At 70.0% G+C, this 56031-nt stretch carries 53 protein-coding genes, 4 tRNA genes, 1 other RNA gene and 1 pseudogene (1 of these 59 running past the window's edge); 30 read left to right on the forward strand and 29 right to left on the reverse strand.

The features are described from left to right. From CJ197_RS02035 to CJ197_RS02045, 3 genes are all read right to left on the reverse strand, one after another. Positions 1-1115 (reverse strand): sensor histidine kinase (locus CJ197_RS02035; protein ID WP_102235259.1); only part of this gene is annotated, 1115 nt, incomplete at its 3' end. Positions 1116-1194: 79 nt separating this feature from the next. Then, on the reverse strand, positions 1195-1941 hold the full coding sequence (locus CJ197_RS02040) for an SOS response-associated peptidase (RefSeq protein ID WP_102235103.1): 747 nt from the start codon (positions 1939-1941) through the stop codon (positions 1195-1197). A gap of 1 nt (position 1942) precedes the next feature. Then, complete coding sequence (locus CJ197_RS02045; RefSeq protein ID WP_102235104.1) at positions 1943-3145, reverse strand: YihY/virulence factor BrkB family protein; 1203 nt, start codon at positions 3143-3145, stop codon at positions 1943-1945. A gap of 215 nt (positions 3146-3360) precedes the next feature. Here CJ197_RS02045 and CJ197_RS02050 point away from each other — a divergent pair, with 215 nt between their 5' ends. The 14 genes from CJ197_RS02050 to ssrA all read left to right on the forward strand — a co-directional run bounded on the left by CJ197_RS02050 (position 3361) and on the right by ssrA (position 15198). Continuing rightward, positions 3361-4590 (forward strand): CpaF family protein, encoded by a 1230-nt coding sequence (locus CJ197_RS02050; RefSeq protein ID WP_102235105.1) that lies wholly within the window; start codon positions 3361-3363, stop codon positions 4588-4590. Next, positions 4587-5459: a type II secretion system F family protein gene (locus CJ197_RS02055; protein ID WP_102235106.1), complete on the forward strand. Its 873-nt coding sequence runs from the start codon at positions 4587-4589 to the stop codon at positions 5457-5459. The genes CJ197_RS02050 and CJ197_RS02055 overlap by 4 nt, the downstream gene beginning before the upstream one ends. Beyond that, positions 5456-6400, forward strand: coding sequence for a type II secretion system F family protein (locus CJ197_RS02060; protein WP_102235107.1), 945 nt, complete (start codon positions 5456-5458; stop codon positions 6398-6400). The genes CJ197_RS02055 and CJ197_RS02060 overlap by 4 nt, the downstream gene beginning before the upstream one ends. A gap of 123 nt (positions 6401-6523) precedes the next feature. Then, on the forward strand, positions 6524-6781 hold the full coding sequence (locus CJ197_RS02065; protein WP_102235108.1) for a hypothetical protein: 258 nt from the start codon (positions 6524-6526) through the stop codon (positions 6779-6781). Positions 6782-6790: 9 nt separating this feature from the next. Further along, positions 6791-7213, forward strand: coding sequence for a TadE/TadG family type IV pilus assembly protein (locus CJ197_RS02070; protein WP_146007685.1), 423 nt, complete (start codon positions 6791-6793; stop codon positions 7211-7213). A 50-nt stretch (positions 7214-7263) separates the two neighbouring features. Next, a complete protein-coding gene (locus CJ197_RS02080) occupies positions 7264-7851 on the forward strand; it encodes a hypothetical protein (protein WP_304528972.1) in 588 nt (195 codons plus the stop codon). After that, positions 7848-8309, forward strand: a complete 462-nt coding sequence (locus CJ197_RS02085) for a pilus assembly protein TadG-related protein (protein ID WP_102235109.1) — start codon at positions 7848-7850, stop codon at positions 8307-8309. Before CJ197_RS02080 ends, CJ197_RS02085 begins: the two co-directional genes overlap by 4 nt. Then, on the forward strand, positions 8306-9451 hold the full coding sequence (locus CJ197_RS02090) for a glycerate kinase (RefSeq protein WP_102235110.1): 1146 nt from the start codon (positions 8306-8308) through the stop codon (positions 9449-9451). Before CJ197_RS02085 ends, CJ197_RS02090 begins: the two co-directional genes overlap by 4 nt. An 11-nt stretch (positions 9452-9462) precedes the next feature. Further along, positions 9463-10578 carry a peptide chain release factor 2 gene (gene prfB, locus CJ197_RS02095; protein ID WP_102235262.1) on the forward strand — a complete coding sequence of 372 codons (1116 nt, stop codon included), beginning with the start codon at positions 9463-9465 and terminating at the stop codon, positions 10576-10578. A 175-nt stretch (positions 10579-10753) separates the two neighbouring features. Next, a complete protein-coding gene (gene ftsE / locus CJ197_RS02100; RefSeq protein WP_102235111.1) occupies positions 10754-11644 on the forward strand; it encodes a cell division ATP-binding protein FtsE in 891 nt (296 codons plus the stop codon). Further along, the gene (gene ftsX / locus CJ197_RS02105; RefSeq protein ID WP_102235112.1) at positions 11641-12558 is read left to right on the forward strand and encodes a permease-like cell division protein FtsX; all 918 of its coding nucleotides are present in this window, start codon (positions 11641-11643) and stop codon (positions 12556-12558) included. The genes ftsE and ftsX overlap by 4 nt, the downstream gene beginning before the upstream one ends. A 1-nt stretch (position 12559) precedes the next feature. Then, entirely contained in the window at positions 12560-13954 is a 1395-nt protein-coding gene (locus CJ197_RS02110; RefSeq protein ID WP_102235113.1) for a M23 family metallopeptidase, read from the forward strand. A 114-nt stretch (positions 13955-14068) separates the two neighbouring features. Then, entirely contained in the window at positions 14069-14587 is a 519-nt protein-coding gene (gene smpB, locus CJ197_RS02115; protein ID WP_102235114.1) for an SsrA-binding protein SmpB, read from the forward strand. Positions 14588-14827: 240 nt separating this feature from the next. Next, positions 14828-15198, forward strand: a transfer-messenger RNA (tmRNA) gene (gene ssrA, locus CJ197_RS02120). A gap of 159 nt (positions 15199-15357) precedes the next feature. Here the strand turns inward: ssrA and CJ197_RS02125 are convergent. After that, the gene (locus tag CJ197_RS02125) at positions 15358-17400 is read right to left on the reverse strand and encodes a glycoside hydrolase family 3 N-terminal domain-containing protein (protein WP_102235115.1); all 2043 of its coding nucleotides are present in this window, start codon (positions 17398-17400) and stop codon (positions 15358-15360) included. A gap of 287 nt (positions 17401-17687) precedes the next feature. On the opposite strand from CJ197_RS02125, the gene hrpA reads away from it, so the two are divergent. From hrpA to CJ197_RS02140, 3 genes are all read left to right on the forward strand, one after another. Further along, positions 17688-21596 carry an ATP-dependent RNA helicase HrpA gene (hrpA, locus tag CJ197_RS02130; RefSeq protein WP_102235116.1) on the forward strand — a complete coding sequence of 1303 codons (3909 nt, stop codon included), beginning with the start codon at positions 17688-17690 and terminating at the stop codon, positions 21594-21596. A 341-nt stretch (positions 21597-21937) separates the two neighbouring features. Next, on the forward strand, positions 21938-22555 hold the full coding sequence (locus CJ197_RS02135) for a hypothetical protein (RefSeq protein ID WP_233190599.1): 618 nt from the start codon (positions 21938-21940) through the stop codon (positions 22553-22555). 143 nt (positions 22556-22698) lie between these two features. Continuing rightward, on the forward strand, positions 22699-24156 hold the full coding sequence (locus CJ197_RS02140; RefSeq protein WP_102235117.1) for an NAD-dependent malic enzyme: 1458 nt from the start codon (positions 22699-22701) through the stop codon (positions 24154-24156). 88 nt (positions 24157-24244) lie between these two features. Here the strand turns inward: CJ197_RS02140 and CJ197_RS02145 are convergent, their stop codons facing one another. Together CJ197_RS02145 and CJ197_RS02150 are read right to left on the reverse strand one after the other, a co-directional pair. After that, complete coding sequence (locus CJ197_RS02145) at positions 24245-25378, reverse strand: serine hydrolase (RefSeq protein WP_102235264.1); 1134 nt, start codon at positions 25376-25378, stop codon at positions 24245-24247. 96 nt (positions 25379-25474) lie between these two features. Next, positions 25475-25978 (reverse strand): VanZ family protein, encoded by a 504-nt coding sequence (locus tag CJ197_RS02150; protein WP_102235265.1) that lies wholly within the window; start codon positions 25976-25978, stop codon positions 25475-25477. Positions 25979-26068: 90 nt separating this feature from the next. Between CJ197_RS02150 and CJ197_RS02155 the strand changes: the two genes are divergently transcribed. Together CJ197_RS02155 and CJ197_RS02160 are read left to right on the forward strand one after the other, a co-directional pair. After that, positions 26069-26431, forward strand: coding sequence for a DUF3039 domain-containing protein (locus tag CJ197_RS02155; RefSeq protein WP_102235118.1), 363 nt, complete (start codon positions 26069-26071; stop codon positions 26429-26431). A 116-nt stretch (positions 26432-26547) separates the two neighbouring features. Further along, positions 26548-28338: a DEAD/DEAH box helicase gene (locus CJ197_RS02160; protein ID WP_233190619.1), complete on the forward strand. Its 1791-nt coding sequence runs from the start codon at positions 26548-26550 to the stop codon at positions 28336-28338. Between the two features lie 60 nt (positions 28339-28398). Here CJ197_RS02160 and CJ197_RS02165 read toward each other — a convergent pair whose 3' ends face one another. Next, on the reverse strand, positions 28399-29778 hold the full coding sequence (locus tag CJ197_RS02165) for a nicotinate phosphoribosyltransferase (protein ID WP_158239343.1): 1380 nt from the start codon (positions 29776-29778) through the stop codon (positions 28399-28401). Positions 29779-29908: 130 nt separating this feature from the next. Here CJ197_RS02165 and clpS point away from each other — a divergent pair, with 130 nt between their 5' ends. From clpS to rdgB, 6 genes are all read left to right on the forward strand, one after another. Next, positions 29909-30229 carry an ATP-dependent Clp protease adapter ClpS gene (clpS, locus tag CJ197_RS02170; protein ID WP_102235121.1) on the forward strand — a complete coding sequence of 107 codons (321 nt, stop codon included), beginning with the start codon at positions 29909-29911 and terminating at the stop codon, positions 30227-30229. Further along, positions 30229-30861 carry a DUF2017 domain-containing protein gene (locus CJ197_RS02175; protein ID WP_102235122.1) on the forward strand — a complete coding sequence of 211 codons (633 nt, stop codon included), beginning with the start codon at positions 30229-30231 and terminating at the stop codon, positions 30859-30861. Before clpS ends, CJ197_RS02175 begins: the two co-directional genes overlap by 1 nt. Before the next feature lie 170 nt (positions 30862-31031). Continuing rightward, on the forward strand, positions 31032-31847 hold the full coding sequence (gene murI, locus CJ197_RS02180) for a glutamate racemase (protein ID WP_102235123.1): 816 nt from the start codon (positions 31032-31034) through the stop codon (positions 31845-31847). 46 nt (positions 31848-31893) lie between these two features. Further along, positions 31894-32676, forward strand: a complete 783-nt coding sequence (locus tag CJ197_RS02185) for an MBL fold metallo-hydrolase (protein WP_102235124.1) — start codon at positions 31894-31896, stop codon at positions 32674-32676. Positions 32677-32716: 40 nt separating this feature from the next. Beyond that, on the forward strand, positions 32717-33475 hold the full coding sequence (gene rph / locus CJ197_RS02190; protein ID WP_102235125.1) for a ribonuclease PH: 759 nt from the start codon (positions 32717-32719) through the stop codon (positions 33473-33475). Further along, on the forward strand, positions 33472-34152 hold the full coding sequence (gene rdgB / locus CJ197_RS02195) for an RdgB/HAM1 family non-canonical purine NTP pyrophosphatase (RefSeq protein ID WP_158239344.1): 681 nt from the start codon (positions 33472-33474) through the stop codon (positions 34150-34152). The genes rph and rdgB overlap by 4 nt, the downstream gene beginning before the upstream one ends. Before the next feature lie 7 nt (positions 34153-34159). Here the strand turns inward: rdgB and CJ197_RS02200 are convergent, their stop codons facing one another. The 3 genes from CJ197_RS02200 to CJ197_RS02210 all read right to left on the reverse strand — a co-directional run bounded on the left by CJ197_RS02200 (position 34160) and on the right by CJ197_RS02210 (position 35885). Beyond that, complete coding sequence (locus CJ197_RS02200; protein ID WP_102235127.1) at positions 34160-34702, reverse strand: DUF4916 domain-containing protein; 543 nt, start codon at positions 34700-34702, stop codon at positions 34160-34162. Next, on the reverse strand, positions 34699-35394 hold the full coding sequence (locus CJ197_RS02205; RefSeq protein ID WP_102235128.1) for a histidine phosphatase family protein: 696 nt from the start codon (positions 35392-35394) through the stop codon (positions 34699-34701). Before CJ197_RS02205 ends, CJ197_RS02200 begins: the two co-directional genes overlap by 4 nt. A 409-nt stretch (positions 35395-35803) precedes the next feature. After that, positions 35804-35885, reverse strand: a tRNA-Leu gene (locus CJ197_RS02210). Positions 35886-36023: 138 nt separating this feature from the next. On the opposite strand from CJ197_RS02210, the gene CJ197_RS02215 reads away from it, so the two are divergent. Then, the gene (locus tag CJ197_RS02215; protein WP_102235129.1) at positions 36024-36779 is read left to right on the forward strand and encodes an SDR family oxidoreductase; all 756 of its coding nucleotides are present in this window, start codon (positions 36024-36026) and stop codon (positions 36777-36779) included. A 103-nt stretch (positions 36780-36882) separates the two neighbouring features. Further along, entirely contained in the window at positions 36883-37233 is a 351-nt protein-coding gene (locus tag CJ197_RS02220; RefSeq protein WP_233190600.1) for a hypothetical protein, read from the forward strand. A gap of 93 nt (positions 37234-37326) precedes the next feature. On the opposite strand, the gene CJ197_RS02225 is transcribed toward CJ197_RS02220, so the two are convergent. Next, positions 37327-37767, reverse strand: a complete 441-nt coding sequence (locus tag CJ197_RS02225) for a YchJ family protein (RefSeq protein WP_102235130.1) — start codon at positions 37765-37767, stop codon at positions 37327-37329. A 155-nt stretch (positions 37768-37922) separates the two neighbouring features. Continuing rightward, positions 37923-38819, reverse strand: coding sequence for an NAD(P)-dependent oxidoreductase (locus CJ197_RS02230; RefSeq protein ID WP_102235131.1), 897 nt, complete (start codon positions 38817-38819; stop codon positions 37923-37925). A 226-nt stretch (positions 38820-39045) separates the two neighbouring features. Between CJ197_RS02230 and CJ197_RS02235 the strand changes: the two genes are divergently transcribed. Next, a tRNA-Lys gene (locus tag CJ197_RS02235) sits at positions 39046-39119 on the forward strand. A 54-nt stretch (positions 39120-39173) separates the two neighbouring features. Here the strand turns inward: CJ197_RS02235 and CJ197_RS15315 are convergent. The 8 genes from CJ197_RS15315 to CJ197_RS02275 all read right to left on the reverse strand — a co-directional run bounded on the left by CJ197_RS15315 (position 39174) and on the right by CJ197_RS02275 (position 45114). Beyond that, a complete protein-coding gene (locus CJ197_RS15315; protein WP_146007686.1) occupies positions 39174-39674 on the reverse strand; it encodes a hypothetical protein in 501 nt (166 codons plus the stop codon). Beyond that, positions 39616-40386, reverse strand: a complete 771-nt coding sequence (locus CJ197_RS02245; protein ID WP_102235133.1) for an ABC transporter ATP-binding protein — start codon at positions 40384-40386, stop codon at positions 39616-39618. The genes CJ197_RS15315 and CJ197_RS02245 overlap by 59 nt, the downstream gene beginning before the upstream one ends. An 89-nt stretch (positions 40387-40475) precedes the next feature. Further along, positions 40476-40871 (reverse strand): metal-sensitive transcriptional regulator, encoded by a 396-nt coding sequence (locus CJ197_RS02250; protein ID WP_369801460.1) that lies wholly within the window; start codon positions 40869-40871, stop codon positions 40476-40478. Positions 40872-40928: 57 nt separating this feature from the next. Further along, complete coding sequence (locus tag CJ197_RS02255) at positions 40929-43229, reverse strand: cation-translocating P-type ATPase (protein WP_102235134.1); 2301 nt, start codon at positions 43227-43229, stop codon at positions 40929-40931. 6 nt (positions 43230-43235) lie between these two features. Beyond that, entirely contained in the window at positions 43236-43445 is a 210-nt protein-coding gene (locus tag CJ197_RS02260) for a heavy-metal-associated domain-containing protein (RefSeq protein ID WP_102235135.1), read from the reverse strand. 19 nt (positions 43446-43464) lie between these two features. Then, complete coding sequence (locus tag CJ197_RS02265; protein WP_199173852.1) at positions 43465-44139, reverse strand: Pr6Pr family membrane protein; 675 nt, start codon at positions 44137-44139, stop codon at positions 43465-43467. Next, on the reverse strand, positions 44136-44918 hold the full coding sequence (locus CJ197_RS02270) for an NAD(P)-dependent oxidoreductase (protein WP_102235136.1): 783 nt from the start codon (positions 44916-44918) through the stop codon (positions 44136-44138). The genes CJ197_RS02265 and CJ197_RS02270 overlap by 4 nt, the downstream gene beginning before the upstream one ends. A gap of 120 nt (positions 44919-45038) precedes the next feature. Further along, positions 45039-45114, reverse strand: a tRNA-His gene (locus CJ197_RS02275). A 169-nt stretch (positions 45115-45283) separates the two neighbouring features. Here CJ197_RS02275 and CJ197_RS02280 point away from each other — a divergent pair. Then, positions 45284-45634 (forward strand): thiamine-binding protein, encoded by a 351-nt coding sequence (locus CJ197_RS02280; protein ID WP_102235267.1) that lies wholly within the window; start codon positions 45284-45286, stop codon positions 45632-45634. 122 nt (positions 45635-45756) lie between these two features. Here the strand turns inward: CJ197_RS02280 and orn are convergent, their stop codons facing one another. Beyond that, positions 45757-47658, reverse strand: coding sequence for an oligoribonuclease (gene orn / locus CJ197_RS02285; protein ID WP_102235137.1), 1902 nt, complete (start codon positions 47656-47658; stop codon positions 45757-45759). Positions 47659-47811: 153 nt separating this feature from the next. Here orn and CJ197_RS02290 point away from each other — a divergent pair, with 153 nt between their 5' ends. Beyond that, positions 47812-48360 (forward strand): thioesterase family protein, encoded by a 549-nt coding sequence (locus tag CJ197_RS02290; protein WP_102235138.1) that lies wholly within the window; start codon positions 47812-47814, stop codon positions 48358-48360. A 289-nt stretch (positions 48361-48649) separates the two neighbouring features. Here CJ197_RS02290 and CJ197_RS02295 read toward each other — a convergent pair whose 3' ends face one another. The 8 genes and pseudogenes from CJ197_RS02295 to CJ197_RS02330 form a co-directional block, all read right to left on the reverse strand. Continuing rightward, positions 48650-48931, reverse strand: coding sequence for a hypothetical protein (locus CJ197_RS02295; protein WP_102235139.1), 282 nt, complete (start codon positions 48929-48931; stop codon positions 48650-48652). 154 nt (positions 48932-49085) lie between these two features. Next, entirely contained in the window at positions 49086-49868 is a 783-nt protein-coding gene (locus CJ197_RS02300) for an ABC transporter ATP-binding protein (protein WP_102235140.1), read from the reverse strand. Further along, positions 49865-50917, reverse strand: coding sequence for an iron chelate uptake ABC transporter family permease subunit (locus tag CJ197_RS02305; protein WP_102235141.1), 1053 nt, complete (start codon positions 50915-50917; stop codon positions 49865-49867). The genes CJ197_RS02300 and CJ197_RS02305 overlap by 4 nt, the downstream gene beginning before the upstream one ends. 3 nt (positions 50918-50920) lie before the next feature. Continuing rightward, positions 50921-51997 (reverse strand): iron ABC transporter permease, encoded by a 1077-nt coding sequence (locus CJ197_RS02310; RefSeq protein ID WP_102235142.1) that lies wholly within the window; start codon positions 51995-51997, stop codon positions 50921-50923. 6 nt (positions 51998-52003) lie between these two features. Beyond that, a complete protein-coding gene (locus CJ197_RS02315) occupies positions 52004-52963 on the reverse strand; it encodes an ABC transporter substrate-binding protein (protein WP_102235143.1) in 960 nt (319 codons plus the stop codon). Between the two features lie 358 nt (positions 52964-53321). After that, positions 53322-53394, reverse strand: a tRNA-Arg gene (locus CJ197_RS02320). Positions 53395-53453: 59 nt separating this feature from the next. Continuing rightward, entirely contained in the window at positions 53454-54365 is a 912-nt protein-coding gene (locus CJ197_RS02325) for a DNA-formamidopyrimidine glycosylase family protein (RefSeq protein ID WP_102235144.1), read from the reverse strand. Further along, a pseudogene (locus CJ197_RS02330) lies at positions 54365-56031 on the reverse strand (ATP-dependent helicase); it runs 3037 nt beyond the window's last position. The gene CJ197_RS02325 and the pseudogene CJ197_RS02330 overlap by 1 nt, the downstream one beginning before the upstream one ends.

The following is a 56031-nucleotide window of genomic DNA, read 5'->3' on the forward strand; positions in this document are numbered from 1 at the left end:
CCCTGCCCATCGGCCGCAGGGTCGGTCCCCTGACCGTCATCGATGACCTCGATCATCAGCTGCTCGGCGGTGCGGTCGATGCGCACGCTCGCCGCCGCCTCGGGACCGGCGTGCTTGAGCACATTGGTCAGCGACTCCTGTACCAGGCGGAACAGGGACAGTCCCAGTGCCTGCGGGAGATCATCCAGCGGCCCCGTGCGCTCGAGGGTGACCGGCAGCCCGGCACTGCGCACACGCTCCACCAGCTCATCGAGCATCTCCGGGCCCGGCTGGGGACCGAAGCTCGTCTCCTCCTCCTGCCGCAGCACTCCGAGCAAGGACCGCATATCCGCGAGCGCTGCCCGCCCGGTCTGCCCGATGGTGCCCAGCACCTCTCTGGCCCGCTGCGGATCCTGCGAGGCGACGAACCGGCCGCCATCGGCCTGCGCGATGATCACCGACAGCGAGTGCGCGACCACGTCATGCATCTCCCGGGCGATCCGCGCCCGCTCATCGGCGACGGCGAGGGCAGTGCGCTGCTCGCGCTCGCGCACCGCCTGCTCGGCCCGATCACGATGCAGAGCGACCTCGCGCATCCGGGCGCGCTGCAGGTTCGCCACCGCCCACACCGCGATCACGGAAATGGTGCCCACCACCATCAGCCCGCCGAAGGTGACCAGGCCCGCGAGGGGGCTGCCGTACTCGCCCACCGTCGCGGTGATGCCCCACTGCACGGCCTGGACCAGCACCCCCAGCAGACCGGCGCAGATCCCGATGATGTGCGCGGCGGTGGTGCCGTACGCGATGGCGCAGAACATGGCGTAGAACGTCATGACGTCGCCGATGACGACTGGCACGTTCACGACCACATGGGCCACGGCGAGGGCACCGATGATGATCACCCCCAGCAGGGGCCGGGTGCGGCACAGCGGGCCGGCGGCGATCATCGGGACGCTGAACAGCGTCCACCAACTCGTCGTCCCGGTGACCAGGGAGAACAGCAGCACCAGCAGGCTCGCGCCGCCAAAGATGATGAGGTCCACGGTGGTGGGATGCTCGATGATCCAGCGAAAGGGGTCCCGAGCCGGACGCTGCGTCGAGGGCAGCGCCGTATCAGGGCTCATCGGATCGCTCATGCGTCGAGATTACGGTGCGCCCGCGCGGCGGGACGTCCGCCCCCGGTCGGACATGCGGCGCAGCAGGTCGAGGCACGGGTCACAGCAGGCGCTGGGGTCCCTCCAGCAGCTCGGGGCCCTCATTGCCCACCTTTCCCACCGCCGGGTCCACCTCCCGCACCATCAGCAGAGCATCATCCATCAGGTGGGAGTCCTCGCGGATCCAGTCCGCGGCGGCGTGCCGGTCATCCATCTGCGGATCCAGCCATGCATCGACCTGCTCGCGTGGGAGCATCACCGGGGTGCGGTCGTGGATCTCGCGCAGATCCTCGGTGGCTTCGCGGGTGATGATCGTGGCCGAGAGCAGGAAGGCACCATCCTCGCTCGCGGCGGGACCGTCATGGCCACCGGGCCCCTTCCACCAGGACACCAGGCCCGCCATGAACAGCGGGGAGCCGTCCTGCCGGGCGATGAAGAACGGCTGCTTGCGCGCACCCTGCGGGCCACGCACCCACTCGTAATACCCGTCCATCGGGATGATCGCCCGGTAGCGCGCAAGAGACCCGCGGAAGCTGGGCTTGTCCTCCAGACTCTCCCGCCGCGCGTTGAAGGTCCGCGAGGAGAACGAGACATCCTTCGCGAACGGGGCCAGCAGTCCCCAGCGGGCGATCCGCAGTGCACGCAACACCTCCCCGGAGTCGCGGTCCACCGATTCGGTGACCACGTAGATCGGTGCCGTGGGCGGAATGCTCCAGCGATCGCGCAGATGCGGATCCGCCAGATCCACCGCCTTCAGGTCATCGACCAGCGGCTCGATCTCCTGGAAGAAGGCGAAGCGCCCGCACATCTCAGGCGTCCCGCGAACGGTCCGCGGAACCCTGCGATGAATCCTCCGCCGACTCCGGCGCGGCGTTCTGGTCGCTTGCGGTACCGGTATCGATGCCCGGTTCGCGCTGCGGGCTCAGGCGGCTGTCCTCGCCGGTATACGCCTCACGGTCATGGTGGAGGTTCCGCAGGCGGATATCGCGGCCCTCGTCGACGATCTGCTCGTGCTTCTCATCGGCCTTGATCGCGGCGGCATCCTCCCGCAGCGGCAGCGTCAGGGACTTCTCCGCGGGGCGCCCGGACTCGAGCTCCTGGGCCCGTTCGAACTCCGCATCGACCTCGGTGCCGATCACGATCACGATGTTCATCACCCACAGGGCGAACAGCACCGCCATCACACCGCCGATCGCGCCGTAGCTGGAGTAGCCGGCCACGGTTGCCATGTAGATGCTCAGCGCCACCGCTGCGATGATCACGCCGAGGATCGCGAACACGCCGCCGGGGGAGATGAAGCGGTAAGGCTTTTCGATGTTCGGGGCGCCCCAGTACAGCAGGGAGATCAGCGCGAAGGCGAGCACGAGGATCACCGGCCACTTCGCCCACGTCCAGATGGGCAGGAAGGATTCGGTGAGGAATTCCAGCAGCCCGGTGGCGCCGATGGTGGAGGCGATCGGCCCCAGCAGGCCCTCCACGATGGTCTGCGACAGCAGCAGGGAGATCATGATCGCCAGCATCCCCAGGATCATCGCGAGCGTCAGCAGCAGCATGGTGCCGTTCATCTTGATCGCGCCGCGGCCCTCGGGGATCTCGTAGATCAGGTTGGCCACGCGCCCGTAGGCCTTGATGTACGCCGAGGCGGACCACAGGGCGGTGGCGATACCGATGATCAGCGCGATCGTGCCGCCCGTGGCAGAGCCCATCAGCGAGTTCACGGTGTCGCGGATCGCGTCATCGGCCCCGAGCCCGCTGCCGCCGGCGGCGGAGTTCACCAGATCCACGAGCATGTCTGCGATCTGATCCTTCAGGTCCGCCAGCAGCAGTGTGGCCAGCGAGAACATGGCCAGCAGCGTCGGCGCGATGGACAGCACCATGAAGTAGGTGAGCTTCGCAGCCTGGTCGGTGCCCTGGTCCTTCATGAACTCGGACAGGACCCGCTTGGCCATGTACTTCACGGTGGACCCGCTCAGCTTTTGTGAGTCATCGGTGGAGGTGGAGGAGTCGGCCATGGATGCTCCTGGGGGATCAGGCGGGACGCGGCGGTCGGCAGCCATCTTGCCATGCGCAGAGGTCTGAAGAGTTATCCACAAGCGGCGGGGATCGTCCCACACGACGGCCCTCGTACCCCTACAGTGTCCACGGAGATGCGATCTGCATCACGTGCAGCGTGGGGCTGTGCGTCATGTGTCGCAGGGAGTCGACGTCGCCAGGAAGGGGATGAGGGGTGGACGCTGTCGCCGTCATCGAGGAGGAGTCGCGCGAGCTGATCCGCCGACGCGGTCTGGACGCGCGGGCCGATCAGCTCGAGCCGCTGATCCGCGAGGTCCTCGCCGACTACGATCGCCGCTCCTCCTCAGGTGAGGTGCCCGTACTGCGGGCCGATGAGGACACCGTCGTCGCTGAGGTCGCCGCCCGGATCGGCGGATTCGGGCCGCTGCAGGAGCTGATCGATGATCCGGTGATCGAGGAAATATGGTTGAACTCGCCATCGGAGGTCTTTGTCGCACGCAACGGCCGCAGCGAGCTGACCACCATTGTGCTCAGCGACGACGAGGTGCGCGGGATCGTGGAACGGATGCTGGTCAGCTCCGGGCGGCGCCTGGACCTGTCCACCCCGTTCGTGGATGCGCTGCTGCCCGACGGGTCGCGCCTGCACGTGGTCATCCCCTCGGTCACCCGGGCGCACTGGGCGATCAACATCCGCAAATTCGTCGCCAAGGCCCATGACCTCGAGGGGCTCGTGGCGCTCGGCTCGCTGACCCCGCAGGCGGCAGCGTTCCTCGATGCGGCGATCGCCTCCGGGCTGAACCTCATCGCCTCCGGCAGTACAGGGGCAGGCAAAACCACCTTCCTGCGCTGCCTCGCCCAGTCGATCGGACCGCGCGAACGCGTGGTGACCATCGAAGAGGTCTTCGAACTGAACCTCGCGCTGCGGGACGTGGTCGCGATGCAGACGCGCCAGGCGAACCTCGAAGGCACCGGGGAGATCTCCATGCGCCGCCTGGTCAAAGAGGCGCTGCGCATGCGGCCCAGCCGCATCATCGTCGGCGAGGTGCGTGAGGCCGAGAGCCTGGACATGCTGATCGCTCTGAACAGCGGTCTGCCGGGGCTCGCGTCGATCCACGCGAACTCCGCCCGCGATGCCGTGACGAAGCTGTGCACTCTCCCGTTGCTCGCCGGGGAGAACGTCTCCAGCCGCTTCGTGGTCCCCACGGTCGCAAGCGCCATCGACCTCGTTGTGCACCTGGACATTCTTCCGGATGGTCGACGGCGCGTCCGGGAAATCGTCGCGCTCTCGGGACGCGTCGAGGATGAGGTCATCGAGATCACCGAGGTGTTCGCCCTGCGCGAGGGCAAGCTCGCGCGCAGCCAGGGGCACCCGCCGCATGCCGAGCGCTTCGCCCAGGCGGGCTATGACCTGAGCGCCCTGCTGGGACGGCAGGTGGCGGCATGAGTGACGGCGCGTTCCTGGGGCTCATCGCGGGACTGGGCCTGCTGTCGATCTGGTGGTCGATGTGGGAGCAGGAGGACCGCCCCGCACGCCGCGGCCCCCTGGCCCGGGCGATGGATGATCTGCGCGATGACCTGGTGAAAGTGGGGCTCGGCACCGTGCCGCCCGCCGCGGTGCCGGCCCTCAGCGCCGGCTTCGGGCTGGTGGTCGCAGCTGTCCTGTGGGCGATCTCCAGCGCCGTGGTGCCCGCGCTCGCGATCGGGCTGGTCAGTTCGATCATCCCGGTGCTCGTGCTGCGCGGAGCGGCCCGACGGCGCACCACGGCGATGCGTGAGGTGTGGCCGGAGGCGGTGGACCACATCAACTCCGCAGTCCGCGCCGGCCTGTCCCTGCCGGAGGCCCTGGTTCAGCTCAGCCATAAGGGCCCGGAGGAGCTGCGCCCGGCCTTCGCCGAGTTCTCGCTTGACTACCAGGCCAGCGGCGACTTCGCCGCGAGCCTGGATCGGCTCAAGATTCGCCTGGCGGATCCGGTGGGTGACCGTATCGTCGAGGCCCTGCGCATCACTCGCGATGTGGGCGGAACAGATCTCGGCGGTCTGCTGCGCACCCTGTCCGCCTTCCTGCGCGAAGACGCCCGTACCCGCGCCGAGCTCGAGGCTCGGCAGTCCTGGACCGTGAACGCCGCCCGGCTCGCGCTGGTGGCTCCCTGGGTGGTGCTCGCCCTCATGGCCACCCGCCCGGAAGCGGCCCAGGCCTATGACTCCAGCGCCGGGCTGGTTCTGATCATCACCGGGGCCGGGGTGTCCGTGATCGCCTACCGGGTGATGCTTCTGATCGCTCGCCTGCCCCAGGATGAGCGGGTGCTGCGATGAGCCTCACCGGTGACGTTCTTGCGGGCATGCTGCTGGGCCTGGTGCTCGGCGTCGGGCTGTGGCTCGTCCTCAGCCGCCTGCCCGGTCTGCGCACGCGCGATCTCGATGTGCGCATCGACCCCTACCTACGCCGTGCCCCCTCGGCTGCGCTGCTGGGCACCCCACGGCGGCGTGGGCGCACTCGCGTGGTGGTGGAGAACCTGCTCGGCCCGGTCGCGGCCAAGGGGATCGGCATCCTCGAACGGCTCACCGGGGGAGCGGAGCAGCTCGAGCGCCGACTGCGCCTGGCCGGGCGCCGCATCAGCACCGACTCCTTCCGGGTCGAACAGGTGGTGCTGGGAGCCATCGGCCTGGTGCTCGGGCTGGTGGTGGCCCTCGCCGCGATCACCCTGCGTGGCGCGAGCCCACTGCTGGGCCTGGTCATCGTGGCCCTGGGAGCGCTCAGCGGCGTGCTGCTGCGCGACTACCTGCTGGGCGTGGAGATCAAGCGCCGCGCCTCCCGCATGGCCCGCGAATTCCCCACCGTCGCGGACCTGCTGGCCCTGGCCGTGGCAGCAGGGGAAAGTCCGATCGCCGCTATGGAACGCGTGGCCCGCACCTCCCACGGGGCACTGCCCGACGAGTTCGCGGCCACCGTCGCGGATATCCGCTCCGGAACCAGCATCGCCCAGGCCCTCGCCTCCCTGGGAGCTCGCACCCCGCTGGAGGCACTGAACCGGTTCGGCGAAGGCGTATCCATCGCGATCGAGCGCGGCACCCCGCTCGCCGAGGTGCTGCGCGCCCAGGCACAGGATGCCCGTGAAGCATCCAAGCGCGACCTCATGGAACTCGCCGGTCAGAGGGAGATCTTCATGCTGGTTCCGGTGGTGTTCTTCGTCCTGCCGCTGGTGATCATCTTCGCGATCTTCCCTGGCCTCGCGGTGCTGGAGATCTCCCTCTAGCCCGCGCGTCACCGACCCGAGCCGTAGCCCCCAGACCACCCAATCGACCGCCCAGACCATTCACCACCGACCAGACCATTCATCAGCCGATACAGAGTCATCTCACGACCGAAGGAGAGCATCATGACCGTCCACCGCACCCGCCTGCAGCGCACTCCAGCCGCTTTGACCCGTGGCCGCAATGGTCTCGGCCCGGCTACCGCCCGCCTCGCATCCCGACTGGCAGCGCGCCTGAACTCAGACCGCGGTGACGTGCCCGGCTGGGTGCTGATCACCCTCATGACCGCCGGGATCGTCGTGGCCCTGTGGGCGGTGGCCAGCGAGCAGATCGTGCAGATCTTCGAGAACGCGATGGCGCCGTTCCTCGGCGGCAGCCTCTGAGCCACGCGCATGACGAGCTCTGCCCAGCAGCGTGCAGCGCAGCTCCGCCGATGGCGTGAGCGCCTGCGCGATGACCGGGGCTCGGCGGTCGCCGAGTTCCCGATGATCGCGGTGCTCATCGTGATGACCGCCCTGCTCATCGTCCAGTCCGCGCTGATCATCCACACCCGCAACTCGCTCATCGACGCGGCGGTGCAGGGGGCGCGGCACGCCTCCCTCGAGGGCTCGGATCCCTCCGACGGTGCGCAGCGCGCGGAGGAGCTCATCGCCCAGCGTTTCGGGGATAGCTTCGCTGCCGAGGCCACCGCGGCGCAGGACGCCGACGGGATGATCCGGGTGGAGGTCACGGCCACGCTTCCGCTGGTCGGGCTGTTCGGGCCTGCCGGCTCCCTGCGTGTGGACGGCAGGGCGCTGGATGAGGAGGCGTGGTGATGCAGCACGACTCCCCACGAACCCGATCAATGCTGGAGCACCCACCGGCAATGCAGGAGCGCCCACCGGCACTGCTGGAGAGCCCACCGGCACTGCTGGAGAGCCCACCGGCATTACTGGAGAGCGGACCTGCACGACCGCGTCGGGAGCACCGCGCGCGCCCGCTACCCCGTGGGCGGCATCTGCGCCCAATACGTCCACTGCGCCTGCGCCTGCTGCGCGCCGAGCGGGGCAATGCGCTCGTGGAGTTCGTGGTGCTCTCCGCGGCGCTGCTGATCCCCTCGCTGTACCTCGTGCTCACGCTCGGCAACGTTCAAGCAGCTGCATTCGCCGCCGACACCATCTCGCGTGACGTGGCTCGGATCCACGCGATGGAGCAGGATCCGGCGCGGGCTCAGCAGCGCGCCCAGGCGCACACGGCGCTGATCCTCGAGGACTACGGCCTGGCCAGCAGTGACGTGACCGAGGTGTCCTGCAGCAAGGACCCCTGCGCGACCCCCGGCGGGACCGTCGGCGTGCAGGTGAGAATTCCCGTGCCCGTGCCCGGGCTCGGCATGATCCTGGGGGATGTGGGCCCGGTGTCCGTCGGCGCCTCCCACCTGCTCGAGGTGGACCAGTACCGGCAGGTGGAGCCATGAGCGAGCATCTGGCGCGCCTGCGGGAGCGGATCGCAGGCACCTCCGGGTCGATGACCATCCTGACCACGGGCGTGCTCGTGGTGCTGCTCATGGTCATCGCCGTGGGCACCGCGGTGACCGGTGTTCAGCTAGAGCGCAACGGCCTGCAGCATGCCGCGGACGCCGCAGCCCTCGCCGCCTCCCAGGCGGTGGACCCCTCCGAGATCTACCGCGCCGGAGAGGGCAGCGTCATCTCGCCACCCGAAGCGCGGCAGGCCGCTGCTGATCACCTGGCCGCCTATCCCCTCGACAGCGACCGGGTCGAGGGAGTGGAGATCCTCGGGGTGACGGTTGCGGCCGATGGGACCGTGCATGTCGTGCTCGCCGCCCGAGCGCACCCGCCCCTGCTCAGCTGGTTCAGCCGGGAGACCGGGATGACGATTCCGCTGACCGTCACTGGAGAGGCCCGCGCCCGATGACCCGCACCATCCTGCTCGCCCCCGACAAGTTCAAAGGCACCCTGAGTGCCGCCCAGGTGGCTGCGGCGCTGCGCCACGGGATCACCGCCACAGATCCCCATCTCGAGGTGCTGACCTGCCCGATCGCCGACGGAGGAGATGGCACGGTCGATGCCGCGCTCGCCGCCGGCTTCACTGAGCGCACCGCCACCGTCACCGGACCCACCGGAGCGCCGCACGAGGCTCGCTACGCCGTGCGTGAGCGCACCGCTGTCCTCGAGCTCGCCAGCACCGTGGGTCTGCAGGCCCTGCCCGGCGGAGAGCTCGCCCCGCACACCGCCTCCACGGCCGGACTCGGTGAGCTGATCCGCGCCGCCGCCGATGCCGGTGCCCGCACCATCCAGGTGGGCCTTGGCGGCAGCGCCTCCACCGACGCCGGGGCCGGGCTGCTCCAGGCCCTCGGAGCCCGGCTGCTCGACGCCCAGGGCCACGACATTCCGCCCGGCCTGCAGGGACTCTCCCACCTTGCCGACGTCGACCTCGCGCCCGCACGCAGAGCTCTGGACGGCGTCACCCTTGTTGTCCTCACCGATGTGGACAGCCCGCTCACCGGGCCCGACGGCGCCGCCGCCGTGTTCGGACCCCAGAAAGGACTGCAGCCCCACGAGATCGCCTCTGCCGATCAGATCCTCGCCCAGGCCGGCCGCCTGCTGGATGCATCCGGCGAGCTCGCCGCCCGTCCGGGGGCCGGCGCGGCCGGAGGCACGGGGGCGGCGCTGCTTGCTCTCGGTGCCCGCCAACGCTCGGGCGCCGAGGCTCTGCTGGAGCTGACCGGGTTCGATCAGCTTCTCGAGCGCGCCGACGTCGTGGTGACGGGGGAGGGGAAGCTCGATGCACAGACCCTCCAGGGCAAGGGCCCCGCCGAGGTGGCGCGCCGTGCCCGCGCCCGCGACCTGCCGCTCGCGGCTGTTGCCGGACGGATCACCCTGGATCCGCGCCAGCTCGCCGATCTCGGCGTCAGTCACGCCACCGACCTCACAAAGCTGGCTGGCTCGGCGGAGCGCGCCCTCGCCCACGGTGCCCAGCTGCTGGAGGAGGCCGGCGAGCAGATCGCGGTGTGGATCGCCACCCACCCCACCGGCTCGGGCGGCCCCCTGCCGTAGACTCTCCTCTCGTGGCTTCCATCGACTTCTCTGAAGAGATCCCCCAGCTCCGCTCCACCCTGTCCTCGATCGAACAGGTGACGGATGTGGCGGCGCTCGATGCGCGCATCGAGCAGCTCGAGCAGGAGGCCTCCGCCCAAGACCTCTGGGATGACGTGGAGAACGCCCAGAAGGTCACCGCCGCGCTGTCCCACGCGCAGGCCGAACGGCGCCGCATCTCTGAGCTGGCCAGCCGTATCGAGGACCTCGAGGTGATGGTCGAGCTCGCCGCCGAGGAGGATGACGCTGACACCCTCGCCGAGGCGGAGCAGGAGCTTGCGAGCATCCACAAGTCCCTCGACGAACTCGAGGTCCGCACCCTGCTGTCGGGCGAGTATGACGAGCGCAACGCCGTGATCACCATCCGCGCCGGCGCCGGTGGGGTGGATGCTGCGGACTTCGCGGAGATGCTGCTGCGCATGTACGTGCGCTGGGCGGAGAACAAGGGCTACTCCACCAAGGTGATGGACACCTCCTATGCGGAGGAGGCGGGCCTGAAGTCCGTCACCTTCGAGGTCTCCGCCCCCTACGCTTACGGCACCCTGTCCGTCGAGGGCGGCACGCACCGTCTGGTGCGCATCAGCCCCTTCGACAACCAGGGCCGCCGCCAGACCTCCTTCGCAGCGGTCGAGGTGATCCCGCTGATCGAGTCCACCGACCACATCGAGATCCCCGAGAACGAGCTGAAGGTCGATGTCTTCCGTTCCTCCGGCCCCGGCGGGCAGAGCGTGAATACCACCGACTCCGCCGTACGCATGACCCACCTGCCCACCGGCATCGTCGTGTCCATGCAGGATGAGAAGTCGCAGATCCAGAACCGCGCTGCAGCGCTGCGCGTCATGCAGTCCCGCCTGCTGCTGCTGAAGAAGGAGCAGGAGGCCGCAGAGCGCAAGGAGCTCGCCGGAGACGTCAAGGCTTCCTGGGGTGACCAGATGCGCTCCTACGTGCTGAATCCGTACCAGATGGTGAAGGACCTGCGCACCGAGTACCAGGAGGGCAACCCCGCCTCGGTGTTCGACGGCGAGATCGATGGGTTCATCGACGCCGGGATCCGGTGGCGCGCCGAGCAGGGCAAGCCCGCGGAGTGATCCGCGGCGTCGGCATTCACTGCCCCCACCGTCTCGCGTGCCACGTGCAGTGTTGACCGAATCTTGACGCCTTGACCATGTTTTGACCGGGTAGTGCGTCCTAGGTCGCAGGAATCGGAGAGCTCGGCCCCTACTCTGAGATGGACACCTTCCCCTCGGAGAAAACAGGCTGCAGTTGATCCGTTTCGACGACGTCACCAAGACGTACCTGCGTGGACAGCGTCCCGCGGTCGAGAACCTCGATATCGAGTTCTCCCGCGGCGAGTTCGTCTTCCTCGTCGGCGCCTCCGGCTCCGGCAAGTCCACGCTCATGCGCATGGTCCTCAAAGAGGTCGCCCCCACGCGCGGCACCGTGTACGTCGCGGGAAAGGACCTCTCCCGCATCCCCTCTCGCCGCGTGCCGGCGCTGCGGCGTGACATCGGGATGGTGTTCCAGGACTTCCGTCTGCTGCCCTCGAAGACCGCGTACCAGAACATCGAGTTCGCGCTTGCGGTGATCGGGACGCCCCGCAAGGTGGTGCGCCGCCTGGTCCCGGAGGTGCTCGAGATGGTGGGCCTGGAGGACAAGGGCAAGCGCTTCCCGCATGAGCTCTCCGGCGGTGAGCAGCAGCGGGTGGCGATCGCCCGCGCCTACGTCAACCGCCCCTCGATCCTGCTGGCCGATGAGCCCACCGGAAACCTCGATCCCGCCACCGCGGAAGGGATCCTGGGCCTGCTGGGGGAGATCAACGAGCGCGGCACCACCGTCGTCATGGCCACCCATGATGCGAGCGCCGTGGACCGGATGCGCCGCCGCGTGGTCGAGATGGTCGACGGGGTGGTGGTCCGTGACGAGGAGGCCGGCCGCTACGAGACGCAGGCTGCGGTCTCCGTGATCTCCGGCAATCAGCCCGATGACTCCGAGGACCTCGAGCAGGACCCGCGGGACCTCACGGACCCAGAAACGGGCGACGGCGACGTGCTGGATGAGGATCTGCCGATGGACGCCGCAGAGCTCGGCGCCGACATGGACGCCGACGCCTTCGCCGAGGAGCCCCTCGACACCGAGGAGGGGATCGGCCGATGAGGGCCCGCTACATCCTGGGGGAGATCGTCACCGGTCTGTGGCGCAATATCGCCATGGTCGTCTCCGTCATCATCGTCACCGCCGTGTCGCTGACCTTCGTGGGCGTGGGCGCACTGATGCAGAAGCAAATCCTGGACATGAAGGCGACCCTGGTCGAGCAGTCCCAGGTCACCATCTTCATGTGCTCACCGCACTCCACCTCCGCGTCGTGCGCGGGCGGCCCGGCCACCGACGCCCAGATCGAATCGGCCCGCCAAGCGCTCGAAGGCGATGTGCTCTCCCCCTACATCTCCTCGTACACCGAGCGCAGCCAGGAGGAGGCACTCGCGATCTACCAGGAGCAGTTCGCCGGCGAGGGCTTCGTCTCGAACTTCACCGAAGAGGACATGCCCGTCTCCTTCCACATCACCTTGACGAACGCGGAGGAATCCGCGGCGGTGGTGGAGTTCTTCCAGGGCCGTGACGGCGTGGATGAGGTCACCGACTTGCTGAGCGCCTTCGCCCCGTTTATTGATGTGCTCAACCAGTCCACCGTGTTCGCGCTCGGGCTGGCCGTGCTGATGCTCGTCGCCGCGGTGCTGCTGGTGGCCACGACGATCCGCATGTCTGTGGCGAACCGGCGTCGCGAGATCGCGATCATGCGTCTGGTGGGCGCCTCGAACCTCTTCATCCGTCTGCCGTTCCTGTTGGAGGGTGCGGTCGCTGCCGCGATCGGAGGCTTGATCGCCTCCGGCATGCTGTGGGTGGGCCTGCACTACATCGTCCAAGGCTGGCTGGCACCCACGCTTGGGCAGACCCTCATCACGATCAGCGTCTCGGATCTGCTGTGGTTGGCTCCGGCGCTGATCGTCCTCGGTACCCTGTTGTCGATCGCCTCTTCGGTGGTCTCCCTCAACCGTTACCTCAAGGTGTGAGATGAACGCGAACTACCTGAGTCGTGGCCTGTCGGTCCTCGCCTCCGCTTCCCTGGTGGTGCTTCCCGTGCTCGCCGCTCCCTCTGCCCCGGCCCTGGCCGACGGTACGAAGGACGACAAGATCGCCGAGCGTGACGAGATTCAGCAGCAGCTCGAGGACCTGCGGATCGAGCTCGATGACGTCAGCGCGGAGCTGGCGGACACCTACATCGCGCTGGCGGAGACCGAACTGCTGATCCCGCAGGCGCAGCAGGACCTTGAGGAGGCGCAGGCCGAACTCGAGGAAGCTCGTGAAGAGGACCGCAAGGTGGGCGAGCGCCTGGAGACCGCGCAGGAGGAGGAGCGCGAGCTCACCCAGGAGGTGGAGGAGGGCCGCGGAGAGGTCGAATCCTCCAGCAGCGAGCTGGCAGGAGTGGCTCTGGACGCCTATAAGGGCAGCGGCCCTCCCAGCCCCTCCAGCGTCTACGTGGGGGGCAAGAGCCCGCAGGATGCGGTGGATCGGTCGATGAACTACCGCCTGACGATGTCCTCGCAGAGCACCCGCTTGGACTCCCTGCGGGAGGACCAGACCGTCAACGAGAACTCCTCGGATCGTCTCACCGCGGTGCGCAAAGAGATCCGCGAGCTCAAGGAGGATGCGGAGGAAGCGGTGGAACGCAAGTCCACTGCGGAGGAGGAAGCGCGCGAGGCGAAGCAGGCGCTCGATGACCTGTATTCCGATCAGCAGCAGCAGCGCGATGATCTCGAGGAGCAGAAGAAGAAGCACGAAGGTGATCAGCGTGCGCTGGAGACCCGCAGCTCCACTCTCGATACGGAGATCGAGGAGCTCGCCCGCCAGGAGCGGGAGCGCGAAGAGCGCCTCGAGCGCGAGCGCCAACAGCGAGAGCGCGAAGCGCAGAATTCCAGCTCGCGCGGCGGTTCCTCGCGAGGTGATTCGGGTGGCTCCAACGGCGGTTCAGCGCCGTCGAACCCGGGTGGCGCGCCGGGGTCGTCGAATCAGGGCGGTGGATGGGTGCTGCCCGTCAACTCCCGCATTAGCTCGAACTTCGGCTGGCGCGTCCACCCGATCTACGGCACGCGCAAGCTGCACTCGGGCGTGGACTTCCCGGTCGGCTGCGGCACCCCGGTGGGTGCGACGCACTCCGGACGCGTGATTGCGCGGACCTATAACTCCGCGGCCGGCAACAAGCTGATCCTCAGCCACGGCATCGTCAACGGACGCCTGATGACCAGCTCCTACCATCACCTGCAGGGTTTCGCGGTGCCCGTGGGGGCGCAGGTCTCGGCCGGGCAGACCGTCGGCTACGTGGGGAACACCGGAGGGTCCACTGGCTGCCACCTGCATTTCGAGATCCATGAGGACGGTACGGCGGTCGACCCCACCAAGTACGTGTGAGCCACCGCCCGCCGGACGGGAATTGCGTCGCGCCCATTGGTGGGCCGACGTAGGCTGGGCGGTCCGGTCGCCTGAGTGACCGGGCTGATCAGCTGGTGAGTGCAGGAGGATGCGATGGCGGCGAAGAAGGCCAAGGACGCCAAGGGCGGCGCGAAGGCCGGTGCCCAGAAAGGCCCTGCGAAGAAGCTCATCGCCTCCAATAAGCGCGCTCGCCATGACTACTTCATCGATGACACCTGGGAGGCCGGGATCGTCCTGACCGGCACCGAGGTGAAGTCCCTGCGGGATCGTGGGGCGTCGCTCATCGACGGGTACTGCTACGTCGAGAGCGGCGAGGTGTGGATGGACAACGCCCACATCGCCCCGTACGTCAAGGGCACATGGACCAACCACGCGGCGCGACGCAAGCGCAAGCTGCTGCTGCACAAGCGGGAGATCGAGAAGCTCGCCAGCAAGTCCCGGGAGAAGGGCTACACGATCGTGCCGCTGGAGATGTACTTCCTGGGCTCGCACGCGAAGGTGCTGATCGGCCTGGCCCGCGGCAAGAAGGAATGGGACAAGCGCCAGACCCTGCGCGAGAAGCAGGACATGCGGGAGGCGCAGCGTGCCATGCGCCAGCGCGAGCTGGTCTGAGCTTCCGTGTGGGCCCGACTGCGGGCCCTTCCGCCTCCGTGCCCGCCAGCCGTTCTGCACCGCCGATTCATGGGTCTGCACTGGGCGGACGAAAATCACCTGGCCGCGCGGTGGGCAGCGCGGTAGACTCGATCCACGGTGCTACGGCGAGAGCCTCGCACCGGTGGGTTGATTGACAACTGAACAGTGTGAGTGCGAAGACGGCCCTGAGCCGTCGCCAGTCATGCATGACCCACGCCAGGGGCCGATCGGTTTCGACGGTCGTTGTCCAGCGAGGGGAAGCGGGCCGAGAAGCCAGAGTCATCTCGTAAACGTCCTCTGGAAACCAACAAGTGCCGAACCCAAGCGCACTGACTTCGCTCTCGCTGCCTGATCAGCGACAGCAGTCTGGAACCCCGGGAGTGCTCCTGACCCGGATCGTTCCATCATCGAAGGAGCCACTGCTGCCAGCCTTGGTCACCGAGGCTGGGTGAACACCTCAGAGTGACTGAGTCCGTCGACGACGTGTCCGTGTGAGCGTCGGGACTGAGAACACGCCTTCACGGACTGCGCCCGGAGAAGCCCTGGCTCCGCACGATCGGACGCGGGTTCGATTCCCGCCGGCTCCACGATCGCACTCACCATGACGAAGCCCCCTCACCTGCGCCGATGCGCGGGGGAGGGGGCTTCTTCATGTCCACGCTCACGTCGACAGCAGCGACGCGGGGGACTCACGTCCGGTTCGCAGGGAGAGCCCGGGTCACTGTTCTCACTGCGCTGTCGCGGGTACCTCACTGCGCGGTTGCGGGCACCTCATACGTCAGTCCGTGCCCCAGCTGGTACCGGTTCCCGTTGGCGTCCTCGTACACGTAGGGCCGCCCGTCCATGTGCTGCTCCTTCGCGTACCCGGGCACGTCATTGGGGGAGGCGCAGCGGCCCTGCTCGTCGACGGCGATCGCGGCGGCGCTGATCGGGAAGGTGATCGGCAGCTTCCCCGTCGGCGCGAACTCGCCGAGGATCGCGTCGACCATCACGCCGTAGTCCGTCTCGAAGCCCACCAGCAGCGCATCCGCGAGTGGCTCCACACCGTCCAACAGCCACGGGAACAGCGCATTCAGCCCCACCACAAGGGTGTCCACATGCTCGCGAATGTCGCGGACCTTCGCGATGTCCACATCGGAGTGGTCATCGATCGACAGGTCCCCGATGCCCACGTACTCGAAGTAGGAGCCGATGAACGGGCGTAGCAGCACAATCGCGACGTCCGCGCCGCGGTAGTCGGTGGTGAAGTCGATGTCGGGGTGCTCGTCCGCGATGCGCCGACGCAGCGCATCCAGCTGCCGCACCGTGGTGCCGGTGGCGAACAGCTCCAGGTACACCCGCTTGCCCTGCAGGGCGGTCGGGGAAAGCGGCAGCAGGTCGTCGTGGTTCTTCGCGAGCACCACGGAGCGGCGGTGCGCATCCTGCGCTGCGGCGACGGCTTCAGGGTTCTGCACCACGCGATCCGCGGCCTCGACGTCCACGTACGGATCCTCGAACAGCCCCAGCGCGAACAGTTCGGTCAGCAGCAGCGTCGCCGCCTCGTCCAGGCGCTCGGCGGTGAAGTGCCCGTGCAGGTAGGCCTCCCGCACCGAGGCGATGTCGTTGGTGTCGGCGAACATGTCGGTGCCGGCCATGACGCCCTTGCCCACCCGCTCGGCGGTGGTGAGCTCTTCGACGCCCCAGGCCATCTTCGAAAGCACCCCGGAATCGGAGTTGATGTAGCCGCGGTGCCCCATCTGACGCAGCAGACGCAGGACCTCGGCGTTGAAGCCGAAACCCACCTGCTCAAACTCGGTGAGCCGCCCCTGCGGGGTATGGGACTTCTCCGCCGACGGGATCGCGTAGTACGGCATGATCGAGGAGACCCGCGCATCGATCGCCGCCTGGAACGGCGGCAGGTGGTACTTCTCGAGCGACCCCGCCGTGGGGTAGATGTTGAAACGCCCCTCCGCGTAATGCGGATCAGTGCCGTTCTCCCGGGACCCGCCACCGGGGAAATGCTTCACCGTCAGGGCGACGCCGTCCCGCTCGAGCCCGTCGGCCCCCTGGAACCCGCGCACCAGCGTACCGATCGCATCGGCCACGAACTGCGGGTCCTCACCGAGGGTGCCCTGGCCGCGGAACCAGCGCGGGTCGGTGAGCACATCGGCCATGTACATGTAGCCCTTGCGCAGCCCGGTGCCGCGCCATTCTGCGCGCGAATGCGCCGCAAAGGATTCGATGACCTCGAGCGAGCCAGTCGCTGCGAGCCCGAGGGTGCCCGGCCACTGCGTGAACGGCTGATCCTCCGCAGTGCCGCCCATCTTGAAGCCGCCCGCCTCATTCTTCGAGTTCGCCGCCACGATCACGGGAATCCCCCAGCGGGTGCCCTCAGCCACCTCGTTCATCGCATTGACCCAGGTGGCAATCCGTGCGCCGGTGGGCTCTTCGCGCATGATGAAGTGCCGGATGTGCAGGTCCTCGATCATCTCGCTGGTGCCTTCGAAAGGTAGGCGGGCACTCGTGTGCGGGTCGACCTTCACCGGCAGGTACTGCTCATCCAGGGCGCCGTCATGGCTGGTGAGAGTCTTGTCGTGCTGAGAGATACCCATCGGCCGCGAGGTGATGACCATCAGGCCAATCTTCTCCTGCGGTGACATGCGCGCTACCAGGTCTGCGGCGCGCTCGGCGGGGGAGAGACGCCAGTCCTCATATGGCGTGAGCTGGCCGTCGCCGTCGAGGTCGCGGAACCGCAGGCCATCCACCTCAATGATGTCCTTCACCCTGCTGGACAGGGGTGGCTGCTGCTGCATCGTCGTCCTCCTCGGATCCGTGGTGGGCGGGGGCTCCCCGCTGCTGCTCGCGGTCTCGCAAGGTGCCGCGTGGGATCCAACCCTGCGCGTGGGATCCAACTCTGCGGGTCACGGTAGCTACCCGGCGCCTTGTGCCCCCCATTCTTGCCCGACGTTGCCCAGGTGGGTGGGGGAGAGGGGGCTCAGTGGGACCTCGCGAGGGTCTCACCGACGCTGCGCGGTTCGCCGCCGCCCTCGGCGGATAACCCCGCGACGCCGCCCGCGGCCCCACGTACCATGGGCCCGCCATGACCACGCCCCCCACCGCCCCGGACCCCGCCGCGGGCGCCGAGGCCACCAGCCCCGGCCCCCCGCGCATCACCTACCCCATGGACCTGCCGGTCTCCGAGCATCGTGAGGAGATCCTCGAAGCACTGCGCGAGAATCAGGTCGTCGTCATCGCCGGCGCCACCGGTTCCGGCAAGACCACGCAGATCCCCAAGATGCTGCTCGAGCTGGGGTTCGGTCGCGGCGGGAAGCTCATCGGCCACACGCAGCCGCGGCGCATCGCGGCCCGCTCCGTCGCCTCCCGCATCGCCTCCGAGCTCGGCGAGAAGCTGGGGGAGGGGACCGTCGGCTACCAGGTGCGTTTCACCCGCGAGACCTCCCGCGGCACCCGGCTGAAGCTCATGACCGACGGCATCCTGCTCGCCGAGATCGGCCGTGACCGCCTCCTGAAGCGCTACGACGCGATCATCATCGACGAGGCCCACGAGCGGTCCCTGAACATCGACGTGATCCTCGGCTACCTCAAACAGATCCTGCAGCAGCGCCCCGACCTCAAGGTGGTCATCACCTCCGCCACGATCGACCCCGAGCGCTTCGCCCAGCACTTCGCCACCCGCCTGCCCTCCGGCGAGGAGCGCCCCGCCCCGATCATCGAGGTCTCCGGCCGCACCTATCCCGTCGAGATCCGCTACCGGCCGCTCGTGCTCGAACCAGAGGTGGACGAGGACGATGAGCTCGAGAACATCCACTCGATCGAACGCGACCTCACCCAGGCCATCACTGACGCCGTCGACGAACTCGCCGCCGAAGGCCCCGGCGACATGCTCGTGTTCCTGCCCGGCGAACGGGAAATCCGCGAGATCTCCGATGCGCTCACCGCGCACCTCAGCCGCGGCACCCGCGGGCGCAGCGCCCTGCCGGTGGAAGTGCTGCCGCTGTTCGGCCGCCTCTCCGCCCAGGACCAGCAGAAGATCTTCTCCCCGCCCAAAGCCGGCACCTACCGTCGGATCATCCTGTCCACCAACGTGGCCGAGACCTCCCTGACCGTCCCCGGCATCACCTACGTCATCGACTCCGGGCTCGCGCGCATCTCCCGCTACTCCCAGCGCACCAAGGTGCAGCGTCTGCCGATCGAGCCGATCTCCCAGGCCAGCGCGAACCAGCGCTCGGGCCGTTCCGGACGCCTCGCCCCCGGTATCGCGATCCGCCTCTATTCCGAGGAAGACTTCGCCTCCCGCCCCGAGTTCACCGAACCGGAGATCCTACGCACCTCGCTCGCCTCCGTGGTGCTGCTGATGACCTCGCTGGGGCTCGGGGACGTGGAGTCCTTCCCCTTCGTCGAACCCCCGGCCTCCCGCGCCATCACCGACGGGGTGCGGCTGCTCGATGAGCTCGGCGCCATCGAGAACGCCCCCGATGAGCCCGGCGGGCGGCGGCTGACCCGCGTGGGCCGCACCCTGGCCCGCTTTCCCCTGGACCCGCGCATGGCCCGGATGCTCATCGAGGCTGACCGCCTCGGCGCCCTGAGGGAGGTTCTCGTCATCGTCGCAGCCCTGTCCATCCAGGATCCGCGCGAGCGGCCCCTCGGCCAGGAGCAGCAGGCCAAGGAGAAGCACAAGCGGTTCGAGGACGACACCAGCGACTTCATCACCCTGTGGAACCTGTGGACCCACCTCCAGCAGCGCCGCAAGGACCTCTCCTCCTCCGCGTTCCGCCGCGAGGTCCGCTCCGAATACCTGCACTACCTGCGGATCCGCGAGTGGTGGGATCTGCATGCGCAGCTGCGGGAGATGGCGGGGGACGTGGGGCTGTCCGCGAATGACACGCCCGCCTCCCCACAGGCGATCCACCAGGCACTGCTGGCCGGACTGCTCAGCCACGTCGGCCTGTACGAAGAGCGCCACCGCGAATACGCCGGAGCGCGCGGCGCCCGCTTCGCCCTCTGGCCCGGTTCCGCCCTCGCCAAGAAGCGTCCCGACTATGTGATGGTCGCTGAGCTCGTGGAGACCTCCCGACTGTGGGGCCGCGTCGCCGCCCTCATCGACCCGGCCTGGGCGGAGGAGATCGGCGCCCATGTGGTCAGGCGCTCCTACTCCGCGCCGCACTGGTCCTCTAAACGCGCCTCCGCCATGGCGCATGAAAAGGTCACCCTGTACGGCGTGCCGATCGTCGCCGACCGCGTGGTGGGCTACGGGCGCGTGGACCCCGAGACGGCCCGCGACATCTTCCTCCAGCATGCCCTCGTCGAGGGGGACTGGCGCACCCGCCACCACTTCTTCCGCGACAACCGCGCCCTCATCGAGCAGCTGCAGGAGCTCGAGGCCAAGACCCGTCGGCGTGACCTGCTGATCTCCGATGACCAGCTGTTCTCCTTCTATGACGAGCGCATCCCCCACAAGGTCGTCTCCGCCCGCCACTTCGATTCTTGGTGGAAGAAGCAGCGGCACCAGACCCCGGATCTGCTCACCCTGACTGAGCAGGACCTCATGGCGGCCGATGAGGGAGTCGCAGCCCAGATCGCGGCTGATTTCCCCGACACCTGGGTGCAGGGGGACATCACGTTGCCGCTCGCCTACTCCTTCGGGGACATCGGCGCGCAGGGCCGTGAGGGTGTGACGGCCACGGTGCCGCTCGCGGTGCTGAACCGCCTTTCGCCGCGCGGCTTCGACTGGCTGGTGCCTGGCATGCGCGAGGAGCTGATCACCGAGCTGATCCGCTCCCTGCCCAAACCGATCCGACGCCACCTCGTCCCCGCCCCCGAGCGCGCCAAGGCCGTCGCCGCCACCCTCCACGATGAAGATCCCGACGGCGGTGAACCGTTCCTCGAGGCCGTGGCCGATGAACTCGTGGCCCTCCCGGGTGTACCCGATGACCTGCCGCTGTACGGCCCCGAGTTCGACCTCGCGAAACTGCCCGCCCACCTGCGCATGCACTTCCGGGTGGTGGACGGGAAGGGCCGCCAGGTCGGCGCCGGCGATGACCTCGAAGCACTCAAGGGCAGGCTCAAGCAGCGGGTGGACGCCTCGGTCACCTCCCAGGCGGAGGACCTCACGCGTCGTGACCTGCCCGGCTTCCCCGAGCAGGGTGTGCCAAGGGTGCATGAGTCCCGGGTCGGAGGGCTGAAGGTCACCGGGTATCCGGCACTCGTGGCCCGCCGCGGGAAGGACGGTCAGCTGGAGCGGGTGGACCTTGCCGTGCTCGCCACCGCGGATGAGCAGCATCTCGCCCACCGCGAGGGCGTGATCGCCCTGCTGGACCGAGACCTCGGGGCGGACCTCGGGCGGGTGCTGCAGGCCCTGCCGAATCCCACCAAGCTCGCCGTGGCCGGCTCTGATTACTCCTCCACCGCCGCGCTGCTGGCCGATGCCTCCCGCGCCGCGACCGTGCACCTGGCCGGGGACGCGCAGGTGCGCACCCGCGCGGACTACGACGCCCTGCTGGCCAGCGTGCGGGAGCGGCACGACGAGGTCGCGGCGCAGGCTGTGAAGGACGCTGCGGCCGCGCTCGCCGTCAACGCAAAGCTGCACAAGGAGCTCTCCCGCTCTACGTCGCTTGCGATCCTCTCCCACCTCACCCAGATCCGGGAGCATGCGGCATCACTGCTGGGAGAGGGATTCATCTCCCGCGTGGGCGTGGAGCATCTGGGGGATCTGCCGCGCTACCTCGAGGCAGACCGGCTGCGCCTGCAGAAGCTGCCGGAGAACCCGCAGCGCGATGAGCGGCTCGCCTGGGAGGTTGCGGATCTCGAGCAGTACTGGGCGAGCGTGCGCGCGAAGCTCTCGCCGCGGCGCCGCGCGGAGGCGGATGCCCAAGCGATCGACTGGAAGCTGGAGGAGCTGCGGGTGAGCCTGTTCGCCCAGACCCTCGGCACCGCGCAGACCGTCTCCGACACCCGGATCCGCAAGGCCATCGCCGCGCTGACCGCCTGAAGCGGTGCAGTCTGGGCCCGGGACCGCAGGCAGGGCGTCAGGGCTGTCCAGCGGGTGGACAGCGCGGGATTGGGCAGATTTTTGCATGGCACCTCTGGCCGAGCCCCTCGAAAGTGCCACCCCATATCCCGCTGTGCCGGGCAGGCGACAGCTGACCGGGGCCGATGCCGCACACCGCTTACGACCCACTGCATCCGAGCGCGTCATGCCCTGGTCAAGAGCGCGGCGGACGCCCCGGGAGGTGGCACGAAAGTGCCATCCACAGCTCCGTCGGCCCTGATTACGGTGGCACGCGCCCCCTTCCCCGGGCCCCGACCATCGTCCCCTGCCATGAGGAACCCATGCCCACGCACCGCGTACTTTCGGCCCGCACCCCGTCCGTCTCCCGCCGTGGCCTCCTCCTCGCCAGCGCCTTCGGCGCCGCGGGGCTGACCACCGCCGCCTCTCTCGCCCCCGCCCGCGCCGCCGGTGAGGTGTGGACCGAGGAGTTCATGACCCGCCCTGAGACGGTCGAGGGCTTCGACGTCAACGCCATGACCGACTGGCAGGTGGAGAACGCGAAGTTCATCATCGCCCGCTGCGCCGGCCATGGCTTCGGCATCGAGGGCACGAAGATCACGCTCGCCACCGCGATCGTGGAGTCCTGGCTGTACAACTATGAGCCGGCCGTGGACCACGATTCCGGTGGCCTGTTCCAGCAGCGCCCCTCCATGAGCTGGGGCAGCTATGAGCAGGTGCGCCACAAGAAGCTCGCGATCGACGCGTTCCTGGGCCTGGGCCCGCACACCTCGAACCCGGGTCTGCTGCAGCTGCAGCCCTACTACAAGGAGTGGGATCCGGGTGCCGCCGCGCAGGCCGTCCAGCGTTCCGCCCACCCCGAACGCTACGGGCAGCAGATGGGCGCCGCGCAGATCATCTGGGACCGCTACGCCCCCGATGTGGACCCGTTCACCGGCTGATTCCTGTCCCGCCAGCGCCGGCGCGCTCCGCCTCGGGCGGAACCGCGTCGGCGCTGTCATATGTCTCGTGAGGCGGACAACACCTCGATAACGGGGCGGGGAAACGCGGCGAGCCCTTCGCGCCGATGGCTACGCTGTGCCCCATGTCACCGATGCCATCCGTGAGCTACTCCATCACCATCCGCCTCGAGTTCGCCGCCCGCTCGGCGACCGTCAGCGACATCACCTCCCATATCGAGAGCCACGGGGCCACCGTCACGGCACTGGACGTCTCCGCCTCCGGTCCGGAGCGCATGCGGGCGGACATCACCGTCCTGACCGCCGGCCACGACCACGCGATGGAGGTCGTCGAGGACCTCAAGAGCTTCGAAGGCGTCGAGCTCGGCAAGGTCTCCGACCGCACCTTCCTCGCCCACCTCGGCGGCAAGCTGAAGGTTGAGCCGAAGGTGCCGATCCGCCACCGCGATGACCTCTCGATGGTCTACACCCCGGGCGTGGCCCGCGTCGTGAGGGCTATCGCCGACAACCCCGAGGACGCCCGGCGCCTGACCATCAAGCGCAACACCGTCGCCGTGGTCACCGATGGCACCGCGATCCTGGGCCTGGGGGACCTGGGGCCGCTCGCAGCGATGCCCGTCATGGAGGGCAAGGCCGCCCTGTTCAAGCGCTTCGCAGACATCGACGCGTTCCCCATCTGCCTGGACGCCCACTCGGTGGAGGACATCGTCGCGCACGTCAAGGCGATCGCCCCGGTCTTCGCCGGCATCAACCTTGAGGACATCTCCGCCCCGCGCTGCTTCGAGATCGAGGATCGCCTGCGCGAGGAGCTGGACATCCCGGTCTTCCATGACGACCAGCACGGCACCGCGATCGTGGTCGTCGCGGCGCTGCGCAACGCCCTGCGCGTGGTGGGCAAGCAGATCGAGACCGCCCGCATCGTCCTGTCGGGCGCCGGCGCGGCGGGCACGGCGATCCTGCGCCTGCTGCGTGCGGCCGGGGCCCGCGACATCGTGGTCACCGACATCGACGGCATCGTGCACGAGAACCGGCCGGGCCTGTCCGGTCGCCTGCCCTGGATCGCCGAGATCACCAACCCCCGCGGCCTCACCGGCACCCTGCGCGACGCCGTCGCAGGGGCGGATGTCTTCATCGGCGTCAGCGCTGGGAACATCCTCTCCGCCGCGGATGTGGAGACCATGGCCGAGCGGTCGATTGTGTTCGCAATGGCCAACCCCACCCCGGAGATCGATCCCGCCGAGGCAGTGAAGCACGCGGAGGTTGTGGCCACCGGCCGCTCTGACTTCGCCAACCAGATCAACAATGTGCTGGCCTTCCCCGGCGTGTTCCGGGGGCTGCTGGATGCCCGCGCCTCCCACGTCAGCGACCGGATGCTGCTGGCCGCAGCGCGCGCACTGTCCGACGTGGTGACGCCCGAGGAGCTCAACCCCACCTACATCGTCCCCAGCGTCTTCAACGAGAAGGTCACCACCGCCGTGGCGAGCGCCGTGGAACAGGTGGCGCGCGAGGAAGCCGGGACGGTGGACACGATCACCGGGGCGATCCAGGCGATCAACGCCGACGAAATCCGCTACGACGGCTGAGGCTGACGGAGCCTCGCGGGGCTGTCGAACGGAGCCTCGCGGGCCCGAGCGACGGAGCCTCGCGGGTCCGCGCGATGGTGCCAGCTGCTCAGGCGAAAGCCAGGCGAGCGAGGTCTCGTCGGGCCGCCTCGACCTTGAACCAGCTGCGGTACGGGTGCACCCGATTGGTCAGCAGCACCGCGACGGTGCCGGTGCGCGGATCGGCGTGGATCGAGGTGCCGGTGAACCCCGGATGCCCCACCACATGCTCAGCGAGGCGCCCGGGCGCGGTCTCCTGGCCGATGCGTAGACCGAGCCCCTGCCGCCAGGGCGCATCGGTCACCGGACCGCCGGGCAGCTGATCGGCGGTCAGCAGCTCCCGCACGGCAGGGGACAGGCGCGGCCCGGGCGCGCGGCCCGCGAGGATTCGGCCGATGGCGAGCGCGCCAGGCAGGGTCGCGAACGCCCCGGCATTGCCCGCCCCACCGAGCGACCAGGCGGTCTCATCGTGGGTGCTGCCACGCACCAGACCGCGAGGCGGATCCTCCTGATGCTCGGTCGCGGCGGCATGGGCTGCGTCTGCGGTATCCGGTGTCCACGTGACCCCGGTGGCGCCGGCCGGATCCAGCACTCGCCGCCGCGCGAGCTCCGGCAGCGGGGTGTCGGTGAGGGCTTCCATGAGCGCCCCCAGCAGGATGAAGCCGATGCACGAATAGGCGTGGGCCTCACCTGGTGCGTGATCCAGGGTGGCCCTGCGCACGGCATCCAGCCGGGCTTCGCGGCCGCCGGGCATCCGCCACAGCGGCATCACCGGGGGCAGCCCCGAGGTGTGGGTCAGCAGGTGGTGCACGGTCATGTCCGGGTGCGGTGCGGGCATCAGCTCGCGGACCGGCTGGTGGACATCGAGCATCCCGTCGTCGATGAGCGTCGCCGCCGTGAGGGCGGTGAGGATCTTCGTGACCGAGGCGAGGTCGAACAGGGTGCGCTCGGTGACCGGCTCCACCGCAGGCGCGTCTTCGGGCAGCACCGACCCGTCAGCGGCGAACAGAGCGGTAGTGCCGGAGACAGCGGTGGCCGCTGGAGCATCCGGTCCCTCGATCGCCGCGGCGGCACCGACGGAGGCCTCCCGGGGCGCTGCACTGTGCGGGTCCGGGGCGGGGCCGGGAGGGCCGGCGGTGCGGGCAGCGGCGGTGAGTGAGCCGATGAGCTCGGTGAGGTCCTGCGGGATGGCGGGGCGGGGCATCGGGCTGGTCTCCTCCATGATGCTGATCGGGGTCCATGACGCTGAATCGGGGTCCACGGTGCTGAATCGAGGACAGGGCCGGCGGGGACGGCGGGATCAGAGCGGTTGGTCCGGCAGCTCGCGCTCCCGAGCCGCCCGGCGCAGCGTGCGCTCCACTGCCCAGGCCACGACGCCCAGGGCGATGCCGACGACGTCGGCGAGCACATCCAGCAGCTCGCCGGAGCGCCCGGGCAGCATGATCTGCACCAGCTCGATGAGCACTGCATGCGCGAGCGCGACGAGCACCACCCAGCCGATGGGGAAGCGGCGCCGCGGCGCCAGCAGGCGACCAGCAGCCCAGACCGTCAGCGCGAACACCACCACATGCACGAGCTTGTCGATCCCCGGGGTTGCGCTGCCGGGCAGATCCTGCGGCAGAGCCGGCAGGTAGAACGCCAGATTCACCAGCAGCGCGAGGACCAGCGCCCCCGCCCGCCACGAGAGCGCCCCGCCATCCCGGGCGATCTCATCGGGCACATGGCGGGGCAGCAGGGCGGCGATCCCCGACCGGTCCGCGCCCTTCTCCGGGGCTGGGCGGTTGGGAAGCTGGGTGCGATCCATGCCCTGCATCGTCCCATCCGGGGCCACCGACACCCGGGAGGCAGGGCCGCTAGGCTTCCTCCAGCAGCGCATCGACCCCAGGAGAGTGCCATGTCCTCCACGTCCGACCCGTCCCGCATGGACCCCTATAGCGATGATCCCGGTGCCGCGCCCACCGCGGTGCTGGACCGTAAGGTCGCCGAGCGTGAGCAGATCACCGATGACGGTGACCACGACCGGTTCGCGCACTACGTCCGCAAGGACAAGATCACCCAGGCCGCCCTGTCCGGCACCCCCGTGATCGCCCTGTGCGGGAAGGTGTGGGTGCCCGGCCGTGACCCCGACAAGTACCCGGTGTGCCCCGAGTGCAAGGAGATCTACGAGGGCATGCGCGAGCCCAATGACGGCGGGGACGGCTCCGGCGGTGGCAAGAACAAGGGCGGCGGCTTCCGCGGCTTCTTCGGTCGGCGCTGAGGGCGCTCTCGACAGACGCACAGCGCGACACACCCGGCGATTTCCTCACACCGCGCCGCAGCCCCAGATCCGCTCGGCGCAGCGGTACGGTGGGCCCCGCCGTGAGTACTCCCTCCTTGTTCTCCTCCAGCGACCCGCAGCGCCCCTCCGAGGCAGCGGCCAGGTCGCTGCCCGTCGCCTACCCCGAACGCGCCGCCTGGGGCACCGTCCCCAAGCTGCGTGCCTGGCAGGCCGAGGCCCTCGAGCTGTATCGCAGCACCGCACCGCGGGACTTCCTGGCTGTCGCGACGCCCGGCGCCGGCAAGACCACCTTCGCGCTGCAGGTTGCCGCCGGGCTGCTGGCCGAAGGGACCGTCCGCCGCGTCACCGTCGTCGCCCCCACCGAGCATCTGAAGACCCAGTGGGCCGATGCCGCCGCCCGCGTGGGCATCTCCCTGGATCCGAACTTCACCAACGCCCAGGGCCGTCACGGCGGTCACTATCAGGGCGTCGCGATCACCTACGCGCAGGTGGGCATGCACCCCGCCCTGCACCGAGCCCGCACGGAAGCTGACCGCACCCTCGTGATCCTCGATGAGATCCACCATGCCGGTGACGCCCTTACCTGGGGCGACGGTGTGCGAGACGCCTTCGATCCCGCGACCCGGCGGCTGTCGCTGACGGGGACGCCGTTCCGCTCCGACGATGCGCAGATCCCCTTTGTCACCTACGAACAGGACGGCGAGGGCTTCCTGCGCTCGAAGGCGGACTACACCTACGGCTATGGGCAGGCGCTCGCCGATCACGTGGTGCGTCCGGTGCTGTTCATGACCTACTCCGGGCGAATGCACTGGCGCACCAAAGCTGGCGACGAGGTCTCCGCGCAGCTGGGCGCCCATGAGACCAAGGACATCACCCAGCAGGCCTGGCGCACCGCCTTAGATCCGGCGGGGGAGTGGATCCAGGCGGTGCTCGCCGCCGCCGATCGGCGCCTGACCGAGGTGCGCCGTCATGTCCCGGACGCCGGGGGACTCGTGATCGCCACCGACCAGAAGGCTGCGCGCGCCTACGCCGCGACCCTGCGGGATATCACCGGTGAGGAGCCGACGGTGGTGCTGTCCGACGACGCCGGTGCCGGCCAGCGCATCGAGGAGTTCTCCGCCTCGATGGACCGCTGGATGGTGGCGGTGCGCATGGTGTCCGAAGGCGTGGACGTGCCACGGCTCGCCGTCGGGGTCTACGCCACATCGACCTCCACCCCGATGTTCTTCGCCCAGGCGGTGGGGCGTTTCGTGCGCTCTCGCACCCGCGGGGAGACCGCCAGCGTGTTCCTGCCCACCGTCCCCATTCTCCTCGCGCACGCGGCGGCGCTCGAGGCCGAGCGCGACCACGTGCTGGACCGCCGCCCCGCCCAGGGCGATGCAGAGACCGGGCTCGATGAATCCCTCATCGAGCAGGCGAACCGCACGGAGCGCGCCTCCGATCAGCTGGAGATGAGCTTCGAGGCGCTCGAATCCGAGGCGTCCTTCGACCGGGTGCTGTTCGACGGCGGCGAGTACGGCACCGGCGGCATGGTCGGCAGCGAGGACGAACAGGAGTTCCTCGGCATCCCCGGGCTGCTGGATCCGGAGCAGATGCGCGTGGTGCTCCAGCAGCAGCAGGCCCAGCAGCAGGAGCGCAAGCGCCGCTCCGGGAACGCCGGCAGCCCCGTCGTGCCCGGCGTGGTGGACCACCGCCGCCTCATGGACCTGCGCAAGGAGCTCAGCTCCCTCGTCTCGGCGTGGGCGAAGAAGTCCGGCACCCCACACGGCTCGGTGCACAACACCCTGCGCCGACGCAGCGGCGGCCCAGCTGTCGCGCAGGCCAGTGCAGAGCAGATCCAGGACCGCATCGACATCGTGCGCGGTTGGTTCGTCGGCCGACGGTGAGGTGCCGCGCAGCGGGTCCTGAGGGGGCCGTGGCCGTGGCGACGCAGGCGGCGCCGCGCCTCAGTCCAGCGCCCGCGCCGCCTGCGTCCCGTCGGTGAGGGTCGGGATCGCCACCGGGCCGTCCGGACCAGCGTCGGCGGCGATCCCCAGCTCCGCGACCGATTCCGCATGCCGGTGCCGAGCCTCGGCCAGCCGTTCGCGCGGCCGCGTCGGCCCCACCGGCTCACCGGCCTCAATCAGCGGCACCTGCAGTGGACGCAGTGAGGTGCGCGCCCACTCGGGGCTCGCATCGGCACGGGTCAGCTCACGGGTGAGCTCTCGCTCGAACTCGGCGACCTCATCCGGGCCCGGTAGCACCAGCTCAGCGCGAGCCTGCCCACCCACCAGCAGGCGGTATGCCGCCTTCGCTGCGCCCAGAGTCGACTTGCCGGTGGATTTCTTGGCCACCGGATGCATCTGCCCGTCGGCCCCCTCGCGCTCTACCAGCTTGTACACGAACCCGGGAGCGGGATGCCCGCCGCCGGTCACCAGCTTGGTGCCGATGCCGTAGCCGTCCAGCGGAACCTGTGCGAGCTGTTCGACCTTGTACTCATCCAGATCACCGGTGGCGGTGATGCGGGTGGATGTCGCCCCCAGGGAGTCCAGCAGCGTGCGCAGCCGTGGCGCCTGCTCCAGCAGATCCCCCGAATCCAGCCGTACCGCCCCGAGCTCGGGCCCCGCGATATCCACCGCGGTGCGCACCGCCTGCTCCACGTCATAGGTGTCCACCAGCACCGTGGTGTCCGCACCCTGGGAGGTGATCTGGGCGCGGAAGGCATCGGCCTCCGTGTCGAACAGCAGGGTGAAGGCATGCGCGGCAGTGCCCGCCACGGGGATCCCGTAATGGGCTCCGGCGGCGAGGTTCGAGGTGGAGGCGAAGCCCACCAGGTACGCGGACCGGGCCGCGGCGATCGCCGCATCCTCATGCACGCGCCGCCCGCCCATCTCGATGCACGGCCGGCCCCGCGCCGCCGTGACCATGCGTGAACCGGCCGACGCCACCCCGGAGTCATGGTTCAGCATCGACAGCACCACGGTCTCGAGCATCACCGCGCCCGCGAAGGTGTCCTCCACGCGCAGCACCGGCGAGCCGGGGAAGAACAGCTCGCCCTCCGCGTAGCCGTGCACATCCCCGGTGAAGCGGTACTGGGCGAGATGGTCGAGGGTGGACTCCTTCAGCAGGCCGGTGCGGCGCAGATACCGCAGGTCCTTCTCATCGAAACGGAAATCCGTGATCGCATCGAGCACGCGCGCGGTGCCGGCCACCACGCCGTAGCGGCGGCCTTCGGGCAGGGAACGGGTGAAGACCTCGAACACGCAGCGGCGATCCGCGGTACCCGCTTCGAGGGCGGCTTCCAGCATCGTCAGCTCGTAGAGGTCCGTGAGCAGGGAGGAGGTCACGAGCCCCACGGTAGTGCGTGGCGAGCAGCGAGAAGCACCGGCGCGCCCCGTAGACTTCACGGGCATCGTGTCCGTGCGGGCGCGAACGGACCAGCAGCCCGCCGAACCGGAGCCAGAAGGAGGACGCGCAATGCATGACTCGCCGCCCTTCGGCGGAACCGGGACCGAGACGCGTCCGGGCGGTGCCACACTCGTGGACACGGACACCCGCGGGCCTTGGCGCACCGTGGTGTGGAACGACCCGGTGAATCTCATGAGCTACGTGGCCTTCGTGTTCCGCCGCCACTTCGGCTACTCCCGTCTGGTGGCGGAACAGCTGATGCTGCAGGTCCACGAAGAAGGGCGGGCGATCGTCTCCCGCGGCTCCCGCGAGCAGATGGAGAACGACGTCACCGCCATGCACTCCTACGGTCTGCACGCGACGATAGAACGCGCCGGGGAAGAGGACTGATGGCCTACGCATTCCGGCGTCGGCCCGACGGCTCCCTCACCTGCCGCCTGGACGGGGAGGAGAAAGCGATCATCGCCCAGGTCGCCCAGGAGACCGCCGACCTGATCCGCGCAGACCTCGGCCTGGGGGAGTCCGCGGAAGCTCTGGCTCGCGCCGCCCAGAGCGAGGACCCGCTGCGCCGCCTGGAGGCGGAGTTCGCCGGCCGCGAGCCCCGCACCCCGTCCGACACCGCGATCAAACGCCTGTTCCCCGACGCCTCGGCCGACCCTGAGGCCGCCGCCGAATACCGGCGCCTGGGTCAACAGGATCTGGCCGACGGGAAGCTCGCGGACCTGCGCGCGGTGATCCGGATCCTCGACGCCACCGGCCCCGGCCCCTCCGAGGTCAGCGTCGACGATGACCAGGCGCTGCAGCTGCTGCGCGCCCTCAACGATGTGCGGATCGTCCTGGCGGATCGCCTGGGTCTGCAGCGCGATGGCGACTTCGACACCGTGCGCATGCTGCAGCAGATTGGTGAACGCGTCGAGGGCAGCGCCCTGGAGGACGACGAGCACGTCGGATCCGATGTCGTGATCGCCGTCTACGAGCTGCTGTCCTGGCTGCAGGAGAGCCTCCTGCGCGCCCTGGACTGAGCGGGCGCCCCGACAGGCAGCCTCGAGCAAGCGCCCGTCCCATCGGGCGCGTGGATCCGGCGCACACGCCGCGCTGTCCATGCTCATCTCCCGGCGCGACCACTGTGAATCCGCCCGCACTGAGCGAGCCATCACTGCCCCGGTCAGGGCGGCGAACTAGCCTGCTGGGGATGAACAATGCGCCGATCGGGATCTTCGACTCCGGGGTGGGCGGCCTGACCGTGGCCCGCGCCGTGCTGGATCAGCTGCCCCACGAGGAGCTGATCTACATCGGCGACACCGCGCACGGTCCCTACGGCCCGCGGCCCATCGCCGACGTGCGTGCCCTGGCCCTCACGATCATGGACGACCTCGTGGCCCGGGGTGTGAAGATGCTGGTCATCGCCTGTAACACGGCATCGGCGGCCGTGCTGCGAGACGCCCGGGAACGCTACGACGTGCCCGTCATCGAGGTGATCCAGCCGGCGGTGCGCCGCGCCGTAGCCGCCACCCGCAACCGCCGCGTGGGCGTCATCGCCACCGAGGGCACCATCACCTCCCGCGCCTATGAGGACGCCTTCGCCGCTGCCCCGGATCTGACGCTCACCTCCCGCGCCTGCCCCCGCTTCGTCGAGTTCGTCGAACGCGGCGTGGTCAGCGGGCCCGAGGTCCAGGCCATCGCCGAGGGCTACCTCGCCCCCGTGCGGGAGGCCGGGGTGGACACCGTGGTGCTCGGCTGCACCCACTACCCGCTGCTCGCCGGGCCCATCAGCTACATCCTGGGACCGGACGTCACTCTCGTCTCCTCCGCGGAGGAGACCGCCCTGGACGTCTACCGGCAGCTGCGCGAGACCGACCAGCTGCGCGAGACCCCTGCGGCGCCCCGCCACGTCTTCGCCCAGACCGGCACCGGCGCGGCCGGAGCGGATTTCCCGCGCCTGTCTCAGCGTTTCCTCGGGCCGCTGGTGACCATGACCGGCACTCTCCCCGTGGTGAACACCCCATGACCCGTCCCCGGCAGCGGACTGCGACGTCCGCGAGGAGCATCGACTGATGAGGATCACCGTGATCGGCTGCTGCGGCAGCTTCGCCGGCCCCGATGGCGCCGCCTCCAGCTACCTGCTGGAGCATGAGGACGCCTCCGGCCGCACCTGGCGCATCCTGTTGGATCTCGGATCCGGCGCCTTCGGCCCGTTGCAGCGTGTGCTGGACCCCGCGGATCTCGATGCCGTGATCATCTCCCACCTGCACCCGGACCACTACCTGGACGTCACGGGCCTGGAGGTGTTTTGGGCCTACCACGAGCGCGACGACCTGGGCACGTTGCCGATCCACGCCCCCGCCGAGCTGCCGGACCGGATCGCCGCCGTGCTGGGCCGCAACGGCATCATCCCCGACGGCGTGAGCTGCGCACCCTTCGAGCACCACGTGCTCGCTGACGCCGAGCGGTTCACCATCGGCCCCCTGAGCTTCGAACCCCGCCTGGTGATCCACCCCGTGGAGGCCTACGGATTCCGCATCACCGACGGCACCTCCACCCTCGTGTACTCCGGGGACTCCGATGAATGCCCCGCCCTGGATGAGCTCGCCGCCGACGCGGACCTGTTCCTGTGCGAGGCCGGCTACATCGAAGGGCGCGACGACCACTTCACCGGCGTGCACCTGACCGGCAAGCGCGCCGGCGAGTGCGCCCAGCGCGCGGGTGTGAAGCAGCTCGCGCTCACTCATGTGCCGGCCTGGACCGACCCGCAGATCCCGCTCGCGGAAGCCCGCGAGCAGTACACCGGCCCGATCACCCTGGTACGGCCGATGGATATCCTGCACGTGCATCCCTGACCTCCCCGCAGGTTTCCGCACCATTCCCGGAAGGATCTCCATGACCTCGAGCGCCCCCACCCCCGCCGGCGACCGCGTGGACGGCCGCACCCCCGACCAGCTGCGCGAGGTGCGTATCACCCGCGGCTGGCAGGACCAGGCCGAGGGCAGCGCGCTCATCGAATTCGGGCGCACCCGCGTGCTGTGCACCGCGAGCTTCACAGAGGGCGTGCCGCGCTGGAAGACCGGCTCCGGCACCGGCTGGGTCACCGCCGAGTACGCGATGCTGCCGCGCGCCACCAGCACCCGCTCCCCGCGCGAATCCGTCAAGGGCAAGATCGGCGGACGCACCCACGAAATCTCCCGGCTGATCGGCCGCTCCCTGCGCGCCGTCGTGGACATGGAAGCGCTCGGAGAGAACACCATCCAGTTGGACTGCGACGTGCTCCAGGCCGACGGCGGCACCCGCACCGCCGCCATCACCGGCGCCTACGTGGCGCTCGCCGATGCGATCAGCTGGGGCAAGCGCCACAGCTCCATCCCCGCCGCGAAGACCGTGCTGACCGATTCGGTCAGCGCCATCAGCGTCGGCATCGTCGACGGCCGTCCGCTGCTGGACCTCGAATACCGCGAGGACGTCGACGCCGACACCGACATGAACGTCGTGGTCACCGGCTCGGGGGCCTTCGTGGAGGTGCAGGGCACCGCCGAGGGCGCGCCCTTCGATCGCGCTGAGCTGGGGGCCCTGCTGGACCTCGCGACCGCCGGCTGCGAGCAGCTCGCCGCCATCCAGCGCGACGTCCTCGCCGAGCAGCGATGAGCAGCCCCGGCATGCCCGCCCTGCCGCCTGCCGCCCGGGTGATCCTCGCCAGCGCCAACCTCAAGAAACTGCGGGAGCTGCAGCGGATCCTCACCGCCGCGGTGCCGGGCCTTCACGCTGAGCAGGTGATCTCCGCCGCCGGCATCGACCTGCCGGAGGTGGTGGAGGACGCGGTGACCTTCGAGGGCAACGCCCTGCTGAAAGCCCGCGCTGCCGCCCGCGCCACCGGTCTGCTCGCGGTCGCCGATGACTCGGGACTCGCTGTCGATGTGCTCGGCGGGGCGCCCGGGATCTTCTCCGCCCGCTGGAGCGGCCGACACGGCGACGATGACGCGAACAACGACCTGCTGCTGGCCCAGCTCGCCGATGTCCCCGATGCGCACCGGGCAGCGCGCTTCGTGTGCGCCGCCGCGCTCGTGGACCCCCGCAGCGGGGTGCCGGGTGCTGAGCCGGTCGAGCATGTTGAGCGCGGGGAGATGCCCGGCATCCTCCTGCGCGAGCGGCGCGGCGAAGGCGGCTTCGGCTATGACCCGTTGTTCCAGCCGGACGGCGAGATGCGCTCCGCGGCGCAGCTGAGCCCCGAGGAGAAGGACGCCATCTCCCACCGCGGCAAGGCGTTCCGGGCGCTCGCCGCGCACATCGCCCGGCGGCTCCCCCCGCAGTCCCCGCAGCCCTGAGTTCGGCTCAGATCAGTCCGCTGTGGGCAAGGGCGCGGCGCACCAGCGCATCGCGCCCACCGTCCATCTCATCGAGCGGGGTATTGGCCCCCAGCAGCTCGTCGACCGTGTACCAGCTCAGCTCGAGCGCATCCTCCTGCGGAGCGCTCTCCCCGTCGATCGGCACGATGTACACCAGCGAGATGGCGTGCTGGCGCGGATCGTGGAAGGCGGATTGCCCCGGGGTGGGGAAGTACTCGGCGACCGTGAAGGGAGTGGGGGAGACGGGGATGCGCGGCATCGCCATAGGCCCCAGATCCTTCTCCACGTGCCGCGAGATCGCCTCCCGCAGCGTTTCGTGGACCATGACGCGACCGGAGACGATCGCCCGCACGATCTGCCCCTCTCCGGAGGCTCGCAGCAGCAGCCCCACCTCCGCGATCGAGCCGTCCACCTCGGTGCGCACCGGGATCACGTCCACGTAGCAGATCGGCAGCTGCCGACGCAGCTGAGAGATGTGGGAGCGCTCGAACCAGGCGCCCTCGGTGTCCAGGGCGGTACGGGGTGTCATCGGGAGGTCTCCTCACTCGCGGGGTCGGTAGGGCGCAGAAGCTCCCCGGTGAGCCCATGCTCGGTGGACGGGGTCAGGTGGCTGGGATCGAGGCGGAAGCGGGGGTGGTGATCCCGGCTGGGCAGCGTCACGGCATGCTCCACCGGCTGCCCCGCGATGAGAGAGACCCGCCAGGTCAGGTCCGTCAGCTCCACCAGGGACAGGGCGCCGTTGGGAAGCGAGGGCAGCGGGCGCTGGATCACTCCGGAGAGGATGAATCGGATCAGCGTCCCATGCGCCACCACGAGGACCTTCTGGTCCGGGTAGCGCTCCTCGAGCGACTCCAGCGCGTCGACGCCGCGATCGGCCACCGCCTGGTGATCCTCCCGGCCGGGGAAGGAGCGGCCCGGATAGCGGTCCTGCATCTCCGTGACGTCCTGGCCCTCCGCGGCGCCCCAGTCGATCTCCGCCAGGCGCGGATCAGTGCCGCCGAAGGGGATGGAATGGTCCTGTGCGATGATCCGACCGGTCTGCTCGGCTCGCCGCAGGGGGGAGGTGACCACGACGTCCCAGTCCACCGTCGGCTGCCCGTCCAGAGCTGCATGCGCCTGGGCGATCCCGGTCTCGTTCAGCGGGATGTCGGAGGACCCCTGGAAGAGATGCTGCCGGTTGTACTCGGTCTGTCCGTGACGGACCAGGCCGAACAGCGTCATGGAAACCTCCCGAGATCGTCGTGACCGGTGCGAAGGGTGTCACGCCCCAGGGTACGGGGTGACGCCGCCCACGTCGTCCGGGAGCGCTCGAGAGATCCTGGTCATACGGCATGGCGGCGGGCAGGGGATACGGGCCCAGCGCCTGCCGAGGTCCTCGGGGATCAGACGGGCCTGTGGTTCCATGACCCGGTGCCCTACACCCTGGCCCACCCCGCCTTCGCGCTGCCCGCGCCGCTGCGCGATCAGCTGCCGCCGCCGCATGGGCTGTGGGCATCGCGGTGGCCCGCTCCCTCGTGATGGCGGTGTTCCAGGCGGCCACCACCAGCGTCCTCCTGGTGTGCGGTGCCGTGATGCTCGGTGGCCTGTGCTGGCATGTGGTCCGGAGGCAGCGTGCCGCGGGAGACCAGCGTGCGCGAGAAGGGACTCGAACCCTCACGCCCTCAGGCACTGGAACCTAAATCCAGCGCGTCTACCAATTCCGCCACTCGCGCGCCCGCCCAGCCTAGCGGTCTGCACGCAGTGCTCCGGTAGGCTCGGGGCCCACCAGCCCGAGCGGATCCGCGAGCGCACGCCCGCGCGCACCGGCGCCCGTGCTGGATCCACCATCATCGATCCCGTCAGGAGTCCCCATGAGCGCCCTTGCTGGCAAGACCGCCGTCGTCACCGGTTCCTCCCGCGGGGTGGGAGCCGCCACCGCCGCGCTGCTCGCCGAGCAGGGCGCGAACGTCGTGGTCAACTACCGACAGAAGGCACCGCGGGCGAACAAGGTGGTCTCCGGCATCCAGGAGAAGGGCAGACAGGCCGTGGCCGTCGGCGCCGACCTCACCGATGCCGACGCCGTCGCCACGCTCATGGACACCGCCGTGGACACCTTCGGGGGCCTGGACCTGCTGGTCCTGAACGCCTCCGGCGGGATGGAGAAGGACCTCGGCGAGGACTACGCGATGCGGCTGAACCGGGATGCACAAAGCGACGCGCTGACCGCTGGGCTCGCGCGGATGACCAACGGCGGACGCGTCGTGTTCGTCACCAGCCACCAGGCCCACTTCATCGACGACGTCGAGACCATGCCGGAGTACGAGCAGGTCGCCCGGTCCAAGCGGGCCGGGGAGAACGCCCTGACCGCGCGGATCAAAGAGATGAGCGCGAAGGGCGTGAGCTTCGTGGTGGTCTCCGCGGACATGATCGAGGGCACCGTCACCGCGACGCTCCTGGACCGGGCACGTCCCGGAGCACTCGAGGCCCGCCGCGAGGCCGCCGGGAAGCTGTACTCCGTAGAGGAGTTCGCCGCCGAGATCGTGCGCATGGCCACCGCCGACGTCGAGACCGGCCATGTGGAGCTCGTGGGAGGCGCCGAGGACTTCCTGGCCCGCACCGGCGCCTAAAGAATCCACCGCCTGCCGCGTCACGATACGATCAGCACGATCGTCGTGCAGCGCCCCGGCGCCGCCCGCACGAGAACGAGCCCCAGCCGAACCGGAGGAACCAGTGGCCGATAAGAAGAGCCTGGACGAGATGCGCGATGAGGCCTACCGCCGTCAAGACAACCTCGCCGCGGACATCGACGAGCTCCTGGACCGCGTGAACCCCAAGAACGCCGTCACCCGCTGGAAGAACGAGCTGGTCGGTTCCATCAAGGATTTTTCGGCCGCCGATGACGGCAAGACCCCCGCGCTCCCGGTCGCGATCGCGGGCGGCGTCATCGGCGTGGTGCTGATCGGCGCGGGCATCGCGGCAGCCGTCGCCCTGTCAGGCCGTCGCGAGGATCCCGAGGAGGCATCCGCCCAGCGTGCGGCGGAGCGTCTCCAGGAGCGCCGCAAGGCCCAGAAGAAGAACTGACCGCCCGGCGCGGATACGACACGGCGCCGATCACCCTGCCGGGTGATCGGCGCCGTCGTCTGTGCGGTCTTCGGAGATGGCTCTCGGGGCGGATCACCGCCCGTCGCGCTGAACCGTCCCGTCCAGGTAGCGCCACACCCCGTCCTCGCGCGTGAACCGGCTGACCTCGTGCAGGCGGAAGCGACCGCCCTCGCGCTTGCCATGGGCGGTGAACTCCACCACCCCGTCGTCGTCGAAGGGCCCGCCCTGCTCGGTGCGATGCACCTCCAGGCGCAGCCAGCGGGACTCCTCCCCGAGGGATTCTTCGAGCGCCGAGCGCAGCGGTCGCGTGCTCGGATGCCATGACGCCATCACGTGGTCGATATCGCCCACGGCGAAGGCGGTGTACCGCGAGCGCATAAGCGCCTCGGCGGTGGCAGCGCGGCGCTGACCGCGCAGTACCGGCGCGCAGCAGGAGCCCAGCACCTCGCCGGTGCCGCAGGGGCACCGGGCGTCATCGGCGAGCGGGACAGGGTCGACGGGGGAGCGGCTCATCCCTCGAGTATCCCCGATCGATGAGCCATCCTCGTTCCACGACCGGGACTGCGCGCCGGGCTCGGGGCCGAGCGCTGCAGCATCGCGGCTCCCTGCGGTATCGCAGGCGTCCTGCGGCACTGCGGCGAGGACAGAGCGTCGCCGCCGACACCTCTTCAGCGGCGCGACCAGCCAGGGGTGGAGGGGCCCACCGTCGGCCGCCACCCGGTCTCGGACATGAACCGCACCGAGGAGACCCGCAGAGAGCGGCGCTGGGTGTCCAGACGCGTACCCACGAGAGCCTGGGTGATCTCCGGGTAGAACTTCGCCGGCGCATCGGCTCCGGCTTCCATACCGAGGTCCTTCGCCCACCGCTTCTTGGTGATCGGCTCCCCGCCCACGTTGTAGAACCCGGAGTCCGCCCGCAGCGCCGCCACGAAGGCGCGCCCGGCATCCGAGTGGTGCAGCAGGGTGATGTACTGCTCCGGTCTGCCCAGCAGCAGCGGGTCCCCATTGCGCACGGCCTTCAGCCCATGGGTGGTGTGCCGATCGCGGCCGAACAGCTGCCCCAGACGCAGGATCACGGCGCTGCGCCCAGAGGTCGCGAAGTCCACGGCCGCCCGCATCTCCCGCACGCGCGGGCGGAAGGCCTGGTTGCGCACCGACAGCGGCTGGTCCTCGCCGATCCAGTCCGAGCCGTTGTCGCCGTACAGGTACACGGTGGACTCCTGGATGAGCTTGCGGGCACCCGCCTGCGCGGCGGCCTCCGCGACCGCGACCGAGGCTTCCAGATGCAACCGGTCATCCTCCCGCCAGGCCAGCGGACGCAGCCCCGCCATACCGACAGGCACATGCGCGAGAGTGTTGATCACCACGTCATGGCCGCGGAAGGTGCGGGTGAGGTCGGTACGGGAGAACACATCGGCGACGATGGCCCGCCCCCCGCGGCCTTCGACGATCGGGATCCCGGAGTCGCGACGCGTGATCCCGGTGACCTCGTGGCCGACAGCGACCAGCGCCTCCACCGCCTCCTGGCCGAGCACCCCGGTGGCACCGGTGACCGCGATCCTCACGCTGACCTCCTGCAGCGGTCGGGCCGAACCCTTCCGCGTCGACGACGCTGGACGGACCGAGTCTAGGCGATCACATCACACCTGCTGGATAGGCCGTCCTGGGCAGGCCGTCACCGCATCACCCCCGGCACCGCACGCGACCTGCACCCTTGCCTGTTCGCTCGCTCACAGAACGCGGAATCGAGTTGGACAGCGCTCCGGGGCGCGGTAAAGTTCTTCTCCGTTGGCGCCATTAGCTCAGTTGGTTAGAGCAGCTGACTCTTAATCAGCGGGTCCGGGGTTCGAATCCCTGATGGCGCACCCGTGAGAAAGCCCCCGTCGGATATCCGGCGGGGGCTTTCACGTGCGACGGGCTCAGAGCACCGTGTCCTCGGGGGCGGCGAAGGTGTTGCACCGGGACAGATCGCCCTCGCTGTACCAGCCGCGCAGCGCCCAGCGACGCAGTGCTTCGCCGCTGCCGTGGTAGGGACTGCCGGTATATGTCATGCCCGCCGCGCCTGTCCCATCGTGAGGGGTCGGCGCGTAGTCACCGCTCTGCTGGGCCATGACGGCCCAGGCGATGCATTCGGCCTGGAGCTCCTTGCGCACCGGGGTCTCGGTGCTGAAGGCCTCCAGCTCCGTGAGCGTCATGCCGTCGGCGTCCATGAGCGCTGCGGGCGCGGCCGAGATAGGTGCGGTGGCGGAGTCTGGGCGGCCCTCGCGTGTCAGCAGAACGGTCGCTGTGACCGCGAGAACCACGACGAGCAGGCCGGACAGCAGCAGCGCCGACGGCTGTGCGTCCGGCGCGAGACTGCGCTCAGCGGAAGCGCTGCACCGCGAGCGGGTTCGCGATCGCCAGATCGCGGATCTGCTCATGTTCGGTGTGCGAGAGCACCTCGCCCAGGGTGCCGCGGGCGAGAATTCTTCCCTGCCCCAGGTAGGCGATCTGCGGGCATAGGCGCTGCAGCAGCTCCAGATCATGGGAGGCGAGCAGCACGCCGATGCCCAGACGTTCGATGGTGGCACGCAGCCCTGCGGCGAGCTCAGCGCGCGTGTTGGGGTCCACGGCGGTCAGCGGCTCGTCGAGCACCAGAATTTCCGGACGGGTGGCGAGCGCCGTCGCCAGAGCCACCCGCTGCGTCTCCCCACCGGAGAGAGTGCGCATCGTGCGCGTCAGGTACTGCGGTCCGAGCCCCACCGAGGCCAGCATGTCCGCGGCAGAGATGCCATGGGTGCGCCCGCCCTTGCGCGCCTCCTTTGCGGCACGGTCCAGACGGTTCGCGACGGTCTCGCGCGGGTCCAGGATCGTCATCTCGTACTGGGAGACGAAGCGGACGGCAGCGCGGAAGTCCTTCTTGTCCCGGCCGCGGATGCGCGAAACGTTGCGCCCCCGCCAGGTCACCTGTCCGGCGCTCGGCCGGATCGCCCCGGCGAGCACGTCCACCAGGGTGGTCTTGCCGGACCCGGACTCGCCCAGCAGCCCCAGCGGCGCCATCCCCGGGGTGATCTCCAGGTCGATGCCCTCCAGGACCCTCTGGCCGGGATATCCGGCGACGACGGACTGGGCGATCAACGGGGTGGCAGACATCGGCAGTGGTTCCTCCAGACGGTACGGGACGCGCACGACTCTAGTCCCCGCCCGCTGCGGGGGAGCTGCCGTCCGGCCCGACGTGGCCTTCAGGAACGGACCAGCCGCGCGATCGCCGCGGAGGCTTCCTTGAGCTTCTCCTCGCCGGCATCCCCGCCGGAGCGGGCGGCATCGAGCACGCAATGCTGCAGGTGATCATCCAGCAAGCCCATCGCCACCGAGTCCAGGGCGCTCTTGAGCGCGCTGATCTGCGTGAGGATGTCGATGCAGTACTTCTCCTCATCGACCATGCGATGCAGCCCCCGGGCCTGCCCCTCGATGCGCTTCAGCCGGGCGAGGTAGCGGGACTTATCGGAGATGTATCCGTGATGATGCTCGCCAGTGGCAGCGCAGCAGGCATCGGAGGTGATGGGTGCAGCGGAAGCATCGGGCCCTCCGGGGGTGCCCTGCGGGGCGGGGGAGGGGATGTGATCAGTGGTGGTCACGGCAGCTCATTTCAGTGTCCAGAAGCCGAGAGGGCACGGTCATCGGTGGGGGCGTGGTCATCGGCGGGGGGTGTGGTCATCGCCAGGGGAGGGGTCATCGGCGTGGGAGCGGAAGGAGCGCAGGCGCAGCGAGTTGCCTACCACGAACACGCTCGAGAACGCCATGGCGGCCCCGGCCAGCATGGGGTTCAGCAGGCCCAGCGCCGCGAGCGGAATCGCCGCCGTGTTGTAGGCGAAGGCCCAGAACAGGTTGCCCTTGATGGTCCCCAGCGTGCGGCGGGAGAGGCGGATCGCATCGGCCGCGGCGCGCAGATCACCGCGCACCAGGGTGATGTCCCCGGCCTCGATCGCCACGTCGGTCCCGGTGCCCATCGCGAGCCCCAGGTCTGCCTGGGCCAGGGCAGGGGCGTCATTGACGCCATCGCCCACCATCGCAACCACGTGGCCGGCCTGCTGCAGGCGCGTGACCTCGGCGATCTTGTCCTCGGGGAGGACTTCGGCGCGAACCTGGTCGATCCCCACCTCGCGGGCGATCTGCTGGGCGGCGCGCTCATTGTCCCCGGTCAGCAGGATCGGGGTGAGCCCCAGGTCCCGCAGCTGAGCGATGGCGCGGGCACTGGTGGGCTTCACCGCATCGGCCACCACCAGCAGTCCCTCGACGCTGCCGCCGTGGTAGACCACAACGGCGGTGCGTCCCCGGGACTCGGCATCCTCCTTCGCCTGAGCGAGGTCGGCGGGTAGCTCCATGCCCTCCACGAGCCCGCTGCGCCCCACGAGGACCTCCGCACCCTCGACGCTTCCGCGTACACCGCGGCCGGCGAGGTTCGCGAAGTCCGTGACCTCCGGGAGGTTGCCGTGCTCCGCCGCGGCGCTGGCGATGGCCTGGGCGATCGGATGCTCTGATGCCGCCTCGAGGGCGCCCGCCCGGCGCAGCAGCGCAGCGCGGTCGATCCCGTCGGCCGGGATCACGTCGATCAGCTCCATGCGTCCGGTGGTGACGGTACCGGTCTTGTCCAGCACCACGGTGTCCACGCGCCGCGTGGACTCCAGCACCTCGGGGCCCTTGATGAGGATGCCCAGCTGTGCGCCGCGGCCGGTGCCCACCAGCAGGGCGGTGGGGGTCGCGAGTCCCAGGGCGCAGGGGCAGGCGATGATCAGCACGGCGACTGCGGCGGTGAAGGCCTGCTCCGGGCCGTGGCCGGTCAGCAGCCAGGCCGCGAGCACCCCGATCGCGATGACGATGACGATGGGCACGAATACGCCGGAGACCCGGTCGGCCAGGCGCTGGATCTCCGCCTTGCCGGACTGGGCCTCCTCCACCATGGTGGCCATCCGGGCCAGCTGCGTATCGGATCCCACGCGGGTGGCGCGCACCAGCAGTCGCCCGCCGGCATTGACGGTGGCGCCGGTGACCGCATCGCCCTCGCGCACCTCGACGGGCACGGACTCGCCGGTGAGCATCGAGGCGTCGACCGCGGAGGTGCCGGAGAGCACCACCCCGTCGGTGGCGATCTTCTCGCCGGGCCGGACCACGAATTCGTGCCCGACGGCGAGCTCGGAGATGGGGATGCGCCGCTCGGTGCCGTCCTCGAGGATCGCCACCTCCTTGGCCCCCATGTCCAGCAGTGCGCGCAGTGCGGCCCCGGCCTGGCGCTTGGACCGCTTCTCGAGGTAGCGCCCCAGCAGGATGAACAGGGTCACGCCCGCGGCGACCTCGAGGTAGATGTTCGCCGAGCCGTGCGAGGGCTCGATGCGCAGCGTGAACTCGTGCGTGAGTCCCGGCTGCCCGGCCTCCCCGAGGAACAGGGCGTACAGCGACCACAGGAATGCGGCGAGAGTGCCCACGGAGATGAGCGTGTCCATCGTCGCGGCACCGTGACGGAGGTTCACCGCAGCCGCCCGATGGAAGGGCCAGCCCGCCCACACCACCACTGGTGCCGTGAGCGTCAGGCACAGCCACTGCCAATGGGTGAACTGCAGGGCCGGAACCATGGACAGCACGATCACGGGCACCGTCAACAGCGCGGTGATGATCAGCCGCTGCCGCAGCGAGGCCAGCTCCGGATCGGTGTCCTCATCGGCAGCGGTATCAGCCGGGCCGTCGCCGCTCGGCGTCGGCGGGGCGGGGATCGTGGCGCTGTAGCCCGCCTGCTTCACCACGTCCACGAAGTCCTGCGCCGTGTACGTGTCCGGAGCGCTGACGTGCGCCTTCTCGGTGGCGTAATTGACGCTCGCGCTGACGCCCTCGAGCTTGCCGAGCTTGCGCTCGATCCGGTTCGCACAGGACGCGCAGGTCATCCCGTCGATCTCAAGCTCGATCTCGGTGAGGGCAGGGGGTGGCGACGAGGGAGTGGGCATGAGGGATCAGGCCTGCTTGGCGCTGTACCCGGCCTCAGTGACGGCCGCGAGGACGGCATCGGAATCCACCGGCGCCTCGGAGGTGACGCGCAGTAGGCCGGTCTCATAGCTGACCTCCACGGCGGTGACGCCGGGGATCTCGGAGACCTCCTCGCGCACAGACATCTCGCAGTGGCCGCAGGTCATGCCGGTGACGGTGAAATCGGTGGTGGTCATGAGGGCTCCTTGGATCGAATCAGGGATACCGGGAGGGGGTATCCGTAGACGCGATCATATACCCCTGCGGGGTATCAGTGGTGCGCGGTTCGCTCGCAGGGGAACGCAGGCGCCCCTGCACCAGGTGGATCACCACCGCGATGCTGAGGAACGCCACCAGCACCACCGCTGTGGTCACCAGCACCTGGCCCCAGGAAGAGGCCGTCGGATCCAGGAAGGCGTAGGGGTACCAGCCGGTGATGCCGCCACGGATCCACGTCAGCACCAGGAAGATGATCGGGTAGATCTGCCACAGGGGCACCCGCGCCCAGCGAGGGCGGTGGATGCGCGGGGTGAGCAGCCAGTCCGCCAGCGCGGCAAGGGGCGCCAGGCGGTGCAGCACGATCCCCGTCCAGCCGATGTCCCAGCGCAGCAGCTCATCCAGCGGCGCCACCAGCAGCGCATAGATGATCCCGGTCATGGCCAGGTAGAACGTCACGGCGCCGCGCACATCATCGAACCAGGCCGAGCGCCGGGACCCCAGCGCCATCCAGGCGCCGATCAGCACCACCAGGGCGAGGTTCGACTGGTTGGTGAAGAAGGAGATGTTCTGCGCCAGCAGCCCGTCCCGGGCCGACGTGACCGCGTTGTGCACGAGCGCTGCGAGGATCACGAGCGCCAGCAGCACTCGCAGCACGCGGGCGAGGATGCTCATGAGTCCGCCGGCCAGGAGTCGCGCACCGCGGCGCCGCCCTCGACGACGTCCTCGCGGGCGCCTTCGAGCTCTGTCCACGAGTCCTGCGGGCGGTAGCCCAGCTCGAGCGTCGTGTTCGTCATGGACCAGCGACGGTTCGGGTTGTCGGAGATCGCGTAGAACTCACCGTGCGTCACCGCCGCCTCGATCGCGCAGCGCACCACGCGGGTGCAGTCCCCGGGGCTCAGCCACATGGCGCGCAGAATGTCCTCATCGGCCTCAAGCGGGTTCTCGCTGAACCAGCCGATGCGCAGGTTGATCACGTCCAGGCCGTGCTCGTCGTGGTAGAAGCGGCCCAAGGCCTCGCCGAATATCTTCGAGACGCCGTAGAGTGAATCGGGGCGCGGCACCTGTGTGGGGTAGACCGGCCACTGCTCATGCCGGTCATACATGCCCATCGTGTGGTTGGAGGAGGCGAGCACCACGCGGCGCACCCCCGCCTCGCGGGCGGCCTCGAGCACATTGCGCACGCCCACGAGGTTCGCCGCCAGCACCGCCTCCCACGAGGAGTCCGGCACGGCGGCACCGGCCATGTTCACCACGGTGTCCACGCCGTCCATGAGGGCGAGCACCTCGTCGTATTCCTCCAGATCCGCGATCCTCAGCTGCGCCCCCTCGGGTGCCTTCTTCGGGTCGCGGTCGTGCAGGAGAAGGTCGTACTCATCGCGCAGGGTCTGGGCCAGGTGGGCGCCGATGCCGCCGGTGGCACCGGTGATCAGGACACGTCGGGGAGTGTGCATGGGCCGATGATCCCGTGCTGCTGTGGGCGGGCACAAGCCGCGGGCGACGCCGATGGCGTCCAGACGCCGAAACGGCACCCCTGAGAATGCGAAAAACGCCCTGTGACCAGGGCGTTTTCGTGGGGTGATCGACGGGATTTGAACCCGCGACCGCCTGGACCACAACCAGGAGCTCTACCAACTGAGCTACGACCACCATGCGCGCCGCGTGGGCGCGACAGGAGACGATCATACTGCCTCTCACCGGGGAAGTCGCCTCGAGATGCCCGTCCGGCGGTGTGAGACGCGTTGCACCGGGAACTCAGCGCCGCGGAGGATATTCCATGCGTCTTGCCCGCGCCCCGCCGGCCCTCCACACTGGCGGCATGATCGTCGCCTTCTCCGTCCAGCCCACCGGTGAGCCGTCGGACCCATCGCTCACCCGCTCCCTCGATGACAGCTCCGATGCCGCGAGCGTGCATGACGCGGTGGCCGCAGCGGTGCGCGTGGTGCGTGCCTCCGGACTGTCCACTCGCACCTCCTCGATGTTCACCGAGATCGAGGGGGAGTGGGATGAGGTGATGGCAGTGGTCAAGGCCGCCACGATGGAGGCCGCCCGCTACGGCTCCCGCACCTCCCTGGTGCTGAAGGCTGATATCCGGCCTGGCCGCAGCGGGGAGCTGGACGGGAAGGTGCAGCGGCTGGATGCCGCGGTCGCGCGCCTCGAGGAGGACTGAGCCGGCTCGCGCAGGACAGGCTGTGCAGCTGACGGGGCGCCGACGGTCGCGCGGATCGTCGGCGCCCTGTCACATGCGCTCAGCTGAATGCGGTGCGGTCAGCTGAGTTTCGTGCGCTCAGCTCAGAGGGTGGAGTCCAGCAGCCCGTCCCGCATCGCGGCGGCGAGCGTGGGCGTCACCGGTAGACGGGGGATCAGCGTGGCCTGGTAGGCGTGGTAGATGTCCGGCTTGCCCGGCCAGGTCACACCTTGCGGTGCATTGTTCTGATCCAGTTCGTGGAACCAGGAGCCGTCCTCCGGATCCAGCAGGTAGGCGGAGATGTACGCCCACCACTGCTCGTACCGCTCAGCCCACACCCGCTCGCCCGTGACCTGGTACATCACCGCTGCGGCGCCGACGGCTTCGGCCGGCACCCAGTGCATGCGCTCGCGCGAGACGGGCGTGCCGTCCCAGTCCACGGTGTACACGAAGCCGGGCTGACCATCGGCCCCGAACGCCGCAGCGGACTTCTCCATCAGCGCGGTCGCGGCCTCGAGCATCCACTCCGGCGCCTCGCCGTCCAGAGCGATCAGCGCGGCGCGGGCGTGCAGGACCAGACGCGCCCACTCGATCCAGTGGCCGATCGTCGCGCCGTAGGGGCGGAAGGGGTGGGCGGGCTGGTCCTTGTTGTAGTCCAGCAGCGGGTTCCAGTCCACGTCGAAGTGCTCGGGCAGCGCCCAGTCATTGGCGCGCGCGAACTCGTCGATCGCCCGGGTGGCGATGCCGACGGCGCGATCCAGCCAGCGCCGCTCCCCGGTGACATCCGCGGCGGCCAGCAGGCCCTCTACCGTGTGCATGTTCGCGTTGATGCCGCGGTACTGCTCGCAGTCGGTGAAGGTGCGGTCGAAGGAGTCCACGCTCATGCCCGCGGCCTCGTCGAAGAACTTCTCATCCAGCACCGTAAGGGCCTCATCCAGCAGCTCCCGCGCCCCGGGCCGGCCCGCGGCGGTGCAGCTCGCGGCGGCGAGCACCACGAAAGCGTGGGCGTAGGCCTGCTTGGAGTCATCCACCGGGGAGCCATCGGCGACGGCGGAGTACCAACCACCGTGCTCTTCATCGCGGAACACGTCGCGCAGCGAGGTAAGCCCGTGATCGGCCAGACGGCCGAGGCCGGGCCGACCCATCAGGTGGCCCAGCGCGAAGCAATGCGTCATGCGGCAGGTGATCCACAGCTCCGCGGGCCGGGAGAGGTCCGGCTGACCCTGGGAGTTGAGCCACGCGAAACCGCCGTCCTCCCGCACGGACTCGGAGCCGAACATGAGCAGCTCATCGCCCTCGGCCTCCAGCCAGGTGTGATGCGAGGGGCGGTCCAGCCAGGGCAGGTGCGGGCGGGCAGCGGTATCGGTCACGGCAGTCTCCTGGGTATCTCGCAGCTCGAAGGCACGGGCGGCCTCTTGAGCCTGGGCGGTGGTGGGGCCGGGCTCGGGGACTATGAGCACCTGGCGGTAGTACTTCAGCTCCTGGATCGACTCGCGGATGTCGGCGAGGGCGCGGTGGCCGCCGTGCTTGGCGGGGATGTTGTAGTACACCCGCGGGAACCAGCGCTTGGCCAGCTCCTTCAGGCTCGAGACGTCGATCGTGCGATAGGAGAGCCAGCCGGCGAACTCGGGCACGTCGCGGTCCAGGAACGTGCGGTCGGTGCCGACGCTGTTGCCCGCGAGCGGCGCCTTGCCGGGCTCCGGGCAGAACTCCTTCACGTAGGCGAGGCACTGCGCCTCCGCCTCGGCGAGGGTCATGCCGCCGTCGAGCTCCTCGAGCAGGCCGGAGACGGTGTGCATGTTCACCACGAAGGGGTCCATGCCCTGCAGCGCCTCGGCCGGGGGCTTGATCACGACGTCGACGCCGTCCCCGAGGATGTTCAGATCTGCGTCGGTCACGAGGACGGCGATCTCGACCAGCGCATCACGCTGCTTGTCGAGGCCGGTCATCTCGCAGTCGACCCAGATGATGCGGTCGTTGATGGCACGAGTGGAGCTGGAGGTCACCGGACAACAGTAGCGCGAGGCCTCTCGCCCCTGGGCGGGCCTGCCGGGGGAGTGCCCGCGCGGGCTAGGGTGCGGCTCGACGACGACCGCACGTTACTCTGTGGTCATCAGGCCTCGAAGACGAGCCGACGAGTGCCCCAGGAGGGAGCCGCCATGAACATGTACCTCCGCATGCTGCTGTTCTTCCTGCGCGTGCGCGGGAAGTCCCCGCTCGGCATCTGGGACACCTCCCATGCGAGCTTCCGCGTGAACCCCGCCGATCTCGACGTGCAGCGCCACATGAACAACGGCCGCTACCTCTCGATCATGGATCTGGGCCGCATGGACCTCATGCTCCGCTCCGGCTTCTGGAAGCGGATCACCGACGCCGGCTGGTACCCGGTGGTGGCCGGACAGACCATCACCTACCGCAAGTCCCTCACGCTCGGGCAGAAGTTCGACCTCGCCACCCGCGTGATCGGCCACGACGAGCGCTGGATCTACATGGAGCAGGTGTTCCGCCGCGGCGACGCCGTCATCGCCGACGCCGTGATCCGGGCGCGCTTCCTGCGCAGGTCCGGCGGCTCCGTCGACGTCAGCGAGGTGCTGGACCTGGTCGGGCAACCGCCGGCGGACCTGGAGCTTCCGGCCTGGGTCGAGACCTGGAACCGGGAGTCCTCGGCCCACAGCAAGGCGCTGGGCGAGGCGGGAGGCGGCCGCTGACTGCACGGATGACGGCCTGTGACGCGAGGGCGTGACCGGCACCGTCGGCCGCCTGCCGCAGAACCTGTCGCTGCGCACAGGAGCCGCCGTCGCCGACCTGCTCGGCCTCCGGTCGCGGCCCGAAGCGCTGCGAGCGATCGAGGACGGCGACACGGATCCCGCGCACTACGACACCCTCGGCGCGGACCGGGACGTCGAGACCCGCGGCCTCGCCGCCCCCGCCCGGAACGGCCTGCTCGTGGTCAGCCGCGACGAGCATTTCCTCGCGCAGCCAGATATCGACCCCGGGTCATCCTCGACGAGGACGGTCTCCGTCCCGGGCAGGTGCCTGCGCCGAGCGTCGACGGATCTCCTCGACGAGGCTGATCGCCAGCAGGATCACCACGACGGTCAGCAGGATCCACTGCTCGAGGATGACGGCGAGGATCCCGGCGACCACCAGCGCGAAGAGATAGACGATGTTCAGCACCCGCAGCGAGATGCCCAGGAGCCGTGCGCCGAAGCGGGTGCGGGCGAGGCGCAGCAGGATCAGCAGCGCGATCGCGCCGAAGCTCAGCACCTTGAGGATCATCGGGACGGCTCCTGCTCGTCGGTCGGACGCGGGCCGGCGACGGGCCCCGCGAGGATCGACCCCACGCTACCGGGGCTTCCTGCGCGCAGACGCCGCGCCCGCGCCCGCGGTCGCTCGTGCGGTGCGTCCGGCGCCGTGCAGGGGGCACGTCGGCTCAGTGCTGCCAGCGCGGCACGACCAGCGGGGTGCCCGACTCCGGATCGACGATCACCCGGGCGTCCAACGAGAACACGTCGGCCACCAGGTCCTCGGTGAGCACCTCGTGAGGGTCGCCGGCGGCGACCACCTCACCGTCCTTCATCGCGATGAGGTGGTCGGCGTAGCGGGCGGCCTGGTTCAGGTCGTGCAGCACCGCGACCAGCGTCGTGCCGGTCTCGCGGTTCAGCGACCGGCACAGCTCCAGCAGCTCGATCTGGTGGCTGAGGTCGAGATAGGTGGTCGGCTCGTCCAGCAGCAGGATCGAGGTCTGCTGGGCGAGCGCGACGGCCATCCACACGCGCTGCCGCTGCCCGCCGGAGAGCTCGTCGACCAGACGGCCGGAGAGGTGGCGGATGCTCGTCGCCTCCATCGCCGCGATCACCGCCTGCTCGTCCTCGGGCGACCACGGGGAGAACAGACGCTGGTGGGGGTAGCGGCCGCGCATCACGAGGTCGACCACGCGGATCCCGTCGGGCGCCACGGGACCCTGCGGCAGCAGGCCGATCGAGCGGGCGAGGGACTTGGTGGGCAGGCGGTGCAGCGCCTCCCCGTCCAGGAGGACCTGCCCGCTGCTCGGGGTCAGCAGCCGGGTGAGGCTCTTGAGCACGGTGGACTTCCCGCACGCGTTCGGGCCCACGATGACGGTGAAGCGCTGGTCGGGGATCGCGACGGACACGTTCGGGCAGACGAGGTGGTCGGCGTAGCCGAGCGCCGCGTCGTCGACGAGGAGGCGGGTCATCGCGTCCTCCCTTCTCTGATGAGGAGCCACAGGAAATAGATCCCGCCGATGGACACCGTGACGATGCCGACGGGCAGCGGGGAATCGGGGTCGACCCGCTGGGCGATCACGTCGGCCAGCAGCAGCAGGAGCGCGCCGAGCGCGGCCGTCGGGCCGAGCGCGAGCCCGTCGGCCCGCACCAGGCGCCGAGCGATCTGCGGGGCGGCGAGCGCGATGAAGGACACCGGCCCGATCGTCGCGGTGGACAGGGCGATCAGGCCGATGCCGACCACGACCGCGGCGATCTGCACGGCGCGGACGTTCTGGCCGAGGGCCGTGGCGAAGGGGATGCCCACCTGCGTCACCTTCATCGGCCTCGCCAGCAGCGCGGCCGCGACCAGGAACACGATCGAGACCAGTAGCGTTGGCACGACGAGGGGCCAGGACATGCCCGAGAGGTTCCCCGCTCCCCACAGGCTCGCCATGATCGCGTCCTCCACCGTGGCGGTCAGCAGGATCCACACGTTCACCGAGGCCAGCATCGCGCTGACCCCGATCCCGACGATGATCAGCCGCACCCCGCGGACCGCGCCGCGCCGGGAGGCGAGCGCGAACACGATCAGGGCGGTGACGAGCCCGCCCACCAGGGCACCCGCGATCACGGCGGTGGTCCCGCCTCCGAGCAGGAGCATCACCACGAGGGCTCCGGTGTAGGAGCCGGTCTGGAAGCCGATCACATCGGGCGAGCCCAGCGGATTGGCGGTGAGGTTCTGGAAGAGGGCGCCGCTGATCGCGAGGCAGGCGCCGAGCAGCACGGCCATCACGATGCGCGGTGCCCGCCATTCGGCGACGACCATGGTCGAGTACTCGTCGCCGCGGCCGACGAGCGCGGCGAGGCCCTCGGCGGGGGTGATGCCCGCGGCGCCGGACAGCACCGCCCAGACAGCCACCAGCACGGTCGCGGTCCACAGCCCGGTGCACAGCCGCACCGAGCGGGCATCCAGGAGCATGAGCGGGCGGTGCGCCGGGCCGAGGCGCAGCATGGGGCGCCCGAAATCGAGGGTGGTCATCGCTCAGGCCTCCGAGACGCGGAATCGACGGACCATGTAGATCAGCACCGGCGCGCCGATGAAGGCGGTGACCACGCCGACCGGCACCTCCCCGGCGGTGAGCACCCGGCCCAGGGAGTCGGCGAGGCCCAGCACGATCGGCCCGATCAGCACGGAGCAGGCCATGATCCAGCCCTGGTGCGGGCCGACCAGCATTCGGGCGAGGTGCGGGGCGAGCAGGCCGATGAACCCGATGGGGCCGGCCGCCGCCGTCGCACCGCCCGCCAGGAGCGCGATCGCGATCAGGACCACCACGCGGGTGCGCTGGGGATGGGCACCCATCGCCACGGCCGCGGCGTCGCCGAGGGAGAGAACGTCCAGCGCCCGCGCGCTGAGCACCGCGATCACGAGACCGGCCAGGATGAAGGGGGCGATCTGCAGCGTCGCCTCCAGCGGCTGGGAGGCGGTGGTCCCGGCGGACCAGCCGCGCATCCGCTCGAGCACCTCGGAGTTCGTGAACAGCACCGCCGAGGTGAACCCGGACAGGACCGCGCCCAGCGCGACGCCGGCGAGGGTCATCCGGATCGGGTTGCCACGGGCCGGGCCCGTCGTGCCGATTGCGAAGACCAGCACGGAGGTGACCATGGCGCCGGCGAAGGACCACCACATGTACTGGGAGATGTCGGTCAACCCGAAGAAGGCCAGGCCCGCGACCACGGCGAGCGAGGCGCCGGCGTTGACCCCGAGGATCCCCGGATCGGTCATCGGGTTGCGGGTGACGGCCTGCATCAGGCCCCCGGCCACGCCGAGCGCCGCCCCTGCCAGCAGCACCAGCACGGTGCGGGGGATGCGGGAGAGCCAGACCAGTTGGGAGATCTCCTCGCTCGGGTCGGGGCGCAGCGCGAAGCGCAGCACCTCGTCGGGCGGGATCGGACGGGAGCCGACGAGCATGCTCGCGCCGAGGGCGATCAGGCACAGCAGCGCGAGGGGGATCAGCAGGAGTCGCCGCCGACGGAGAAGGGCCGGGCGGGCCGCGTTGTCCTCCGGCGCGGCCGAGGCGAGGTCCCTGCGTGCGGTGCCGGGCGGGGACGGGGGCGTCATCCGGTTTCAGGCGACGTCGTCCGCGGACTCCACCAGGGCGGTGACCTCGGTGAGCCAGTCGGCGTAGGCGCGCGAGGTCATGGCGCCCTTGGAGCCCCAGCTGCCGAGCTGGTCGGCCTGGACCGCGGGCAGCTCCTCCCACAGGTCGGCGGTGAAGGAGTAGTCCTCGCCGTAGCCCTCGATGAGGATCACGTCCGCGGGATGAGAGGAGGCCTCCTCCCAGGCGACCTGGCCCCAGGGGTTGCCCTCGGCCGGTGCCTCGCCGCCGACGACGGTGGCGCCGGCCTCCTCGAGCAGGGCGGCCTGCTGGAAGCCGACGGCGGTGTACAGCATCTCCTTGGTGGGGCTGGCGAGCATGATCGAGAGGTCCTTGCCCTCGAGCGCGGCGGCGAGCTCCTCCTTCGCGGTCTCGAGGTCGGCGTCGGCCTGCGTCACGGCCTCGGAGTCGACGTCCCCGCCGAGGAACCCCGCCACGTCGCGGGTCGCCTCGATCTCCTCGTCGATGGTCTCGGCGCTGGGCAGCGGGATGAACGGTGCGACCCGCGTGAGCTGCGAGTTCACGGACTCGTCGAACCAGGACCAGCCCGCGGCATCGCCCTGGCCGATGACGGCGTCGGGCTGCAGCGCGGCGAGCTTCTCGACGTCGATCTCGCCGTCCTGCCCGACCCGCTCGATGCTGCTGATGTCGATGTCGCCCATCACGAAGGGATTCTCGCAGTCGAAGCCGAACAGGGCGTCGGGCTCGACCCCGTACTCGTGCAGCGAGCTGTAGGCGTAGCAGTCCATGACCAGGGTGTCGGGCTGCTCGTCGAAGGCGATCTCGAGGTCGGCGAGGGTGGGATGGGTGAAGGTCACCGCGCCGGCGGAGTCCCCCTCGGGAGTGGCGCCCGCGCCGCCGGCGGAGCAGGCGGTGAGGGCGAGAGTCGCAGAGGCCAGCAGGGCAGGGAGGACGGCGAGACGCTTCACGGAGGGACCTTTCGTCGGAAGAGGGGCGGGGCCGAATAAAGGTTAGCAGTACCTAAGTAAGGTGAGGCAAACCTGTCGTGTGGAAGACGTCGGTGAGCGATGTCCGAGGGTGGCGTCGTGAGGCGGCGGATGCCTGGGGGCGGAAGCGCGAGGGGCTCGGACGCCGTCGCCCGGCTGCTCGGTCCTCGGCCCGGCGGAGAAAGCACGGCTCGATCGTGCGGTCGGGGATCTGCACGATGCGACCTCCGCGGACCTGCGCACGAGTGGCGGAGACTTCCTGCGCCTCCGAATGCCGGGGGCATCCGCCCCGACCCCGTCGCCGATGTCGGCTGTGACGCGGGTGAGGACCCGCTCTGAGCGCCCCCAGCAGGACTCGAACCTGCAACCTACGGATTAGAAGGCCGTTGCTCTATCCATTGAGCTATGGAGGCTGACGGCGCACGAGTCTACCGAGGTCGCGGCGTCGCCACGGCCAGGAGCGCGGTCCGTCTCAGCGACGTCGGCCACGCCGCTGGGCCGCCGACGGGGCCGGGGCGCCGGGCCCGGCCTGGCAGCGGGGGCAGAACCACAGCACCCGCGCCTCGGTGCCCTCGAGCCGCGGTTCGGCGAGCTCGCCGCGCTGGATGCGGGTGCGGCAGCGGCGGCACTGCTTCCCGCCGCGGCCGTAGACCCACAGGTCCCCGTCCCGGCCGAGCATCCCGCCGGTGGTCAGCCGCACCTCACGGTCCCGGTTCAGCACGAGCAGGCGATGGGCGAGGTCGATGAGCGCGCCCGGGTCCTGCTCCGCGGAGACGGGAGCGGCGGGGTGGAGCCGGCGCAGGAAGCACAGCTCGCTGCGGTAGATGTTCCCGATCCCCGCCAGGACGTGCTGGTCGAGGATCGCCAGGCCGATCGGCCGCCCCGGCTCGGCGGCGAGGTTCACGAGCGCCCGCTCCCGCAGGGTCGAATCCTCGTCCCACGCGGGATCGAGCAGGTCCGGGCCGAGGTTCCCGAGCAGCTGCTCCTCGTCGGCCGTGCGCAGCATCTTCACCTGCTTCACGTCGTAGGCGATCGCCCGCACCTCGTGACCGTCCTCGTGCCGGGCCTCGAGCACGATCCGGATCGTGTCGCGGGTGCGCGGCCCGGCGCTGGTGTCGCTCGAGCGCAGCGCCCTCCCCTCTACGTGCCAGATCCCGTCCATCATCAGGTGGCTGTGCAACGTCATCGGCGGTGCCCCGGGCGCGGGCGGGAGGAGCCGGATCAGCAGGTGCTTGCCGCGCGGGCGCACCTCGTGGACTCTCCAGCCGGTGAAATCCGCGGTCGCCGCACGCGGGACCCGGAGGTCGCAGACGGTGAGCACGGCGCCGGCGAGCGCGTCGTGGAGGATCCGGCACTGGCGCGCGACGGTGTCACCCTCGGGCATCAGCGATCACCCGCCCGCAGTCGCAGCGAGCGCGGTGAGCGGTAGCAGCCGGCCTCCGCGAGCGCGGCCGTGATCGCCGCGACCGGCTCGGTGTCGATCCCGTGCCCGTCGATCCGCTCGATCCGCAGCTGCGGCAGGCGGGAGTCCTCGGCGATCGCGCGGACGAGCTGGGCGGCGGCCTCGGGCGTCGCCTCCTCGTCCGCCCACCACAGCAGGTGCTTCCCGCCCTTGTCGACATAGGCCTGGACATGTCCGTCCCGCAGCAGCACGAGCGCACCGGCGCGGCGGGCAGGCCGCGCCGTGGTCCCCTCGGGCGGGGCGATCGGCAGGGCCGGCCAGGGGAGCGCCGCGCCGTATGGGTTCGCCGGATCGGTCGCGGCGAGCGCAACGGCGACCGCCTCGGCCGACGGGCCTGCCGTGCCGCCGTCGGGCCCCTCGGCGTCGCGTCCGGCCTCGGTCTCCCGGTCCCGGTCGCGAAGCAGGTCCACCGCCTCGGCGGGCGCGAACTGGGAGGCGCCGAGCCCGTCCACGAAGTAGCCGCGGCGGCAGCTGCCGTTCTCCTCGAGCGCGGCCAGCACCCGGTACACCGCAGCGAACCCGCCGGGGACGTCCTCGACATCCATCGCCCCGCGCGTGACCACGCCGTGGCGGTCCAGCAGCAGCGTCGCGAGCGCCGCGGCACGGGCGGCAGGATCGACCGGTTCGACCCGCACCGCGGACCAGCGCCCGGCACCGGCGGGCCCGGTCACGAGCTCGGAGGGGCTGGACGCGCCCTGGCGCATCATCGCCGCGGAGAGCCGCGCCGCGCCCCGACGTCCCAGGCTGCGTGAGCGCGTCGGGGTGCGGGGCGACGGCGCCTTGGCCGGCCCGCGGCCGTAGGAGCGCAGCGCCTCGAAGGAGTCGTTGGTGACCAGGCTGGTGAAGGCGAGGTCCCACAGCGCCTCGTGCAGGTCCTGCGGCCGCGCCGCCTCCCCATCGTCCGCCAGCGCGGTGAGGATCTCTCCGTGCCGCAGCGCGCCCGGGGTGGTGCGCAGCAGGGCGAGGATCCGGCTGGCGAGGGCACCGTCCGGGAGGGCGCCGGCGGCCTCCTCGAGCGCGTCGGCGTCGAGCCCCAGGGGGAGGGCATCGGCGAGGTGGAGACGGATCCAGCCGTCGTCGGCGCCGAGGCGGCCGTGACCGGTCCACATCAGCTCCCCGCTCGCGAAGGCGGCGTCCAGCAGGGCGGGCGTCACCTCCGGCAGCCTCGCCGGCAGCACCTGGTTCTCCCAGGCCGACAGCGGCAGCGACACCCCGGCGAGCTGGTCCACGACCGAGAGCAGCCCGTCCTGCCCGGTCCAGGTGCCGCGCTCCCGTCGGCCGCCGGCGCGGCGCCCCACCAGGTGCTGCCACTGGCCGAGGAAGCGCGCATAGACGGGCCCCGCGACGGGGGCGATCTCCCGCCGGGACGCGGCGAGGCTCGCGCGGCGAATGCGGCGCAGCACCTCGACCTCGACCCACTCCTCGCCCTCCCGGCCGGGCGTGAACTCGCCCTGGGACAGGACCCCCTCGGCGGTGAGCTGCTCGAGCGCGGCCCGCGCCACCCCCGGCGCGAGACCGAAGGCCTGCACCGGCGCGTCGGCGAGGAAGGGGCCGCGGCCGCGCGCCCAGCGGGAGAGCAGCTGCGGGA

It is taken from the genome of Brachybacterium sp. UMB0905 (assembly GCF_002871795.1).
Taxonomy (GTDB): Bacteria; Actinomycetota; Actinomycetes; order Actinomycetales; family Dermabacteraceae; genus Brachybacterium.

What these genes read in the sequence shown, in the direction of transcription:
- CJ197_RS02040 (WP_102235103.1), bottom strand. Translation starts at nt 1,941, where the DNA reads ATGTGCGGGCGCTTCGCCTTCTTCCAGGAGATCGAGCCGCTGGTCGAT.
- CJ197_RS02045 (WP_102235104.1), bottom strand. Translation starts at nt 3,145, where the DNA reads ATGGCCGACTCCTCCACCTCCACCGATGACTCACAAAAGCTGAGCGGG.
- CJ197_RS02055 (WP_102235106.1), top strand. Translation starts at nt 4,587, where the DNA reads ATGAGTGACGGCGCGTTCCTGGGGCTCATCGCGGGACTGGGCCTGCTG.
- CJ197_RS02060 (WP_102235107.1), top strand. Translation starts at nt 5,456, where the DNA reads ATGAGCCTCACCGGTGACGTTCTTGCGGGCATGCTGCTGGGCCTGGTG.
- CJ197_RS02065 (WP_102235108.1), top strand. Translation starts at nt 6,524, where the DNA reads ATGACCGTCCACCGCACCCGCCTGCAGCGCACTCCAGCCGCTTTGACC.
- CJ197_RS02070 (WP_146007685.1), top strand. Translation starts at nt 6,791, where the DNA reads ATGACGAGCTCTGCCCAGCAGCGTGCAGCGCAGCTCCGCCGATGGCGT.
- CJ197_RS02080 (WP_304528972.1), top strand. Translation starts at nt 7,264, where the DNA reads ATGCAGGAGCGCCCACCGGCACTGCTGGAGAGCCCACCGGCACTGCTG.
- CJ197_RS02085 (WP_102235109.1), top strand. Translation starts at nt 7,848, where the DNA reads ATGAGCGAGCATCTGGCGCGCCTGCGGGAGCGGATCGCAGGCACCTCC.
- CJ197_RS02090 (WP_102235110.1), top strand. Translation starts at nt 8,306, where the DNA reads ATGACCCGCACCATCCTGCTCGCCCCCGACAAGTTCAAAGGCACCCTG.
- ftsX (WP_102235112.1), top strand. Translation starts at nt 11,641, where the DNA reads ATGAGGGCCCGCTACATCCTGGGGGAGATCGTCACCGGTCTGTGGCGC.
- CJ197_RS02110 (WP_102235113.1), top strand. Translation starts at nt 12,560, where the DNA reads ATGAACGCGAACTACCTGAGTCGTGGCCTGTCGGTCCTCGCCTCCGCT.
- smpB (WP_102235114.1), top strand. Translation starts at nt 14,069, where the DNA reads ATGGCGGCGAAGAAGGCCAAGGACGCCAAGGGCGGCGCGAAGGCCGGT.
- CJ197_RS02125 (WP_102235115.1), bottom strand. Translation starts at nt 17,400, where the DNA reads ATGCAGCAGCAGCCACCCCTGTCCAGCAGGGTGAAGGACATCATTGAG.
- hrpA (WP_102235116.1), top strand. Translation starts at nt 17,688, where the DNA reads ATGACCACGCCCCCCACCGCCCCGGACCCCGCCGCGGGCGCCGAGGCC.
- CJ197_RS02135 (WP_233190599.1), top strand. Translation starts at nt 21,938, where the DNA reads ATGCCCACGCACCGCGTACTTTCGGCCCGCACCCCGTCCGTCTCCCGC.
- CJ197_RS02140 (WP_102235117.1), top strand. Translation starts at nt 22,699, where the DNA reads ATGTCACCGATGCCATCCGTGAGCTACTCCATCACCATCCGCCTCGAG.
- CJ197_RS02145 (WP_102235264.1), bottom strand. Translation starts at nt 25,378, where the DNA reads ATGCCCCGCCCCGCCATCCCGCAGGACCTCACCGAGCTCATCGGCTCA.
- CJ197_RS02150 (WP_102235265.1), bottom strand. Translation starts at nt 25,978, where the DNA reads ATGGATCGCACCCAGCTTCCCAACCGCCCAGCCCCGGAGAAGGGCGCG.
- CJ197_RS02155 (WP_102235118.1), top strand. Translation starts at nt 26,069, where the DNA reads ATGTCCTCCACGTCCGACCCGTCCCGCATGGACCCCTATAGCGATGAT.
- clpS (WP_102235121.1), top strand. Translation starts at nt 29,909, where the DNA reads ATGCATGACTCGCCGCCCTTCGGCGGAACCGGGACCGAGACGCGTCCG.
- CJ197_RS02175 (WP_102235122.1), top strand. Translation starts at nt 30,229, where the DNA reads ATGGCCTACGCATTCCGGCGTCGGCCCGACGGCTCCCTCACCTGCCGC.
- murI (WP_102235123.1), top strand. Translation starts at nt 31,032, where the DNA reads ATGAACAATGCGCCGATCGGGATCTTCGACTCCGGGGTGGGCGGCCTG.
- CJ197_RS02185 (WP_102235124.1), top strand. Translation starts at nt 31,894, where the DNA reads ATGAGGATCACCGTGATCGGCTGCTGCGGCAGCTTCGCCGGCCCCGAT.
- rph (WP_102235125.1), top strand. Translation starts at nt 32,717, where the DNA reads ATGACCTCGAGCGCCCCCACCCCCGCCGGCGACCGCGTGGACGGCCGC.
- rdgB (WP_158239344.1), top strand. Translation starts at nt 33,472, where the DNA reads ATGAGCAGCCCCGGCATGCCCGCCCTGCCGCCTGCCGCCCGGGTGATC.
- CJ197_RS02200 (WP_102235127.1), bottom strand. Translation starts at nt 34,702, where the DNA reads ATGACACCCCGTACCGCCCTGGACACCGAGGGCGCCTGGTTCGAGCGC.
- CJ197_RS02205 (WP_102235128.1), bottom strand. Translation starts at nt 35,394, where the DNA reads ATGACGCTGTTCGGCCTGGTCCGTCACGGACAGACCGAGTACAACCGG.
- CJ197_RS02215 (WP_102235129.1), top strand. Translation starts at nt 36,024, where the DNA reads ATGAGCGCCCTTGCTGGCAAGACCGCCGTCGTCACCGGTTCCTCCCGC.
- CJ197_RS02225 (WP_102235130.1), bottom strand. Translation starts at nt 37,767, where the DNA reads ATGAGCCGCTCCCCCGTCGACCCTGTCCCGCTCGCCGATGACGCCCGG.
- CJ197_RS15315 (WP_146007686.1), bottom strand. Translation starts at nt 39,674, where the DNA reads ATGAGCAGATCCGCGATCTGGCGATCGCGAACCCGCTCGCGGTGCAGC.
- CJ197_RS02245 (WP_102235133.1), bottom strand. Translation starts at nt 40,386, where the DNA reads ATGTCTGCCACCCCGTTGATCGCCCAGTCCGTCGTCGCCGGATATCCC.
- CJ197_RS02255 (WP_102235134.1), bottom strand. Translation starts at nt 43,229, where the DNA reads ATGCCCACTCCCTCGTCGCCACCCCCTGCCCTCACCGAGATCGAGCTT.
- CJ197_RS02260 (WP_102235135.1), bottom strand. Translation starts at nt 43,445, where the DNA reads ATGACCACCACCGATTTCACCGTCACCGGCATGACCTGCGGCCACTGC.
- CJ197_RS02265 (WP_199173852.1), bottom strand. Translation starts at nt 44,139, where the DNA reads ATGAGCATCCTCGCCCGCGTGCTGCGAGTGCTGCTGGCGCTCGTGATC.
- CJ197_RS02270 (WP_102235136.1), bottom strand. Translation starts at nt 44,918, where the DNA reads ATGCACACTCCCCGACGTGTCCTGATCACCGGTGCCACCGGCGGCATC.
- CJ197_RS02280 (WP_102235267.1), top strand. Translation starts at nt 45,284, where the DNA reads ATGATCGTCGCCTTCTCCGTCCAGCCCACCGGTGAGCCGTCGGACCCA.
- CJ197_RS02290 (WP_102235138.1), top strand. Translation starts at nt 47,812, where the DNA reads ATGAACATGTACCTCCGCATGCTGCTGTTCTTCCTGCGCGTGCGCGGG.
- CJ197_RS02295 (WP_102235139.1), bottom strand. Translation starts at nt 48,931, where the DNA reads ATGATCCTCAAGGTGCTGAGCTTCGGCGCGATCGCGCTGCTGATCCTG.
- CJ197_RS02300 (WP_102235140.1), bottom strand. Translation starts at nt 49,868, where the DNA reads ATGACCCGCCTCCTCGTCGACGACGCGGCGCTCGGCTACGCCGACCAC.
- CJ197_RS02305 (WP_102235141.1), bottom strand. Translation starts at nt 50,917, where the DNA reads ATGACCACCCTCGATTTCGGGCGCCCCATGCTGCGCCTCGGCCCGGCG.
- CJ197_RS02310 (WP_102235142.1), bottom strand. Translation starts at nt 51,997, where the DNA reads ATGACGCCCCCGTCCCCGCCCGGCACCGCACGCAGGGACCTCGCCTCG.
- CJ197_RS02325 (WP_102235144.1), bottom strand. Translation starts at nt 54,365, where the DNA reads ATGCCCGAGGGTGACACCGTCGCGCGCCAGTGCCGGATCCTCCACGAC.